50 protein-coding genes and 1 pseudogene (2 of these 51 running past the window's edge) are annotated in these 57,671 nt (G+C 50.5%); 18 read left to right on the top strand and 33 right to left on the bottom strand.

Annotation, left to right across the window (positions count from 1 at the left end):
• From A7K91_RS27200 to A7K91_RS24960, 6 genes and pseudogenes are all read right to left on the bottom strand, one after another.
• Positions 1-84 (bottom strand): annotated as a pseudogene (locus A7K91_RS27200) (ABC-2 transporter permease); it reaches 573 nt to the left of the window's first position.
• A complete protein-coding gene (locus tag A7K91_RS24980) occupies positions 77-940 on the bottom strand; it encodes an ABC transporter ATP-binding protein (RefSeq protein ID WP_068687202.1) in 864 nt (287 codons plus the stop codon). Before A7K91_RS24980 ends, A7K91_RS27200 begins: the two are co-directional and overlap by 8 nt.
• A gap of 5 nt (positions 941-945) precedes the next feature.
• The gene (locus A7K91_RS24975; protein WP_068687201.1) at positions 946-1,317 is read right to left on the bottom strand and encodes a GntR family transcriptional regulator; all 372 of its coding nucleotides are present in this window, start codon (positions 1,315-1,317) and stop codon (positions 946-948) included.
• 206 nt (positions 1,318-1,523) lie between these two features.
• Entirely contained in the window at positions 1,524-2,243 is a 720-nt protein-coding gene (locus A7K91_RS24970) for a response regulator transcription factor (RefSeq protein ID WP_068687200.1), read from the bottom strand.
• A 102-nt stretch (positions 2,244-2,345) separates the two neighbouring features.
• Positions 2,346-6,209, bottom strand: a complete 3,864-nt coding sequence (locus A7K91_RS24965) for a response regulator (RefSeq protein ID WP_169833451.1) — start codon at positions 6,207-6,209, stop codon at positions 2,346-2,348.
• Positions 6,210-6,242: 33 nt separating this feature from the next.
• Positions 6,243-7,682, bottom strand: coding sequence for an HD-GYP domain-containing protein (locus A7K91_RS24960; RefSeq protein ID WP_068687386.1), 1,440 nt, complete (start codon positions 7,680-7,682; stop codon positions 6,243-6,245).
• Positions 7,683-8,000: 318 nt separating this feature from the next.
• Between A7K91_RS24960 and A7K91_RS24955 the strand changes: the two genes are divergently transcribed.
• A complete protein-coding gene (locus tag A7K91_RS24955) occupies positions 8,001-9,200 on the top strand; it encodes a foldase protein PrsA (protein WP_068687198.1) in 1,200 nt (399 codons plus the stop codon).
• Positions 9,201-9,337: 137 nt separating this feature from the next.
• Positions 9,338-10,219: an aldose epimerase family protein gene (locus A7K91_RS24950; RefSeq protein WP_068687197.1), complete on the top strand. Its 882-nt coding sequence runs from the start codon at positions 9,338-9,340 to the stop codon at positions 10,217-10,219.
• A 177-nt stretch (positions 10,220-10,396) separates the two neighbouring features.
• Here A7K91_RS24950 and A7K91_RS24945 read toward each other — a convergent pair whose 3' ends face one another.
• Entirely contained in the window at positions 10,397-11,080 is a 684-nt protein-coding gene (locus tag A7K91_RS24945; RefSeq protein WP_068687196.1) for a universal stress protein, read from the bottom strand.
• A gap of 227 nt (positions 11,081-11,307) precedes the next feature.
• On the opposite strand from A7K91_RS24945, the gene A7K91_RS24940 reads away from it, so the two are divergent.
• The 7 genes from A7K91_RS24940 to mnhG are packed head-to-tail and all read left to right on the top strand — an operon-like array spanning position 11,308 to position 17,068.
• Positions 11,308-13,701, top strand: a complete 2,394-nt coding sequence (locus A7K91_RS24940; protein WP_068687195.1) for a Na+/H+ antiporter subunit A — start codon at positions 11,308-11,310, stop codon at positions 13,699-13,701.
• Positions 13,698-14,120: a Na(+)/H(+) antiporter subunit B gene (locus A7K91_RS24935; RefSeq protein WP_068687194.1), complete on the top strand. Its 423-nt coding sequence runs from the start codon at positions 13,698-13,700 to the stop codon at positions 14,118-14,120. The genes A7K91_RS24940 and A7K91_RS24935 overlap by 4 nt, the downstream gene beginning before the upstream one ends.
• Before the next feature lies 1 nt (position 14,121).
• Positions 14,122-14,460 carry a Na(+)/H(+) antiporter subunit C gene (locus tag A7K91_RS24930; RefSeq protein ID WP_068687193.1) on the top strand — a complete coding sequence of 113 codons (339 nt, stop codon included), beginning with the start codon at positions 14,122-14,124 and terminating at the stop codon, positions 14,458-14,460.
• Positions 14,453-15,928, top strand: a complete 1,476-nt coding sequence (locus A7K91_RS24925; protein ID WP_068687192.1) for a Na+/H+ antiporter subunit D — start codon at positions 14,453-14,455, stop codon at positions 15,926-15,928. Before A7K91_RS24930 ends, A7K91_RS24925 begins: the two co-directional genes overlap by 8 nt.
• 24 nt (positions 15,929-15,952) lie before the next feature.
• Positions 15,953-16,429, top strand: a complete 477-nt coding sequence (locus A7K91_RS24920) for a Na+/H+ antiporter subunit E (RefSeq protein WP_068687191.1) — start codon at positions 15,953-15,955, stop codon at positions 16,427-16,429.
• The gene (locus A7K91_RS24915; protein ID WP_068687190.1) at positions 16,429-16,713 is read left to right on the top strand and encodes a Na(+)/H(+) antiporter subunit F1; all 285 of its coding nucleotides are present in this window, start codon (positions 16,429-16,431) and stop codon (positions 16,711-16,713) included. Before A7K91_RS24920 ends, A7K91_RS24915 begins: the two co-directional genes overlap by 1 nt.
• Positions 16,691-17,068 carry a monovalent cation/H(+) antiporter subunit G gene (mnhG, locus tag A7K91_RS24910; protein ID WP_068687189.1) on the top strand — a complete coding sequence of 126 codons (378 nt, stop codon included), beginning with the start codon at positions 16,691-16,693 and terminating at the stop codon, positions 17,066-17,068. The genes A7K91_RS24915 and mnhG overlap by 23 nt, the downstream gene beginning before the upstream one ends.
• 784 nt (positions 17,069-17,852) lie before the next feature.
• Here mnhG and deoC read toward each other — a convergent pair.
• Entirely contained in the window at positions 17,853-18,500 is a 648-nt protein-coding gene (gene deoC, locus A7K91_RS24905; protein ID WP_068687385.1) for a deoxyribose-phosphate aldolase, read from the bottom strand.
• A 218-nt stretch (positions 18,501-18,718) separates the two neighbouring features.
• On the opposite strand from deoC, the gene A7K91_RS24900 reads away from it, so the two are divergent.
• Positions 18,719-19,546 carry a purine-nucleoside phosphorylase gene (locus tag A7K91_RS24900; protein WP_068687188.1) on the top strand — a complete coding sequence of 276 codons (828 nt, stop codon included), beginning with the start codon at positions 18,719-18,721 and terminating at the stop codon, positions 19,544-19,546.
• 142 nt (positions 19,547-19,688) lie between these two features.
• On the opposite strand, the gene A7K91_RS24895 is transcribed toward A7K91_RS24900, so the two are convergent.
• The 4 genes from A7K91_RS24895 to A7K91_RS24880 form a co-directional block, all read right to left on the bottom strand.
• Entirely contained in the window at positions 19,689-21,407 is a 1,719-nt protein-coding gene (locus A7K91_RS24895; protein ID WP_068687187.1) for an ABC transporter ATP-binding protein, read from the bottom strand.
• Positions 21,408-21,443: 36 nt separating this feature from the next.
• On the bottom strand, positions 21,444-21,941 hold the full coding sequence (gene infC, locus A7K91_RS24890; protein WP_245697810.1) for a translation initiation factor IF-3: 498 nt from the start codon (positions 21,939-21,941) through the stop codon (positions 21,444-21,446).
• 154 nt (positions 21,942-22,095) lie between these two features.
• Positions 22,096-23,073, bottom strand: coding sequence for a diaminopimelate dehydrogenase (locus tag A7K91_RS24885; protein ID WP_068687186.1), 978 nt, complete (start codon positions 23,071-23,073; stop codon positions 22,096-22,098).
• 48 nt (positions 23,074-23,121) lie between these two features.
• Positions 23,122-24,381 (bottom strand): Glu/Leu/Phe/Val family dehydrogenase, encoded by a 1,260-nt coding sequence (locus A7K91_RS24880; RefSeq protein WP_068687185.1) that lies wholly within the window; start codon positions 24,379-24,381, stop codon positions 23,122-23,124.
• A 548-nt stretch (positions 24,382-24,929) separates the two neighbouring features.
• Between A7K91_RS24880 and A7K91_RS24875 the strand changes: the two genes are divergently transcribed.
• A complete protein-coding gene (locus tag A7K91_RS24875; RefSeq protein WP_068687184.1) occupies positions 24,930-25,754 on the top strand; it encodes a class I SAM-dependent methyltransferase in 825 nt (274 codons plus the stop codon).
• A gap of 9 nt (positions 25,755-25,763) precedes the next feature.
• Here A7K91_RS24875 and A7K91_RS24870 read toward each other — a convergent pair whose 3' ends face one another.
• The gene (locus tag A7K91_RS24870) at positions 25,764-26,942 is read right to left on the bottom strand and encodes a mannitol-1-phosphate 5-dehydrogenase (RefSeq protein WP_068687183.1); all 1,179 of its coding nucleotides are present in this window, start codon (positions 26,940-26,942) and stop codon (positions 25,764-25,766) included.
• A 143-nt stretch (positions 26,943-27,085) separates the two neighbouring features.
• A complete protein-coding gene (locus A7K91_RS24865) occupies positions 27,086-27,769 on the bottom strand; it encodes an HAD family hydrolase (protein WP_068687182.1) in 684 nt (227 codons plus the stop codon).
• A 471-nt stretch (positions 27,770-28,240) separates the two neighbouring features.
• Here A7K91_RS24865 and A7K91_RS24860 point away from each other — a divergent pair, with 471 nt between their 5' ends.
• The gene (locus tag A7K91_RS24860; RefSeq protein WP_068687181.1) at positions 28,241-31,921 is read left to right on the top strand and encodes an S-layer homology domain-containing protein; all 3,681 of its coding nucleotides are present in this window, start codon (positions 28,241-28,243) and stop codon (positions 31,919-31,921) included.
• 195 nt (positions 31,922-32,116) lie between these two features.
• Here the strand turns inward: A7K91_RS24860 and A7K91_RS24855 are convergent, their stop codons facing one another.
• Genes A7K91_RS24855 through A7K91_RS24835 form a run of 5 tightly spaced genes read right to left on the bottom strand, consistent with a single transcriptional unit; the run spans position 32,117 to position 36,370 of the window.
• Positions 32,117-32,500, bottom strand: coding sequence for a hypothetical protein (locus A7K91_RS24855; protein ID WP_068687180.1), 384 nt, complete (start codon positions 32,498-32,500; stop codon positions 32,117-32,119).
• A gap of 56 nt (positions 32,501-32,556) precedes the next feature.
• Positions 32,557-33,630, bottom strand: coding sequence for an ABC transporter substrate-binding protein (locus A7K91_RS24850; protein WP_068687179.1), 1,074 nt, complete (start codon positions 33,628-33,630; stop codon positions 32,557-32,559).
• On the bottom strand, positions 33,627-34,436 hold the full coding sequence (locus A7K91_RS24845) for an ABC transporter permease (protein WP_068687178.1): 810 nt from the start codon (positions 34,434-34,436) through the stop codon (positions 33,627-33,629). Before A7K91_RS24845 ends, A7K91_RS24850 begins: the two co-directional genes overlap by 4 nt.
• Entirely contained in the window at positions 34,423-35,241 is an 819-nt protein-coding gene (locus A7K91_RS24840; RefSeq protein WP_068687177.1) for an ABC transporter permease, read from the bottom strand. The genes A7K91_RS24845 and A7K91_RS24840 overlap by 14 nt, the downstream gene beginning before the upstream one ends.
• Positions 35,231-36,370, bottom strand: a complete 1,140-nt coding sequence (locus A7K91_RS24835) for an ABC transporter ATP-binding protein (protein ID WP_068687176.1) — start codon at positions 36,368-36,370, stop codon at positions 35,231-35,233. The genes A7K91_RS24840 and A7K91_RS24835 overlap by 11 nt, the downstream gene beginning before the upstream one ends.
• A 278-nt stretch (positions 36,371-36,648) precedes the next feature.
• On the opposite strand from A7K91_RS24835, the gene A7K91_RS24830 reads away from it, so the two are divergent.
• The gene (locus tag A7K91_RS24830) at positions 36,649-38,484 is read left to right on the top strand and encodes a 5'-nucleotidase C-terminal domain-containing protein (RefSeq protein ID WP_342671758.1); all 1,836 of its coding nucleotides are present in this window, start codon (positions 36,649-36,651) and stop codon (positions 38,482-38,484) included.
• Positions 38,485-38,890: 406 nt separating this feature from the next.
• Here the strand turns inward: A7K91_RS24830 and A7K91_RS24825 are convergent, their stop codons facing one another.
• The 3 genes from A7K91_RS24825 to A7K91_RS24815 all read right to left on the bottom strand — a co-directional run bounded on the left by A7K91_RS24825 (position 38,891) and on the right by A7K91_RS24815 (position 41,967).
• Positions 38,891-39,091: a hypothetical protein gene (locus A7K91_RS24825; RefSeq protein WP_068687175.1), complete on the bottom strand. Its 201-nt coding sequence runs from the start codon at positions 39,089-39,091 to the stop codon at positions 38,891-38,893.
• Between the two features lie 33 nt (positions 39,092-39,124).
• Complete coding sequence (locus A7K91_RS24820; protein ID WP_068687174.1) at positions 39,125-41,158, bottom strand: YhgE/Pip domain-containing protein; 2,034 nt, start codon at positions 41,156-41,158, stop codon at positions 39,125-39,127.
• A gap of 206 nt (positions 41,159-41,364) precedes the next feature.
• Positions 41,365-41,967 (bottom strand): TetR/AcrR family transcriptional regulator, encoded by a 603-nt coding sequence (locus tag A7K91_RS24815; protein WP_068687173.1) that lies wholly within the window; start codon positions 41,965-41,967, stop codon positions 41,365-41,367.
• Positions 41,968-42,138: 171 nt separating this feature from the next.
• Between A7K91_RS24815 and ytxJ the strand changes: the two genes are divergently transcribed.
• The 4 genes from ytxJ to A7K91_RS24795 all read left to right on the top strand — a co-directional run bounded on the left by ytxJ (position 42,139) and on the right by A7K91_RS24795 (position 44,218).
• A complete protein-coding gene (gene ytxJ, locus A7K91_RS24810; RefSeq protein ID WP_068687172.1) occupies positions 42,139-42,477 on the top strand; it encodes a bacillithiol system redox-active protein YtxJ in 339 nt (112 codons plus the stop codon).
• A 310-nt stretch (positions 42,478-42,787) separates the two neighbouring features.
• On the top strand, positions 42,788-43,210 hold the full coding sequence (locus tag A7K91_RS24805; protein WP_068687171.1) for a MarR family winged helix-turn-helix transcriptional regulator: 423 nt from the start codon (positions 42,788-42,790) through the stop codon (positions 43,208-43,210).
• A 49-nt stretch (positions 43,211-43,259) separates the two neighbouring features.
• Complete coding sequence (locus tag A7K91_RS24800) at positions 43,260-43,898, top strand: nitroreductase family protein (protein WP_068687170.1); 639 nt, start codon at positions 43,260-43,262, stop codon at positions 43,896-43,898.
• Between the two features lie 26 nt (positions 43,899-43,924).
• The gene (locus A7K91_RS24795) at positions 43,925-44,218 is read left to right on the top strand and encodes a putative quinol monooxygenase (RefSeq protein ID WP_068687169.1); all 294 of its coding nucleotides are present in this window, start codon (positions 43,925-43,927) and stop codon (positions 44,216-44,218) included.
• A 228-nt stretch (positions 44,219-44,446) separates the two neighbouring features.
• Here the strand turns inward: A7K91_RS24795 and A7K91_RS24790 are convergent, their stop codons facing one another.
• From A7K91_RS24790 to A7K91_RS24780, 3 genes are read right to left on the bottom strand one after another with little or no spacing between them, the layout of a single operon-like run.
• On the bottom strand, positions 44,447-45,016 hold the full coding sequence (locus A7K91_RS24790) for a hypothetical protein (RefSeq protein ID WP_068687168.1): 570 nt from the start codon (positions 45,014-45,016) through the stop codon (positions 44,447-44,449).
• Between the two features lie 2 nt (positions 45,017-45,018).
• A complete protein-coding gene (locus A7K91_RS24785) occupies positions 45,019-46,011 on the bottom strand; it encodes an FAD:protein FMN transferase (RefSeq protein ID WP_068687167.1) in 993 nt (330 codons plus the stop codon).
• Positions 46,011-46,412 carry a hypothetical protein gene (locus tag A7K91_RS24780; RefSeq protein WP_068687166.1) on the bottom strand — a complete coding sequence of 134 codons (402 nt, stop codon included), beginning with the start codon at positions 46,410-46,412 and terminating at the stop codon, positions 46,011-46,013. The genes A7K91_RS24785 and A7K91_RS24780 overlap by 1 nt, the downstream gene beginning before the upstream one ends.
• A gap of 309 nt (positions 46,413-46,721) precedes the next feature.
• Between A7K91_RS24780 and A7K91_RS24775 the strand changes: the two genes are divergently transcribed.
• Positions 46,722-47,966, top strand: a complete 1,245-nt coding sequence (locus tag A7K91_RS24775) for an S-layer homology domain-containing protein (RefSeq protein WP_068687165.1) — start codon at positions 46,722-46,724, stop codon at positions 47,964-47,966.
• Between the two features lie 189 nt (positions 47,967-48,155).
• On the opposite strand, the gene A7K91_RS24770 is transcribed toward A7K91_RS24775, so the two are convergent.
• The 8 genes from A7K91_RS24770 to A7K91_RS24735 all read right to left on the bottom strand — a co-directional run.
• Positions 48,156-49,031: a response regulator transcription factor gene (locus tag A7K91_RS24770; RefSeq protein WP_068687164.1), complete on the bottom strand. Its 876-nt coding sequence runs from the start codon at positions 49,029-49,031 to the stop codon at positions 48,156-48,158.
• A complete protein-coding gene (locus tag A7K91_RS24765; protein ID WP_068687163.1) occupies positions 49,028-50,755 on the bottom strand; it encodes a sensor histidine kinase in 1,728 nt (575 codons plus the stop codon). The genes A7K91_RS24770 and A7K91_RS24765 overlap by 4 nt, the downstream gene beginning before the upstream one ends.
• A gap of 93 nt (positions 50,756-50,848) precedes the next feature.
• Positions 50,849-51,907, bottom strand: a complete 1,059-nt coding sequence (locus A7K91_RS24760) for an NAD(P)-dependent alcohol dehydrogenase (RefSeq protein ID WP_068687162.1) — start codon at positions 51,905-51,907, stop codon at positions 50,849-50,851.
• 4 nt (positions 51,908-51,911) lie between these two features.
• Positions 51,912-53,528, bottom strand: coding sequence for a glycoside hydrolase family 43 protein (locus tag A7K91_RS24755; RefSeq protein ID WP_068687161.1), 1,617 nt, complete (start codon positions 53,526-53,528; stop codon positions 51,912-51,914).
• On the bottom strand, positions 53,525-54,811 hold the full coding sequence (locus A7K91_RS24750; RefSeq protein ID WP_068687160.1) for an ABC transporter substrate-binding protein: 1,287 nt from the start codon (positions 54,809-54,811) through the stop codon (positions 53,525-53,527). The genes A7K91_RS24755 and A7K91_RS24750 overlap by 4 nt, the downstream gene beginning before the upstream one ends.
• A 68-nt stretch (positions 54,812-54,879) precedes the next feature.
• Positions 54,880-55,704: a carbohydrate ABC transporter permease gene (locus tag A7K91_RS24745; RefSeq protein WP_082967734.1), complete on the bottom strand. Its 825-nt coding sequence runs from the start codon at positions 55,702-55,704 to the stop codon at positions 54,880-54,882.
• Positions 55,705-55,717: 13 nt separating this feature from the next.
• On the bottom strand, positions 55,718-56,605 hold the full coding sequence (locus A7K91_RS24740) for a carbohydrate ABC transporter permease (protein WP_082967733.1): 888 nt from the start codon (positions 56,603-56,605) through the stop codon (positions 55,718-55,720).
• A gap of 337 nt (positions 56,606-56,942) precedes the next feature.
• Positions 56,943-57,671 carry the 3' portion of a YheC/YheD family protein gene (locus A7K91_RS24735; protein WP_068687158.1) on the bottom strand. 78 nt of this gene lie beyond the right edge of the window, so the window shows 729 of its 807 coding nt (coding positions 79-807); the start codon falls outside the window, past its right edge; it ends in the stop codon at positions 56,943-56,945.

The following is a 57,671-nucleotide window of genomic DNA, read 5'->3' as shown; positions in this document are numbered from 1 at the left end:
GGCGAGAAAAAAAATAATAAAAACTAAATAAATCATGCTGACCCGTTTTTGCAGGAGCAAATCCTTTTTTAACAAATTAAGCATGCAGCTCCCTCCTTGTATAAAAAAGCATGATTTCTTCCAGGTTCGGCTTTTCGATCAATACAGCATCCCCCAGCTCCCGTTTGACTCTAGCGCGGTCATCGACCAATGCTTCAAAGCCGTAGCTGTTTTTCTTCACGCCGATGCACAGCTCCTGAAGAAGCGGGAGCTGGCGCAAATCTCCCTTAACCACTCCGTATTGGTCCGCCAGCGCATCCTTCGGCTTGGTGAAGAGCAAGCTTCCGTTATGAAGCAACGTGATGTAGTCGGCGATTTTGTCCAAATCGGACGTAATATGGGTAGACAGCAAAATCGCTTTTTGCTCATCCTGCATCACCGTCATCAATATATCCAGCAATTCGCTCCGCACCAGCGGATCAAGCCCCGACGTCGGCTCATCCATAATTAACAGCTCGGCGTGATGGGACAACGCAATGGCCAGCGAAAACTTCATCTTCATCCCTTTGGACAGTTCCTTGATTTTTTTCTTAAGCGGCAATTGAAACTGCTTGACATAATGATCAAATTGACTGGAATCCCACTGGGTGTAAAAACGGCTGATAAACTTCATTGTATCGTGCAGGGACAAATCCTCGTAAAAATGCCCCTCATCAAACACAACGCCGATCTTGTCCTTGATCTTCTGCTCATGCCGGATATGATCCAATCCAAATATCTTTATATCTCCGCCATCTTTCCTTACAAGATTCATAATGGCGCGAATCGTTGTGCTTTTGCCCGCTCCGTTAGGCCCGATAAACCCCATAATGCTGCCCCGCTCCAGCCTTAGATCAAAGGGCTTCAGCTGGAATCCATCGTATGCTTTGCTCAGTCCTTTAATGTCCAGAATTGGCTCCATTCTCGTCACTCCTCATATAAGAGAGTCAACATCTCTTGCAGTTCCTTCAGGGTCAGGTCCATAAATTTGGCTCCACGCACAGCCTCCAGCAGCTTTTCCTCAATAATTTTGATTCGCGCTTCCCGGTACAGCTCGGGATTTGTTGCCGCAACGAAGGAGCCCTTACCCGCTACCGTCACAATAAATCCGCCTTGCTCCAGCTCATCATAAGCCCGTTTGGTTGTAATCACGCTAATCTGCAGTTCCTTGGCCAGGTTGCGAATAGAAGGAAGCGGCTCCTCGGGCTGAAGCTCACCTTTCATAATCGCCGTTTTGATCTGCTGTTCGATTTGCTCGTAGATGGGCGAATCAGACGTATTGGATAAAATGATTCTCAAGCCAATTGTCACCTTCTTCCGTGTATTCCGTTCATTCTGTATATTACCAATATATACAGTTATAACAGTGTTGTCAATAAAAGTCTGCTTTTCAGTACCAAGAAGATGGCTTGAAGCTAGAAATGGAGGAGACAAAAAGGACCCTGTCTCTCGTGGGAGAGACGGGTCCAATTGGCGTTTCCGCCGGCTGACAGCGCCGAATCACATTAAGTGACAGACTGGGCCGTATATTTATAGCCGAAGCCCCATACGGTTCGAATCAAACGAGGCTCCTTGGGATTTTGCTCGATTTTTTTCCGCAGGTTAACGATATGCACATCAATAGCACGATCCGTCACAAAAGAATCGAACCCCCGTATCGCATTTAACAGTTCTTCCCTGCTAAATACTTTTCCGGGATGAGTCAAAAACAGCTTCATCAACTCATATTCTGAAAAGGTTGTTTCTACCCATTGCCCGCGTACAAGCAGCAATCGGCGTTCGATATCAAGCTGGATATGCTCGTCCACGCTTTCCGGAACGGCGCTGGCCTCTGCTTTGGCGGCAGCCGTTTCGTTGTGCGTCACATTGGAACGGCGAATGAGGGCTTCAAGCCGCGCCGTAAGCTCATGCATGCTGAATGGCTTGCACAAATAATCATCCGCGCCCGTCTTTAATGCCTGTACACGCTCCGAAACTTCACTTTTCATGGAAAGAATCATAATAGGCACATTAGAGACGCTTCTGATTTCCTTGCAAACCTCAATTCCGTTCATATCGGGCAAAATCAGATCAAGCAGCACCAGATCGGGATGAAACTGATCGGCAAGCCGAAGTCCCTCCTCGCCGGCAAACGCCTGCTCGACAGAGTAGCCCTCCTCAGACAAATACATGGACAGCATATTGCTCATCATGACATCATCTTCAATAACTAACACTTTATACATTGGCGTCACCCTCTAAGAATTGAAGATTTCTGTCGGTATTGTGGAGTATAAGTTAACTATACCGCACACAAACGTCAGGAACAACCGAATGTTAGAAAATTGTTAGATTTTTTTGTCGAATTCTGTCTTTGCTGCCTTAAGACCGCCAAGCAACCGGTTCAGCTCGAATTCCAGTCTCTCCAGAGGCAGCAAATGCCCCGCAAAGCTTTCTCCCCCGCTTTCCTTAAGAAACGCTTCCGCCTCCGCCGTAGCGGCTACAAGCTCGCGCGCGGACAAATATCCCGCGGCTCCCTTAAGCGTATGCAGCATGCGCAGCACGGCAGATTCATCCTTCTGATCAATCATCATCCTTAGCCGGTTCATAAAGCTTTCGTAATCAATGCGGAACTGCTCCATCATATGCAGCAAAATAGGAAGCTTGCCATTGACGCGCTCCAGCGCGCTTTCACTATCCATACCGGCAACCAGGCCAAGTTTCCGCTCTGGCGCAACGCGGTCGCTTCCGCTCGGGAAGCGGCGGTCGGCGCTCTCCTTGTCCCCCGCACCCTCCTCGCTGACCGTTCCGGGCTCTAGCCAAAAATCCAGCATATCCTGAATCAATTTCACGGACAGCGGCTTTGTAATAACTCCATTCATGCCCAGCCTCAAATATTGCTCATGATCCTTTTTAACAACATTTGCCGTCACCGCGATAACGGGCAAATCCTTGAATTCGGGCCTGGAGCGAATGATTCGGACCGCTTCCGTCCCGTCCATAACCGGCATATGGATATCCATCAGGATCAAGTCCCAAGGCTCCCGCTCCAGCATATCCAGCGCCGCTTGCCCGTTCTCCGCTACGCTGACCTCGCAGCCGCATTCCTTCAGCAGCTCGATGGCCACCAGCTGATTGATTTTATTATCCTCCGCCAGCAGCACCTTGAACGGCTTGACATGCGAAGGAGCGGCTTGTTTCTCCGGCGCTGCGGGCAGCTGCGGCTGCTCCTTGCTTACTGGCGGCTGCTGCACCGCATCCTTTAATGTCCGCAGGAGGGAATAGCGGGTAGCCGGCTTGATTAGAATCGACAAGGGCCGATGTTCCTGCGGCAGCTGAATCAGCTCGTCCCGGCCAAAGGTTGTCGTATAAGCGATTACCGGAACGCCTGCTTCCTCCGCAATGCGATGCATCGAAAGCCAAGTATCCGTGCCATACATATCCGGCATCTCCATGTCGGCCATCAAAAATTGAGGTCTGGCTCCCTTGCCGCTCCGTCTTAACCGATCCATTGCGGTATGCCAGCTTCCGAAGGAAATAACGGCATAGCCGCTTTCCTCCAGCACGCCGGTCCAATGCTCCCGCATGGCATGATCGTCCTCCAGCAGCCAGATAGTCTGATCCTTACCGAGGCTTTCAGCCTCTTCATGGTCGGCGTAACGGTAAGGGTCCGCCGCAAACGTCAGCTCAAAGCTGAACAAGCTGCCTACTCCTTCATGGCTGGAGACTTCAAGGCTGCCGCCCATAAGCTCTACAAGATTTTTAGAGATGACCAGGCCCAATCCGGTCCCGCCAAATTTTCGGGTCGTGGAGCTGTCCGCTTGAGTAAAAGGCTTGAACAGGCGCTCGACCTGATCCTGGCTCATGCCGATGCCCGTATCCTCTATAAGGAAGGAAACCGTAATGTAATCCTCGGCTTCATCCGTCACATCCAGCTCCAGCTTCACATGCCCGTGATCGGTAAATTTGATCGCGTTCATGCAAAGATTCAGCAAAACCTGCTCCAGACGCATGGAATCGCCAATCAGCATAACAGGCAGACGTTTGGGCGTTTTGATCATCAGCTCAAACTGCTCCTTTCCCCCCAGAAAAACGCTGAGCTGATTGGCAAGCCGGCCAAGCAATTCATCCGGCTGGAAGGGAAAACGCTCCACCTCGATTTTTTCCGCCTCGATTTTGGAAAAATCGAGCACATCATTAATTATGCGCAGCAATGAATCGGAGGAAGCATGCATTTTGTCCAGGTAGTCTCTCTGGATATGAGACAAATTTGTTTTGCGCATCAGTCCCGTCAGTCCAATGATGCCGTTGAGCGGCGTACGGATTTCATGGCTCATCAGCGCCAGGAAGCGGCTTTTTGCCTTATTGGCTTCCTCGGCCTCAAGCGTCGCTCTAACCAGCTCCTCCTGAACCAGCTTTTGCTCCGAAACATCCCGCGCAATACAGGAATAGAAAAACTCCCCTGTTGCTTCCTCCTTATGAACAACAACAATGATGGATACAAACAGGGATTCGCCGTTTGTTTTACGGAGCTGAGTACCGCTTTCCCAATAACCCAGCTCCCTCGCCTGAGCCGCCCCCTTCAGCAGATGCTCGTACATCTGGCGTTCGAAATGCCGATGAACCTTTAACGGCTCTTTGCTCAGTTCAGTTACGCCCAGCATTTCCTTTCCGGCACGATTAATGTAAATGACCCTTCCGTGGTGATCAATAGAAGCGATGAGATCCTTTGCGGATTCGACGATATTTTGCAGACGGTCCCGCATCTTCTCCACATGCCGCCGGTCGGAAATATCGCGCACCATGATGACGACGCCGCTGAAGGAGCCGTTGCCGTCGCGCAGCCCGTTGGAGCTGATAAGCATTGGCGAGCGTTTGCCGTCTTTATGAATGAAGGTCCATTCCCGCTCATAGGAAAAGGACTGCTTGCGAAGCTCCTCGAACACGCCAATGCCGGGACGGATTTCCCGCCCAAGAAGCTCTGTCAGCTTGCGGGCCTCCAGCTCGATATCATCCATGTCCATAAAAATTAACGGGGTTGCGTGGCCGTACAGCTCCTGCGTCTTGTACCCCAGCATTTTTTCAGCCACCTGGTTCAGATACATAACCCGATATTGCTCGTTCAGCACAATAAAGCCGTATTGGTTCTGATTAACGATGGCGTTCAGCCTGTCGAACATCTCCTGCAGATGCTCCATCATCCCGTTGACGGAATGTCCCAGCATGCCGATTTCATCGCCTTGCGACGTATCCAGATGCTGCACCTTGAATTGTCCCGCCGCAGCCTTTTCCGTTACATGGAGAATGCTTTCCAGCCTTTTGATAATCCGTTCGAAATACAGAAAAAACAATACGCCAATAATCACTTCAGATAAAACGATCGTGGTCAGCGTGCGCCAAAAAATAGGCGATAACGCTTTCTCCAGATTGGAGATCGGCTCCAGCTGGGCCATGCGCCATGGCGTTCCCGCCACCTTGGCATAAAAAGCGGTATAACCGCCCGCCAACTCCGCCCGGCCCTGGTATGCCTTCAGCATCTCCGCCGAATCGGCCTCCAGCCTTGGGTTCCCCGCAATAGAGGAGCCTATGGCAAAGGTAGTATTGTTGCTGTACAAAACCTGCCCGTCGTCATTGTAAAAGATAAAAATAGAATTGGTGTCCGTCTGCGTAAAATAGCGGCTAAGCGATGTGGCGGGCAAGGATGCGTACATAACGCCGATGATTTCCGTTCCGACGCCGTATACAGGCGCGGCGATAAAAGCCTGCTCTACCAATGAGGCCGTAGGGCGATACGGGTCCGTAATGACGACTTTGCCGGACAACGCGTCCTTATAGAAGGGGGCCGACCTCATATTAATAGGCGGTCCGTCGCTTCGAACAGCCAGGCCGTTTTTGCCGATATAGCCGATGGCCTGGTACGCATAACCGCTGCGGTCCATCTCCCTGGAAAAATATTGGATTCTCTCCTCGGAGGTACCGAAACGGACCGCGCTTGTACGGCTCATAACAAGCACCTCCGCGCGGCGGATATCCAGCCAGGAGGAGATATTGCCCGCCTGACTGGACAGCTTGCTGCTGATCTTGTCGTTTTCTGTGGCCATAATCGTTTTTTTAACCGCCGTATAATTGCCGGCCCCCGCCAGCAGCAAAGGGATAAAAGAGATTAATACGATGAGAACCAGGCCCTTTGTTCTGAGCGATACTTTTTTCACCTTATGCTCCTCCTCCGTAGCCGGGGCTTTCATTTATGTATCTATTTTCATGTCGATGCCGCCGTGGCGCGCGCTGTGAAAGAAATCTCCCTGCTGGCGCACAAGCCGCTTCCAAGCCTTGATGCAATGAGGATCAAAATGCCGCCCGCTTCCCTTGACCAGAATGCTCATGGCTTCCTCATGCGTCATGGCGGATCGGTAGGATCGCGATGACGTCAAAGCGTCGTATACGTCCGCTACTGCCGCGATGCGGGCAACGAGCGGAATTTGTTCTCCCGCCAAGCCGTCGGGATATCCTTTGCCGTCCCATTTCTCGTGATGGGACCGGATAACGGCAAGCTCCTCCGGCATAAATCCAAGCTCCCTGCACAAATTATATCCGGAGACGGGATGCTGCTCGATCACGCTCCGTTCCTCTTCAGTCAGCTTTCCCGGCTTGTTGAGGATGACATCCGGCACGTCCAGCTTTCCGATATCGTGCACGATTCCGCCAATCGCCAGCGCTCTCAGCTTGGAAGCGGGAAGCCCCAATTCCTCGCCCAGCTTGATGGCATACATCGTCACTCGAAAATTGTGGCCGGCCGTATAGGCATCCTTCGCTTCCGTCATATGAATCAATTCTTTGACGCGCGGCGATATGTAGGTTTGAATCCAGTCTCTGGGATCTGCGCGAAACAAAAGCCGCAGACTGTCCGCAATCGAGCCTGTGCTCAAATATTGCTTGAAAATGCCCCCCACCATAACAATAACGGAGGCCAGCAGCAGGAAATGATAGAGCCACCAGCTAATCAGCCAGGTTTGGCCCGTCACCATAACCAATTGTGCAACCAGCATCCATCCCGTGCTATATACAATTGCGAGCTGAAGCGGGAAGCGGGATACCAGGTAGGTCTCAAGGTTTCGGATAATGGTTGCTGTGTTCATGATTACAATTACAGCGGTCGCTATCCATGCTTGTACGGTTTCATTTAAATAAGCCCCGTTCAACATTTCAGGTGTCATCCATAATTGCCAGGCCAGCACCAGCAAAATGACGCACCAGGCGGGGAGCAGCCATTTCTGCCATTCCGCCAGCTTGCGAATTAGCTTGTGATCTGCCGAAACGGAGCTGAGCCATAACCAGAAGGAGGCTAAAATAACGCTTAATTGGGCCGTGTTGCCCACTAGCTCGTAATGATGGATAAGTAAACCGGGCGTCGACAACCCGTGCAGAATAAACAAAGCGCCGAGAGACACATAGGCAAGCGATAGAAAGCTTACCTTAATATTGCGGATGCGAACAGCTACGACGCCAACCGCCATTGCAACGGCAACGGCCAGTGCGGCCACCAGGCTTACGATGTAAAAATGCTCATGCGGAGCTTTTACCTCAAGATCAAAGATAGAATACCGAAGTCCAAAGTACCCGAGAAGCGGCAGCAAAATCCACGCTGCCAACAAGCCATACATTCTGGCCTTTCCACTGCTGTTCATCTTTGTTTCCCCGGACGGACCGGTCATGTCTTAAGCCGCTCTAGGGCCTGTTTCGCCGCATTCTCGCTGCCTGTGGAGCTCTAAGACACGCCTTAAAGCGGGGCTGCCTCCCTTCTGCTTATCCTGCCGTTCTCCATGTCGCTCCAGAGTAAAGGAAGACGGATTACGTGTCGTATCTTGTCATTTTCCAACAATAGTATACCAATTCCTTACTAGAGTTGACATCTACCTCTCGTTTTTTTATTTCCGTTTAAGGTTTTTTTCTCGTTCTTTTGATATAGTAGTTGAAGATGGAAAATTGAAGGGAGTTTATTGGGAATGAACAATAATGAATCGCAGTCGAATTCCAAAAAACCGGAGCTAGACGACGCGAACAAGGATCAATACACATACGAAGGGGACGAGCAGGGGATAAACGAAGCCGTTACAGACGAACCTGCCGGAAATGAACAACACGCGGATACGACAGAAGCCGCAGAGAAAGAAACAAAGTCAGACGCCGCAGCGGCACCAGGCCACTATTCCGCAGCAGCAGTTGCAGCTCCCGCAGCAAGTAAGCGTAAAGGAAGCGCCGGCTGGATCGCGTTGTCCGCAGTGCTGGTTATTGCATTGATCGTTGTTTTAATCAAACCTCCATTTAACGGAATCAGCGGCGGAGCCGGAGGCGATTCAGTAGCTACTGTCAATGGCACGAAGATTACAAAGGATCAGCTGTACGATAAGCTTGTTGAAGCCAATGGAGAAGCAGTGCTTGACAGCATCATTCTTGAAGAGCTGGTAAACCAGGAGGCTAAGGCTGCCAATATTACCGTCTCCGATCAGGATGTAACCGACGAAATCAATGCGCTGAAGCTGAACTACGGAACCGACGAGGCATTTGACAGCCTGCTTTCGCAATACGGCATTACGATGGAAGATTTGCGCAAGGACATGGTTCTTAATGCAACCGTTCGCAAGGTGCTGGAGCCTAAAGTCAGTGTTACCGACGAGGAAGTCCAAACCTATTTTGATGAAAATAAAGCTACCTTGGGCGGAAACCAAGAGCAAGTCCGCGCCTCCCATATTCTTGTAGATACTAAAGATGAGGCCGAAGCTATTTTGGCCGATCTGAAGGCCGGAGCAGACTTTGCAGAAACGGCCAAGGCGAAATCGAAGGATACCAACTCCGGGGCAAATGGCGGAGACCTGGACTTCTTTAACCGCGCCGATATGGTAACCGAGTTTTCGGATGCTGCGTTCGCTCTTAAAGACGGCGAGTTGTCCGATATCGTTCAAAGCCAATACGGATTTCATATCATTAAAAGAACGGACCACAAAGAAGCCGTAGAGCCAAACTTTGAGGACAAAAAGTCCGCAATCCGCACCTACCTGGTAGGTCAAAAGGTTAGCGGTATCTCGCAAAGCTGGATTGATGAGCTTCGCACAAAAGCAAAAATCACCAATACACTGAAGCCGGAAGCTTCGGCTGACCCTGCTGACTCCAGCGAGCCATCACCTTCGGCTGAAGCCAAGGAATAAGCAGAAGACTATACAAGCAGACTAAACGGGGCCGATTGGCGTCGCCTGTCAAAGGCGCGCCGATCGGCCCGCTCTTTACCTGTTGGGACAGATAAGGCACAATAAAAGCAAACACGATAATGGAGGTTGCTTTCATCATGAGTCAATATGAAGTCAGAAGCTATGAGGATACATATCACATTTATGAATTGACTGACAGCGGCAGCAATTCCAGGGTTCTGGTATGCCCGGAACGCGGCGGCATCGTGATTGGCTGCACCCTGCAAGGGCGCGAGCTGTTTTATCTGGACAAGGCTACCTTCCTTGATCCCGCAGCCAACATTCGCGGAGGAAATCCCGTCTTGTTCCCTATATGCGGCCAGCTGGAGAATAAGGCGTATCAATGGAAGGGCAAAACCTACTCCATGGCCAATCACGGAGTAGCCCGCACCTCGTCATGGACGGTGGAGAAAACCTCCACGGAGGGCGGCGCTTCCATTACCCTTTCATTAACCAGCAACGAGGAGACGATGGCCTCTTATCCATTCCCGTTTCAGCTTGTGTTCACCTATACGCTGGCAGAGGGACAGCTCCATATTAAACAGTCGTACCGCAACACAGGCAGCGATGAGGAAATGCCGTTTTACGCCGGCTTCCATCCGTATTTCTCCATTGAAGGCGGCAAAGACATTCCCTATGCCACGGATGCTTCAGCCTATCTCGATTACAATGACAATATCCAGAAGCCCTATAGCGGCCATCTTGACCTGGAAGGGCTGGTGGAGTCCGTTGCCTTGTTGGACGCTGCGGCAAACGAGATTTCGTTTCCGGTTGCGCAAGGCGTGACCGTAAAGCTGATCTATGACTCCATATTCAAATATGTGGTTTTGTGGTCCGTGGAAGGAAAACCGTTTGTTTGCGTCGAGCCCTGGATGGCATTAACGGGAGAATTAAACAGGCAGGAGCATTTGGTAAAGCTGCAGCCGGGAGAAAAGCTGGAGGCCGTCTTGACCATCGGCTGCGAAATTTCATCGAAGTAATTCCGTAAATCATACCATGTGCGCCATACACACCATGACGGGGTATAGGGAGCCATGACAAAAGGCCAATATCGGGTTTTACACCCGGCATTGGCCTTTTTTGCGAATTTGTTAAGCTTTTATCCTTTGTTAAGCTGTTATCCTTGAATAAGCCTTAAGGCTTATTCAAGGATAGGGCTAATCCTTTTTAACAAATTCTTTGTTTGCATTCACATTATCGACCGACTTCATCTGGTCTTCCAGATCCTTAACGTAATCGTCGACAACCTGAACCTCGATCATGCAATTATTTTTCATAAATTTAAAGACGCCGTTATTAAAGTCGGTTCCCATTTCTTTATAAAAAATGCCCTCATGGACATCATTGGCGGTATGATTGAAGCAAAGGCGATATTCCGATTGATCCTCCTGAAGATAAGCGCGCACTCCTTTTTCATAGAAGCCCTCCCTGTTCTTCAGCTCGCGGGAAACGGATATAATGTGCAGATCAACAAATGGAATTTCGTTCAGCAGAATGTTAATGAAGGAGCCCTTAGTAATTTCCTTCCACCGGCTTTGGGCGGTCTGCCCCAATACCAGCTGGGTTATGTTGTTTTTCTTTGCAACATCGCCGATAACCTTGGCAATAGGACGGGTTTCATTATATTTGATAATAAAATCCTTCGCGCCATGCTCCTTGGCTAATTCCTTCCACTGCTCGATGTAATGCACCTTCTCGATGTCGAGCTCGTCTTCTGGAAGCGGGTCCACCGTCAGCACATAAAAAGGACAGTCCAGCATATTGGCAATCTTTCCGCCGCGGCGAATCAAACGTTCGCCGTTAGGGCCGTAGTAGACGCAAACAAGTATGCTTTCATCCATTCTACCGTTCTTCAATTTAAATATTCACCTCATCTAAACTTCTTGTGCAGAGCGGCTTTTTAGCTATGATGCCGCTTCCGACATTGAATACAGAGTACAATTTTTGTTTGGTTCTGTCAATGCGATTAGTGTATACTATTAATGGCATTGTCGTTCACTCGGGTTTGAATTGCGTACAGCCAATATGAACTCTGCACCAAACAAAGTACATATTAGGAGGTCACAAGTTGTCTTTACTGCATGTAGCTGTTTTATTGCCTTTCCTTTACACCATTCTTGTGCCGTTTTTCTTTAAGAAAATCGCCCGCGTTCATACGGGCTGGTTCGTCATCGTTGTCCCCCTTCTGCTGTTCGTTTATTTCCTGTCCCAATTCCCTATTCAGAACAGCCAAGCTCCCATTGTGCGGAGCGTTCCATGGATTCCTTCCGCAGGCATAGACTTTACGCTTCACCTTGACGGTCTGTCCCTGCTCTTTACACTCATCATTACCGGAATCGGCTGTCTGGTTGTGCTTTATTCCATCTATTATATGTCGATGAAGAGAGAAGCTCTTCACAACTTTTATGTTTATTTGCTTCTTTTTATGGGCGCCATGCTCGGCGTCGTTTTGTCAGACAATTTAATGGTGCTTTATGTATTCTGGGAAACAACAAGCGTGTCATCCTTCCTGCTTATCGCCTATTGGTACCAGCGCAAAAATTCCCGATACGGCGCGCAAAAGGCGATGCTGATTACCGTTTTTGGCGGTTTTGCAATGCTGCTGGGTTTCCTGATGCTGGGCTCCATGGCCGGCACCTTCAGCATTCGTGAAATTATCGGCATGCGGGACGTCGTCACGAGCCATTCCCTGTTTATTCCCGCCATGCTGCTTGTTTTGCTGGGAGCGTTCACCAAGTCGGCGCAGTTTCCGTTCCATATCTGGCTGCCGGACGCGATGGAGGCGCCAACGCCAATCAGCTCTTATCTCCATTCTGCTACCATGGTTAAGGCCGGCGTTTATCTCGTCGCCCGCGTTACCCCTATTTTCGGCGGAGATATGAACTGGTTCTGGATTATTACGATCGGCGGCACCGTCACCTTGTTCTGGGGAGCCTTTATGGCGATTCGTCAAACGGACTTGAAGGCGCTGCTTGCTTATTCCACGATCAGCCAGCTGGGATTGATCATGTCCCTGCTCGGCATCGGATCGCTTGCGTTAAATCCTTCTTATTCAGCGCAAATCGATTTGTTCACCGGCGCCATGCTGGCTGCCATCTTTCATTTGTTTAACCATTCTATTTTTAAAGGCTGTCTCTTTATGGTGGTGGGGATTCTTGACCATGAGACGGGTACGCGCGATATCCGAAAGCTGGGCGGCTTAATGAGCCTGATGCCGGTATCCTTTACGCTGACCGTTATCGGCGGGCTTTCCATGGCCGGGCTGCCTCCGTTCAGCGGATTCCTCAGTAAAGAAATGTTTTTTACCGGAGTATTGTCGGTATCCCGCACGTTGGATCAATGGACCGTCCTGCTGCCAATCGCTGCATGGATCGCCAGCATCTTTACCTTTGTCTACAGCATGATTCTGGTGTTCAAAACCTTTACGGGCAACTATCACCCCGACCGTTTGGACAAAAAGCCGCATGAGGCGCCGCTTGGCATGCTCATTTCGCCGGTTATCCTCGCCAGTCTTGTTGTGCTTGTGTTTTTTTTCCCAAATCTGGTGTCCTATTCGCTACTGGAACCAACGTTGCATTCCGTGTTTCCGAATCTGCTGGGACCCGGTGAAAGCTTTAGTGTCAAAATCAAAGCTTGGCACGGCCTCAATCTGGAGCTGTTCATGACGATAGGCATTGTTATTATCGGCACGCTCCTGTTCAGAACCTTCAAAAAGTGGATGGATATCTACTATAATTTGCCGCGCAAGCTGACCTTGAACAGCTTCTACGACAGAGGCTTGGCCGGGGCGGAAAATCTGTCCTCCCGCATCACCAGCTTCTACATGAATGGTTCGCTTCATAGCTACCTGAGCTATATGTTCGGATTTTTAATTTTTGTGGTTGGCGGCGCTTTTGTGCTTCAAGGAGCATTCGGAGCCAATCCGGCCGGGGCTTCGCCTATTACCTTGTATGAATATATACTGGCGGCTTCCATCGCTGTGCTTGCCGGCTTTGTTATTTTCGTCCAGACGCGTCTGACGGCCATTATAGCAGTAGGAGCGGTTGGCTACCTCGTTTCATTGATGCTCGTTATTTTCAGGGCGCCGGATCTGGCATTGACCCAGCTTGTTGTCGAAACGATTACAACTGCGTTATTCCTGCTTTGCTTCTATTTCCTGCCCAAGCTGAAATCGGAGACGGTCCGCATCCGTTTGCGGCTGGTCAATCTGCTGATTTCGATTGGCGTGGGGACTGTATTAACCTTGATCGGCATTTCTGCCCATAGCAGCAGCCAGTTCAAGCCTATCGCCACTTATTTTGAGGATGCCTACAAGCTCACTGGAGCAAAAAATATGGTTAATGCCATTCTTGTTGATTTCCGTGCCTTCGACACCATGCTGGAAAGCGTCGTGCTTTTCACGGCCGGCATCGGAGTGTACACCTTAATCAAGCTGCGCAAGTCAAGGAGGGGGAGCCGGTGAAATTTTCCAACGTCATTTTGCAGTCCGCAGCTAAAGTGCTTGTTTTTATCATCATGATTTATTCCATCTATATTCTGTTTGCCGGACATAATAATCCCGGCGGCGGTTTTATCGGCGGATTGATTACGGCCTCGGCCTTTACGTTGCTCTATCTGGCCTTTGATGTGGAGACAGTACGCGACATCATTCCGCTGGATTTCAAAATTGTTGGCGCAATCGGCGTCATGCTTGCCTTACTGACCGGTCTTGCCTCCGTTTTGTTGGGCGATAACTTTCTGTTTCAATATTACGAATACGTCAATTTGCCGCTTTTGGGCAAAACAGGGCTTGGCACCGCGTTTGTTTTTGATCTTGGCGTATATATGGCCGTAGTTGGTACAACGATGACGATAATACGTAGCATTAGCGAGGACGAATAGTATGGAAATAGTAATGACGATTATTGCTGGAACCTTGTTTACTTCCGGAGTTTATCTAATCCTGAGCAAAACGCTGCTTCGCATTATTTTGGGTTTGTCCCTGTTTACCCATGGCGTTCACATTATGCTGATGTCGATAAACGGTCTGAAGAAGGGGGCGGCGCCTCTTCTCGACGAGCAGGCCGCCAGCTATACCGATCCTGTTCCTCAGGCGCTTATTCTGACCTCGATTGTAATCAGCTTTTCGCTTACCGCGTTTTCTCTTGTGCTGGCTTACCGAACCTACAGGGAGCACGGGACAGACAACATAGAGAAATTAAGGGGACAAGACCATGAATAATTTAGTTGTATTGCCTTTGTTTATTCCTCTGTTCCTTGGCGTCAGCCTGTTTTTCTTCCGCACGAAATACCGTCTCCAGCAATGGATTGCCGGATTGGGCACGATTGCCACGATTATTATTTCATTCATTCTTATCGGCCAGGTGTCGAAAAGCGGCATTCAGGTGCTTCATATGGGCGGATGGGAAGCGCCTTACGGTATCCCGCTTGTTGCGGATATGATGGCCGCTATTCTGGTTACCGTCGCTTCTATCGTAACGCTTGCTTGCCTCATTTTTGCCTTTCATTTTATCGGCGAAGAGCGAAAAGGGCATTATGCATACCCGCTAATGATGATTTTGCTGTGCGGAGTCAACGGCTCCTTCCTGACCGGAGATATTTTTAATCTGTTTGTATTCTTCGAAGTGATGCTGCTGTCTTCCTATGTGCTGCTCAGCCTGGGAGGAGGACGCGTCCAGCTGAGGGAAACCGTCAAATATATCATTATTAACATCGTATCCTCCAGCTTGTTCGTCCTTGCAATCGGTTATTTGTATTCCATAACCGGTACGCTGAATATGGCCCATATCGCTCAGCGCATTGCAGAGCAAGGCCAGGATGGCTTGACGACAACCGTCAGCCTTCTGCTTATGATGGTATTTGGCCTCAAGGCGGGACTGTTTCTCTTTTTCTGGCTGCCCGGGTCCTACAGCGCCCCTCCGGCTCCAATCGCTGCATTGTTTGCAGCCCTGCTGACCAAGGTAGGCATTTATGCGATCATTCGCACCTTCACGCTGATCTTCCCCCATCAGCCGGAAATTACGCATACCATCCTGCTCTGGATGTCGGCATTAACGATGATATTAGGTGCGATCGGAGCCATTGCCTACTGGCGCATCAAGCAAATCCTGGCCTATAACGTCATTATATCTGTTGGTTTTATTCTGTTTGGCGTCGCCGTTGCAACCGAAGCGTCCTTAAACGGCGCCATTTATTACCTGGTACACGACATGATAGCCAAAGGATTAATCTTTATTCTTGGCGGCACCATTGTCCTTATTGCAGGCACCGACAAGCTTAGGGAAATTAGCGGTCTGGTGCGCTATCGCCCTATTTTGACCTGGCTATTCTTCATTTCGGCGCTTGCGCTTGCAGGCGTGCCTCCGCTGAGCGGCTTTATCGGCAAATTTATGATTCTGGAAGGCGGCGTAAATGAAGGCTATTACTTGATGGCGGGCATTAGCTTGCTAACCAGCCTGCTTGTGCTGTATTCCGTTATGAAAATATTCATCAACAGCTTCTGGGGCGAAACGCTGCTAAGCGAGGGCGAGCAGAAGTCCAGCGGCAGAGGGGTTTTGATTCCGGGTTTTATGTTAACCGCGCTGGTTGTTGGTCTTGGACTCGGCGCCGAAGCTGTGATGCCGTATATTAATCAAGCTGTCGAACCGCTGGTTAATCCGCAAATCTATATCGATGCCGTCTTTTCATAAGGCCCCGGAAGGATGTGATGTATAATGACGATGCAAATTTTGCTGAACCTGCTGGTCGCCATGATCTGGATGCTGCTGCATGACAAATGGAGCATGTTAACCTTTGTCATCGGTTTTATATTAGGCGCGTTTATTATCTTCTCCATGCGCCGGTTTTTTCCTACGCCGTTTTATGGACGCAAGCTATGGAGTCTTGCCAAGCTGGTCGGCCTGTTCTCCCTTGAGCTGTTTGTGTCAAGCGCCGTTGTTTCTTGGCAGATCATTAGACCTCGACTAAATATCGAACCCGGCATTTTCAAAATGAAAACGCGTATGCGCACGGAATGGGAGCTATCTATGCTGGCTAACCTGATGACGCTGACGCCTGGCTCTGTTGTGATGGAAATTGCACCGGATGAAGGCATCATGTACGTGCATGCGATGGATGTGCCAAGCATGAAAAAAAGCATTCTCCGCACAAGAGACCGTTTTGAAGATGCTATAATCGAGGTGATGCGCTAATGTTCCAGACACTGCTAATGACGTCACTCATTATGCTAACGATTTCGATAGCCATTGCCCTGTACCGGGTGGTAAAAGGCCCGTCGCTGCCCGACCGCATTTTGGCCCTTGATTCCATCGGATACAATATTATTGGTATCGTAGCTGTATTGTGCATAATGCTGGATTCCAGCTCTTATTTGGAGACAATACTCCTGATCGGCATTTTGGCCTTCCTGAGTACAGTCGCATTGTGCAAGTTTTTGGAAAGAGGTGTTGTGATTGAGCGGAAAAGAAATGATTGAAATCGTCGTTGTAGTCATGGTGCTTGCGGGGACAGTGCTTAGCCTTATCAGCTCGCTCGGCTTCCTTAGGCTGCCGGATGTTTATACACGCTCTCATGCCGCCACAAAAAGCATTACGTTAGGGATACTTTTTATTCTGCTGAGCACCTTTCTGTATTTCATGTTTGTTCACAATCAGGTTAGCGTCAGACTGCTTCTGGGTATCATCTTTGTATTCCTGACGGCGCCGGTCACCGGCCACTTGATCGCCAGATCGGCATACCGCTTTGGCGTAAAGCCAGCAGGGATAACAGACGAGCTTGCAGCCGACCTGGAACGCGAAAAGCGCAAAACCGCCGAAAGCAGCCAGGCTTAAGCTCGGCTGCGTTAGACAGGACAGCCTATGACCTGGCTACTGAGCTGTTGAGCTGCCGAGCTACTTAGTTGCTGGGCTACCGAGCTGTTGAGCTGCTGCTGAGCTACCGAGCTACTAATAAGCTACTAATGAGCTACAGAGTTACTTAGCTACTAAGCTACTGAGCTACTAATGAGCTACTAATGAGCTACAGAGTTACTTAGCTACTGAGCTACTAAGCTGCTACTGAGCTACAGAGTCACTTAGCTAACGATCTACTGAGCTGCTACTGAGCTACCGAGTTACTTAGCTACCGGTCTACAAAACTGGTTATTTTGTATGATTCTTCGTATAAAATAAGGGCGAACAAATGCCTTTCTTGTCACTTTGTACGATTATTCATACAAAATATCCGCTTGGAAGCTGCGCTTTTTTCATTTTGTATGATTCTTCATACAAAACGAAATAAATACCCCATTTCAATTAGTGTTTTGTGTGGAAAATCGTACAAATTGTAATTTTCCAACTGTCACCCTGACAATCAACTTAAAAAGCAAACTTCCGGAACACTGGTAAAACAGCATTCTTGAAGTTTGCTTTTTTATTTTTGATAGCAGTAGTAAAGGGCTTTGATCAAGTCAGCCCTATTTAGGGCGTGTCTGAATACTCCGAGGGGTAGTGCCAATTTTTTGTCCCAGGCAAAGAAGTTTTGTGCAGGCTTACCGGGGGTAAGTCAAACAAAACTGACGCAGCAGGGAGCGAAAAGGCGGTGCAAGATGACCTCAAGCGGGTTTTCAGACACGCCCTAGTACCCCTCGCCTTTGCCGCCGGTTACTATAGCTACACTGGCGCTTGCGCCGATGCGGGTTGCACCTGCTGCAATCATCTGCAGAGCCGTTTCCAGATCGCGAACGCCGCCGGAGGCTTTTACTCCCAGATCAGGGCCGACAATCCGGCGCATCAGGGCGATATCCTCCGCCGTAGCTCCTCCCTTGCCAAATCCGGTCGAGGTTTTGACAAAATCAGCTCCGGCTTTTACACAAAGCTGGCAGGCCAGCTCCTTCTCTTCATCGCTAAGAAGCCCTGTTTCCAGAATGACCTTCAGAGCAGCTTTGTCACGGCAAGCCGCAACGACTCCCTCTACATCTCTTTGCACGCCTTCGGCGTCTCCGGATTTGAGAAGTCCCACATTCAGCACCATGTCGATTTCAGTTGCTCCGGCTTGAATCGCTTCCGCTGCTTCAAAGGCTTTGGAGGCTGTTGTTGTTGCGCCCAGCGGGAATCCAACAACTGTCGTGATGCCTACTCCTGTTCCTTTAAGCGCCTCTGCGACAAGCGGCACCCAGCCTGCATTTACGCAAACGGTGGCAAATTTGTGCTCGGCAGCTTCCTTGCAGATATGGAGAACCTCTTCCCGGGTTGCATCAGCTTTCAAAATGGTATGGTCAATCATTGCCGCTACTTCGGCTTTTGTCAGGCTTGTATGGTTGCTCACTTCTATATTCCTCCCGTTACCTTATGATGGATATTCTTTCATTATAGACGCTATATGGACAATCAACAACAACAGCGCCGTTATGGTTTACTTTACCCTGCTTGTTGGGCTATTATGGATATGCTTCGTGAAAAAAGAACATCGGGCGTCCGCCTGATGACAAGGAGATGCAGCGCATGGAACAGATGTTGAACAAAATAAATGAAGCAGCCGCTTACATCGAAAGCAAATTAAATAACAAACCGGCTATCGGCTTGATTCTGGGCTCCGGCTTGGGCGTTATGGCGGATGAGGTGCAGAACGCAACCGTTATCCCCTATAGCGAAATTCCTCATTTCCCGGTATCCACGGTAGAGGGTCATTCCGGTGAGCTCGTAATCGGCGAATTGGAAGGCAAAACCGTCCTGGTCATGAAGGGACGTTTCCACTATTATGAAGGCTATTCCATGAAGGAAGTTGTGTTCCCGGTTTACGTGATGAAAAAGCTGGGCATCGGCACGCTTCTGGTCACCAATGCGGCAGGCGGCATGAATCGCGCATTCTCCGCAGGCGATTTGATGCTGATCAAGGACCATATCAACAATACAGGCAGCAATCCGCTTATCGGCGCTAACATTCCAGAGCTGGGGCCTCGCTTCCCCGACATGTCGCGCGCTTATAGCCCGGAGCTTCGCTCCATTGTGGCGGAGCAAGCCGATAAGCTGGGCGTGAAGGTGCAGCAGGGCGTTTACGTCAGCATCTCCGGCCCAACCTACTGTACGCCAGCAGAGCTTACGATGATGGCGGCATGGGGCGCTGACGCCGTAGGCATGTCCACTGTACCGGAGGTTGTAGCGGCTAATTATTGCGGCATCTCCGTAGCGGGCATTACCTGCATCACCGATATGGCAATTGGCGACGAGCTGGAGCCGCTCACCCATGAGCAGGTTGTACGCGTAGCCGAAGAAGCTCGTCCAAAATTTATATCGCTCGTTAAAGCGTCCGTTCGCTCGTTTCCCGTTTAGTGAAAAGGCCCGAGAGTCTGTGGAAAACCACACTCTTGGGCCTTATCTCTGTCGGAACTGCCCATAAACATTACTTGCAGACATCACATTTTAGCCGTGCTTGCGCTTATGTTTATGTTTATGTTTATGTTTATGCTTATCCTTATACGCGGCTGAACTGCGCTTCATGGAGGCGGCTGTAGATGCCGCCGGCTTCAACGAGTTCATCGTGCCGCCCTTGCTCGCTGATGCCGTTTTCCGTAACCACGATGATCCGGTCGGCATTTTTGATTGTGGCAAGACGATGAGCGATAACAAGCGTGGTACGTCCCACGGACAGCTCAGCCAGCGATTGCTGGATCGCCTGCTCCGTTTCCGTATCCAGCGCCGACGTCGCTTCGTCCAGTATAAGAATCGGCGGGTTCTTCAGGAACATCCGGGCAATGGCCAGCCGCTGCTTCTGTCCTCCGGACAGCTTCACGCCCCGTTCGCCAACCACCGTGTCCAGACCATTTGGCTGCGATTTAATAAAATCCTCCAGACGAGCGCGTCTGGCGGCCTCCATTACCTCGTCGTCGTTTGCGCCAAGCTTGCCGTACATTATATTTTCGCGAATCGTACCAGCAAAAAGGAACACGTCCTGCTGCACAATGCCAATATTGCGGCGCAGCGACTCAAGCGTCAAATCCCGTATGTCGTGGCCGTCAATGGAGATGCTTCCGCCCTCTATTTCGTAAAAACGCGGCAGCAGGCTGCATATCGTTGTTTTGCCGGCGCCCGAGGGGCCTACGAATGCAATCGTTTCGCCAGCAGCCACCGAAAGGCTGATGTCCTCCAGCACCTTCGCTTCACCCTCATAGCCAAACGAAATGTTGTTATATCGAATATCGCCTCTTAACGTGTCCACCGCGATGGCATTAGGCGAATCCGCAATGTCGGGAGCGGTATCCATTAGCTGGGTGTAACGCTTGAAGCCGGCAATCCCTTTTGGATAGCTTTCAATGACTGCGTTAATCTTTTCAATCGGTTTAAAAAAGATGTTGGTCAACAGCACAAACGTCACAAAATCCCCATAGTTCATCCCTTTTGCAATAACAAAATACGCACCAGCCATCAGCACAAATAACTGTACCAGACGCATCAAAATGTAGGAAACGGAGGCATTCGTGCTAATGATTTTGTAGGAAAGCAGCTTTGCCTCGCGGAACCGCAGATTGTTTCCTTTAAACAGCTTGCTTTCATGCTTTTCATTAGCAAAAGCCTGAACAACGCGAATGCCGCCGATGGCATCTTCAACACGGGCATTAAAATCGGCCATATCGCTGAATAGCCTGTTGGACGCTTTGGTCATCCGGCCGTTAAAATACAGCACCAGCACAATTATGACGGGAACGATCACAAAGGTCATAATGGCCAATGCGGGATTGATGTACAGCATGATGCCGAAGGCGCCTGCCAGCGTCATCGCCGCGATAAACATATCCTCCGGTCCGTGGTGGGCTACCTCGCCGATTTCAAACAGGTCGTTGGTCATACGCGACAGCAAATGACCGGTCTTGTTGTTGTCGAAGAAACGGAACGACAGCTTCTGAACATGATCAAAAAGCGCTCTGCGCATATCCGTCTCAATATTGATGCCTAGCATATGACCCCAATAAGTGACGATATAGGATAAAATGGTATTTACAGCATAAATAAGCAGCAGCACAACGCAGGCGGAAATAATCAGTCCCCAGTTTTCATCCGGCAGCAGCGTATTTACGACATAACCAACCGCAAGCGGGAAACAAAGCTCCAGAATGGCGAGCAGCACCGCGCAGCCAAAATCCAGAAAAAACAGTTTTTTGTATGGTTTATAATAGGAAAAAAATCGACGCAGCATATTGGACTCCTGTTCTTTTTATCTTAAATTTATCTGTTAAAGCGGCGCAACCTCAACCGCGGCTCCTTTGCCGCTGACCTGAATGCCTGTTGTTTTGCGTCCTGTGCCTGCGAGATCAGCCAACATACGCTCCAGCAGCTCCTTGGCCTTTGCGCCCTCCTTGCCTTTGGCCTGCACCGAAAGCAACACGCGGTTGCCATCCTTCAAAAGCTTCTCGGCACTCCGCAGCTTAGTATCATAATCGTGGTCTTCAATAGCCGGGGTCAGACGTATCTCCTTCAGCTTGCCGCCTCCTTGCGCCTTCCGCTCCTCCTGCTGCTGCTTTTCCCGTTCCCGTCTCGCATTGCCTTTGGCAACCAGGCGGCATGGCGGCGGGCTGCTCATCAAATTATCGCAGACCAGATCCGCCCCCAGCTCACGGGCCAGCCTCAGCGCCTCCTCGCGCTCCACAACCCCTAAGTTCTCGCCGTCCAGCCCTTTCAGTACAACCTCGGACGCTTTTATTTGTTCGTTCATTACCATTTTGGACGCCATAATCGTTACCCTCCATGCAAAATAATCAAACTCTTACTCATTATAGACGAAGCCACGGCCATACAGTATGGCTTATTTGATTAAAACCGAAAAAAACCGCTCTGGCGCCAAAGCGCCAAAGCGGTTTATGCAAGCCTTGCGGCTGCTGGTCGGACTATAGCAGTTCCTTGCGAAGCTCTGCCGGGCTTTTTGGTGACAGCAGGCCAAACGGAATATCGAATACCGTTTTGGCTCCATTGCCGCCTTCCGCGGCCAGCTTATAGGCTGCCCGGGCGTAGGCCACCAGCACGCTTGCCGTAAACTCGGGATTGCTGTCCAGCTTAAGCCCGAATTCAATAAGCTGTGTGCTGTTTGCGCCTGTTTTGCCGCTGCGAAGCACCATGCCTCCATGAGGCATAGAGGAATGATTGCTCCGCAGCTCCTCTTCGCTAATAAAATGGACAACCGTATCATAATCGGCGAAGTAGTTAGGCATGGAAACAATCTCCTGCTTGATGCTTTCCTGATCGGCGCCTTCTTCAGCCACCACGAAACATTCGCGAAGATGCTTCTCGCGGGTAGACAATTCCGGATTTTCGCCGCTGCGCACTCGTTCAACCGCAGCTTGGCTCGGAATGGTGTATTGCACGCCCGCTTTGACGCCGGCAACCCGGCGAATAGCATCGGAATGGCCTTGGCTTACGCCTTTGCCCCAGAAGGTATATTCCTTGCCCTCCGGCAAAATCGCTTGCGCAAGAAGACGATTCAGTGAAAACAAGCCCGGGTCCCAGCCCGTGGAGATGACGCTGACCTTGCCTGCCGCAGAAGCTTCTTTATTCACCGCTTCATAATACTCGGGAATGAGCGCGTGTGTATCAAAGCTATCTACCGTGTGGAACAATCGCGCAAAATAAGGCCCTTGTTCAGGCAGATCCGTTGCAGAACCGCCGCACAAAATCATGACGTCGATTTGGTCGCGGAACAGCTCCGCATCCTGGATAGCGTAAGCTTTAACACTCGCCGAGATGGACTCAGGGTCTCTTCTCGTGAATATAGCCTCCAGCTTCATATCCGGATTTTGCGATATGGCCATTTCTACGCCACGGCCCAAATTCCCGTAGCCGACAATGCCAATGCGTATTTGCTTACCCATGCTGCTAATCACCTTTTTCTTTAAGATAAAACTTGATAAAGCGGCCTCTTATACCCAGCCTCTTGCTTGCATAGCTGCGGAAATACGCTTGATAGCGATCATGTAAGCAGCTGTGCGCAAATCGACAGAGAACTCTTTTGCCAGGTCGCGAACGGCGCGGTACGAATGGATCATGTTGGTTTCCAGCTTCTCCAGCACCTCAGCCTCGCTCCAGTAGTAGTGCATCAGATTTTGCACCCACTCGAAGTACGAAACGGTTACGCCGCCTGCATTGGCCAATACGTCAGGAATAACGACTGTGCCTTTTTTAGCCAAAATGCGGTCGCCTTCCGGCGTTGTAGGTCCATTGGCTGCTTCCGCCACGATTTTGGCCTGTACGGTATGCGCATTGGAAGCCGTAATGACATTTTCCAATGCCGCAGGAACCAGAATATCAACATTCAGTCCGATAATTTGCTCGTTATTGATTGCCTCGGCGCCTTTGTATGAAGCCAATGCGCCTTCGTCCTTCAGACGTTCCGCCTCTTCAATATCAAGGCCGCCCTCCAGATAAATGCCGCCTTTGGAGTCGCTCACCGCAACAATTTTACAGCCAGCCTGGCTAAGCAGACGAGCTGCGATGCGTCCGGCATTGCCGAAGCCTTGAACAGCTACACTTGCTTTTTCCGGCGCCAGGCCCATATCCTCAAGCGCAGCCAGAATCGTGTACACGCAGCCTTGAGCTGTCGCTTCGTTACGGCCTTTGGAGCCGCCCAGGATAATCGGTTTGCCCGTAATGACGCCAGGGGAATATCTGCCCTTCAAACGGCTGTACGTATCCATCATCCAGCCCATAGTTTGCGCGTTGGTATAAACGTCCGGCGCAGGGATGTCCTTGTCGGGACCTACAAAGTCGGCAATAGCCTCCATGTATGCCCGGCTGATGCGCTCCAGCTCGCTTTTGCTGTGCAGACGCGGATCGCAGATGACCCCGCCTTTGCCGCCGCCGTAAGGCAGACCGACAACGCCGCATTTAAAGCTCATCCACATGGACAAGGCTTTAACCTCGTCAAGCGTTACATCCGGATGGAAGCGAATGCCTCCCTTAGTTGGACCGATTGCATCGTTATGTTGGGAACGATATCCTTCAAACACCCGAATTGAACCATCGTCCATACGGGCTGTAAAGTTCACGGTTAGCACACGCATCGGGCGCTTAAGAATTCCAATAATCTCCTCCGGCAATTGAAGGAGCGACGCCGCAGCGTCAACCTGTTGTTGAGCGATCTGGTAAGGATTCAAGTTTTCTTCCACTAACGTAACTGACATCGTAAACTTCAGCCTCTCCTTGGTAAATTTCACCCCTTTGCGACAAGCCGGAATAGCCAGCGCTAGCCAAATCCTTTAGTCGGCAAAAGAGAGTTTTTCTCATTTTACCCTCTGCGACTCCGTTTTGGGAAGATTTTTTTGTATGATAAGTACAAATATTTTGCCGTTTCGTTCATTGAAAATTAACATTTCACCTATTGTTATTATGAGTAACCGACGATGTCATGTTTTAACGCGTTAAATCGCATCAATCAACGACAATAGCGAATATTATTTGCACTATTTTGCATAAATATGCAAAGGCGACACAAAGGCAACATCAAAATCCCATTTGTACGATATGCCCAAAATTTGGACCAAGCGCCTGATACAGCACCTGTTTGACGAACAGAAACGGCACATGGTAAGTTGAGTGAGAAAGCAATTGGAAACCCTTAACAGCGTTCAACAGCAATCGTATTTTATCCGTAAATGAAAAACGTCATTCCCATCGCAATGATAAGCCGCAAGGCTTGAAAATACAAGTATCAGACCAAGGAGGAAATCCAATGCTGAATGACATCCGGCAAAGCAATGTCCAAAGATTCCAAGGGTTCGGTCAATTATACGATCAGAATCGCCCTGCAGCCCCGACAGAGGTTGTGTCGATTCTAACCTCCTATCTGGGCGAACGCCCCCGCAGCGTCCTTGATGTTGGCTGCGGAACGGGCCTCTCCAGCTGGATATGGGCGGACAAAGCAGACCATGTGATCGGCGTAGAGCCAAGCGATGACATGAGGGCAGTCGCTCTATCCAAATGGGCGGCTGCCGGCAGCCCTGAGCATCTCCGTTTTGTCCCCGGCTTCTCCCATGCTCTGGATATGAAGGACGACAGCATGGATATCATTACCTGCTCTCAATCATTTCATTGGATGGAGCCAAAGTCAACCCTGAAGGAGTTTGCACGCGTGCTTCGGCCCGGCGGGGTATTCGCCGCTTATGATTGCGACTGGCCTCCCGTGCTGGATTGGAGGCTGGAGCAAGCCTATCTCGCGTTGATAGCAGAAGCGGACGAAACGGCCGAGCGTTTGGCCAGGCTGGAGGGGCAGGAGCCCGCCCGCAAATGGGGCAAGGAGCATCATCTCGAAAACATTCGGATGTCGGGGCATTTTCGCTATGTCAACGAAGTGGTCTTCCATAACCGGGAGTTCTTCGATGCCGTCCGCTATGTCAATCTTGCACTCAGCCAAGGCGGTTTGCAGACAGCGTTGAAGCTTGGGGCCGACGCGTTGCCCCAAGCAGCAGAATCGTTCCGCCTTCTGGCGAGGGAAATTTTCGGCGGTAAAAGCCGTTCCGTTCTGTTTAGCTACCGAATGCGGCTAGGCATCCTTTAAAGCTTCACTTTAGAAGCGACTCGCTATCGCTGGTCTGTATTGATGCTTCATTTTATAATACTGGCTGGTAATGGTCTGATGGAGAGCATGCTTTTGCGGAATGCCCATATATTGCGTAACAACCTCGTCCGCTCCGCGAGCCAGGAGTGCTTTTTGCAGCTGAACGGCCTCCGGGTCCTCTCTATGATCAAACATCATCGCCGCGGCTATCGCTTCAACTAAATGTTCAGTTCCAAGTCCAAGCCGGTGCGCCTGCATGGCCGGACGGACAAGTCTGTCGTTGAGCGATAGCTTCCGCAGCGGAGAACGGCCTACGCGCAGCACATCATCCCTTAATCCGGGATTGGAAAATCGTCTCGCCATTCGTTCTATATACCGTCTGTGCTTATCTTTATCCCAATGATATTTGGCTCTCAGCAGCTCCCCGGTTTCCTTCATGGCATTAATGACCCGCCTCCGGAGCTTTGCGTCCCCCATTACCTCCTGAATCGTTTCATAACCTTCCAGATATCCATAATATGCCGCAACGCAATGTCCCGTATTGACCGTAAACAGCTTTCGCTCGATATATGGCTCCAGATCATCCACGTATTTGACGCCTTCGATTTCAGGAAATCCCTCCAGCATAGAGGAGCAATCAATGACCCATTCAAAATAAGGCTCTACCGTTACACGCAGCGGATTATCATCGGCTTGGGCCGGCACAATCCGGTCTACCGCCGTACAAGGAAACGCTACGCTTTCCTCCATCACCTTCCGCAGCTCTTCTGGAATATGCTTAAGAACGCGCCGCTTGAGCTGTGTGCTGCCGTCAATGGCGTTTTCACAAGCAATAATATGCAGCGGCTTGCGATTGTCCCGCCGCAGCTTTAGCTCAATGCCCGCCGCTATGGATTCCGCAATATGCTCCAGCGCTCCCAAGCCTACCGCTGTCGTAACAAGATCGGCATCGGCAATTTCGTTTGCGATTTTTTCAACATTCCTGCTATTAACCGCATTAATATTCCGGACAAGCTCTGTATCCCTGGCTTCATTAGCCATCATCACGGAATACCGCCTTTGCTGCTGCAGCAGCTGCACCTTTTTTTCATTTCTGGCCACAAAGGTAACTTCAAAACCGGACTGAGACAACAACAAACCGATAAACCCTCTCCCTATGTTTCCCGCTCCGAAATGGATGGCCTTCATGGCTTTCCCCCCACCCTTCATCATTTCCTCAACCTATAATAGTTTGAATATTCTGTCTATTTATCGTTGGGGAGGACGCAACAGCCTGGACTGCTGGCAACCTCCATTTATATTTATACCGTAATTATACCGAAACTCCCGGTCTATGCCCCGATTGCGCTGCTGCCGCAGCCTTTGCTGACAAGCTCGTCAAAGTCCACATCAGCCAGTGATTCGGCATGTTTGTTCAGATTGCCTTCATCAAAGGGCAGCAGCCTTGTCAGCTCATTAGGAACAATGATGCAATGCATGCCGGCAGCAGCGGCCGCTCTTGCTCCGTTAGGCGAATCCTCTACAGCGACTGCTTCGCCCGGCTCAACGCCAAGTCCTTGGAGAGCCAAGCGATACAGCTCCGGATCAGGCTTCACTTTGCTTACATCATCGGCCGTCGCCATACATTCAAAGTAGTGCCCGATGCGAAGCGCATCCAGATGCCTCTCAATCCAGGACCGCTTGGAGCTTGATGCAAGACCAATCTTCAAGCCGGCTGCTTTGGCTGCCTCCAGATATTCCAAAACGCCGGGACGGATTTTCTCCTTGCCCATCAATTCCGTATGGTCGCGATGTACGACAGCCCGGAACTCCTCTTCATCGATTGGCAAGCCATGCTCGGTCATCAAATACGTGTAGGGATTGAATTGGTGCAGACTGGTACCCACGCATTGCGAATATTGCTCGAGCGTCAGCTCGACGCCATAGCTCTTGTACCGATCGCGCAATGCGTAATACCATGGCGTTTCTGTGTCTATAATCGTTCCGTCAAAATCAAAAATCAATGCTTTTATCACAATAAATCGCTCCTTTCTATGCTTGCCTACAAGCAACGCGTTAATTATGTTAACAAGACCGTAACATGAGGTTTAGGGACGCGTCAAGGCTGAACGCCCATAGGGAACGGCCTGTCAGCATCAAAAATCAAAAAATGAGAAAATCGTGGAAACCGTTGAAACAGCTGAAAAGACAGCGCTTTTTGGCATCGCTTTCAATTGTCAGAAAAATTTTTTTTATTTTTTTCAAAAAAAACTTCCCTTCGACACTGGTTGCTGGCAGGAGTTTGCTTAATAAAATGGCAGCTAAGGCTTCATGGACTTGAATGACTTAAGCCCCTGTAAATACGATTGCTTGGCAAATTGCTTGTCGTATTTATCAAGATATATCCCTTTTGGTATATGTTTTTTGTTTGTTCAATTCAGTAGAATATCAGCAGGAAGACGACAACTTTCGTCTTTAAATGTCAATTTAAGGGAAGGAGAACAACATTGAACAGACAATTACGTTCGGTTGTTGCAGTGATGCTCGTTATTACACTCTTATGGACAGGACTGCCGAATTTCGCTGAAAGCAGCGTTCGAGCGAACGGAGCTCTCACGCTGGGCGACTTGCCCGTTGGCAGCCTGGTTAAGGAGATGGAAGGATATGACGGAAATTGGGTTATCCTTTCACAAGGACATTATGGGGCTGGCAATACGTTGCTGCTGCTGGATGGCACTGCAGCCCTTATGGAGGAGGCCTACGGAACGTGGCAGAACTCCCCAGTCAGAAGCTTCTTGAGGAGTACCTTCTATGATCAGTTATCTCAACGTTTTCGTGATCATATCGCTGAGGTGACCACCTACCAAAATGATGAGGCTACGGATAATGAAACACTGTTTTTACTCTCGCTTTTTGAATTATATCCGACCGACGTGGATTATCCATCAAAAGATATTTTACCGGCGGGCGGCAACCACGGTACTCTGATTGAAGGGGCATTGGACTATTTTTCAAATTGCGTTGATAACAATAAATGCTGGTTACGGTCCAACTCAGCCAACAATCAGGGACGCAAATTCCTTGTTTCTGTTTATCTTTCCCCTGTGAACATAGATTATCGGGTCAAGCCAGCTGTCAATTTGATCGATACTACCCCCGTATTCGGCCCTTATACATCGGAAGGGAAAACCTATTATACCCTCTTCGAGCCGCAAATCGATGCTCAACTGGAGGCTGTGAAGGCGGCAATTAACAGCTTGCCGGATTCTAGCCAGGTTACGCTATCAAACAAAGCAGCCATTGTTGATGCGCGGATTGCCTACAACGCGCTAAGCACAGAGCAGCAAGCTCTCGTCGACAACCTGGCGCGTTTGACGGACGCCGAGGAAGCCATCACGGCGCTGGAGGATGCCGCCGCTTCTGTTAAAGCCGCAATCGGCAATTTGCCTGAAGGCAGCCAGGTTACATTGGCGCGCAAAGCAGCCATCAACTCTGCTCGCAGCGCCTACAACGCGCTAAGCACAGAGCAGCAAGCGCTCGTCGACAACCTGACGCGTTTGACGGACGCCGAGCAAGCCATCACGGCGCTGGAGGATGCCGCCGCTTCTGTTAAAGCCGCGATTGGCAATTTGCCTGACGGCAACCAGGTTACGCTCGCGAACAAAGCAGCCATCAACTCTGCTCGCAACGCCTACAACACGCTAAGCATAGAGCAGCAAGCGCTCGTCGACAACCTGACGCGACTGACGGACGCCGAGCAAGCCATCACGGCGCTGGAGGATGCCGCCGCTTCTGTTAAAGCCGCAATTGGCGAGCTGCCAGCCGCCAGCCAGGTTACATTGGCGCACAAAGCAGACATCACCGCTGCTCGCAACGCCTACAACGCGCTAAGCACAGAGCAGCAAGCGCTTGTCGACAACCTGGCGCGTTTGACGGACGCCGAGGAAGCCATCACAGCGCTGGAGGATGCCGCCGCTTCTGTTAAAGCGACGATCGGCAATTTGCCTGAAGGCAGCCAGGTTACATTGGCGCACAAAGCAGACATCACCGCTGCTCGAAGCGCCTACAATGCGCTAAGCACAGAGCAGCAAGCGCTCGTCGACAACCTGGCGCGTTTGACGGACGCCGAGCAAGCCATCACGGCGCTGGAGGATTCCGCCGCTTCTGTTAAAGCCGCAATTGGCGAGCTGCCAGCCGCCAGCCAGGTTACGCTGGCGCACAAAAGCACCATCGCCGCTGCTCGCAACGCCTACAACGCGCTCAGCGCAGAGCAGCAAGCGCTTGTCGACAACCTGACGCGACTGACGGACGCCGAGCAGGTCATCACGGCGCTGGAGGATGCCGCCGCTTCTGTTAAAGCCGCAATTGGCGAGCTGCCAGCCGCCAGCCAGGTTACGCTGGCGCACAAAAGCACCATCGCCGCTGCTCGCAACGCCTACAACGCGCTCAGCGCAGAGCAGCAAGCGCTTGTCGACAACCTGACGCGACTGACGGACGCCGAGCAGGTCATCACGGCGCTGGAGGATGCCGCCGCTTCTGTTAAAGCCGCAATTGGCGAGCTGCCAGCCGCCAGCCAGGTTACGCTGGCGCACAAAAGCACCATCGCCGCTGCTCGCAACGCCTACAACGCGCTCAGCGCAGAGCAGCAAGCGCTTGTCGACAACCTGACGCGACTGACGGACGCCGAGCAGGTCATCACGGCGCTGGAGGATGCCGCCGCTTCTGTTAAAGCCGCAATTGGCGAGCTGCCAGCCGCCAGCCAGGTTACGCTGGCGCACAAAAGCACCATCGCCGCTGCTCGCAGCGCCTACAACGCGCTAAGCACAGAGCAGCAAGCGCTCGTCGACAACCTGACGCGACTAACGGACGCCGAGCAGGCTGTTCGCTTGCTGGAGTTTACACCATCGGCTCTTCCTATTATGTCGCCGAAGATTTCCGATTTTGACTTGTGGCTCAACGGTGAAAAGCTGAAGCTTGCCTATTGGAGCAACCCAAACGGGCAGAATCAGCCCTCGGCCAAATCCATGGTCCTTTTTAAGGAGCAGGAGCTTTATGCATATCTCGGCAATGCAGAAAATGGAACCTTGCTCCAATTGCCTATTCTCACAGGCCGCGACCAAGCTATTGTTGGAGTATCTCTGCCATTGACAAGCTACTTGTCAAAAAAAGAAATCTCTCTTGCCATAAATACCGAAAGCTATTCTTATACTATTCCGATGCAGCATCTGACATTGGACAAGCTGCTAAAAGCGTTTGGTCCATCTGTTAAGGAGGAGGACATCCTTCTAGAATTTATCATCGACGCTGCAGATGAAAAAAGGATAGCTAAACTTCAGACAGAGGCTGCTGCTGGCAGGCTGACAGCTGTTTCCAAACCAGTAAAATTTTCTATCGTGGCCGTAAGCGGAGAGGTTAAGGTAGAAATGCAGGACTTCCTGGGTTATGTGGAAAGAAGCATTTTATTGCCGGAAGGCGATTCCGCCTCGAAAATAGTCACGGGCGTCGTTATTGAAGCGGATGGAAGCCTGCGTCATGTGCCCACTAAGATCACCCAAAGCAACGGCATATACAGGGCTGTTATCAGCAGTATGACAAACAGTGTGTACGCCATCGTCAGCTTCCATTCCGAACTTTCTGATATTGAACAACACTGGGCACGTCCTTATGTATTGGAATTGGCAGCGCGTGCCGTTGTACAGGGTGATGAAAATGGGAGATTTCTGCCGGACAACGTTGTAACCCGGGCCGAATTCGCAGCCATGCTGACCAGAGCCTTAGGGCTTCCCGCTGAAAATGGCGAGAATCCTTTTTCAGATGTTGACACAGCCAGCTGGTATAGTCCTTCTGTCCATTCTGCGTATAAATATGGACTTATAAGCGGCTTTGGCGATGGAAACTTTCATCCTGGCTCTACCCTTACGCGCCAGCAGGCTGCCGTTATGATGGCCAGCGCCTTGAAGCTGGCCGGCGCTGCTCCTGCGTCCAATCCGCAAGCAGTGGAAAGCAGCCGGCCATTCAAGGATAGCGACCAGATATCGCCATGGGCAAAGGATGATATTGATAGCGCAGCTCAGGCAGGGATCATTTCCGGTCGAGCCAATGGTCAGTTTGACCCTCATCTGGAAATAACGCGCGCAGAGACCGCAACCATGCTATATCGACTGTTGACCTATTTAGAACTGATATAAACAGTAGGGCGTGTCTGAAAACACGCTCAAGGTCATCTTGCACCGCCTTTTCGTTCTCTGTTGCATCCGTTATGCTTAATGCTTTTCCTCGCCAGTTGCAGCAAAAGAGGCGTTCCTCTGCAGGCCACCACCATCGCTGGTGCCTGCCACAGGAACGCCTCTTGTTTGCTTTTAGCCTGATATAACGATACCTCTTTAACGCAAGGGAAGTTTCCCCTCCATATACCCTCTGAGCAGATCCAGAATAAAGGGGTCCTCTTCCCCGCCCCTTTTCAGCGCTGAACAGATTAATCCGATATCATCGCTTACGTAACCAGCCAGATCGGGATTGCCCGTATGCCTGAACGTTTGCTTAAAAGCCGCTTCCCGTCCAGCATCGCTCTCATTATCATCATTCTCCGTTTCAGCATCCTGCCCCCAGCGGCGAAAAGCCTCCATCCATTGCTCATCAAAAGGGCTCTGCTCCCGTTCATCCAAATAACGATCCGCATCAAGTCCGGCAAACGTTTCCTCTGTAAGCAATTGTCCACTTTGAAGACGATCCAGCAATTGGTCCAGATATTCTTTGTGTTTATCCACCCTCGCCTTCACCCCTCCCTCTATTAATACAAACAATAACGCTTTTGTAATTGCTTTTATTTCCGATGCATTTTAAACTCCAGGAACAGCTCATTATAATGGGAAAGCATACGCGGGCCCAGGTTGTCGTAAACCTCCAGGCGGCTCGTCAGCTCCTCGTCGGGATAAAAGCGTTCGTCTCCCGATATCTCCTCCGGCAGAATAGCCAGCGCGTCCTTGTTTGGCGTGGAGTAACCAACGTATTCCGTATTTTGCGCCGCTACCTCGGGGTCCAGCATAAAGTTGATGAACTGATGCGCGCCCTCCAGGTTACGGGCAGTCTTCGGAATGACCATATTGTCAAACCACAGATTGGAGCCTTCCTGCGGAACGACATAGTCCAGCTCCTCGTTCTCCGACATAATCTCCGAAGCGTCGCCCGACCAGACCAGGCCCGCGGCGGCTTCGCCGTTTGCCATCAGCATTTTGATTTCGTCGCCTACAATCGCTTTGACGTTTGGAGTCAGCCGCGACAGCTTGGCAAGCGCCTCCTGCAGATGGGCTTCCTCGGTATCGTTGAGAGAATAGCCGAGGCTGTTCAGCCCCATGCCCATCACCTCGCGCGCCCCGTCCAGCAGCATGATTTGGTTGCGCAAGCTGTCGTCCCACAGATCATCCCAGCTGTCGAAGGTTAAATCGCCTACCATCCCGGGATTAAACACAATGCCAACCGTTCCCCAGAAGTAGGGCACTGAATAAGCATTTTCGGGATCAAAGGACAAATGCATAAACCGGGAATCGATATGCTCCAGATTAGGCAGCAGGGAATGGTCGATTGGCAGCAGCAGGTTATCCTCCTTCAGCTTGCTGATGGCATATTCCGATGGAATCGCCACATCAAACACCGTGCCGCCTTGCTTGATTTTGGTCATCATCGCTTCGTTGGAATCAAAGGTTTGATAAATAACCTTGATGCCGGTTTCCTCCTCGAAGCGGGCAATCAGATCGGGGTCGATATAATCGCCCCAGTTGTAAACCGTCAGCGTGTTCCCGCCGGAGTACCCCGCGCTGGAATTCATGTACGAGGTCACGTAAATCAGGCCAAAGGAAACCGCAAACACCAGCACAAACATCCGCACCAACTGCTTCACAGGCTTCCCTCCTTCGCCCCGGGACGTACGTTATTGCGTTTGTTAATGAAGTAATAGCCAATCACGAGCACAACCGTAAACAGGAAAATCAGCGTCGACAAGGCATTGATGGACAACGATACCCCTTGCCTTGCACGTGAATAGATTTCTACCGACAACGTTGAAAAACCGTTCCCCGTCACAAAAAAAGTAACCGCAAAGTCGTCAAGCGAATAGGTTAACGCCATAAAAAATCCCGCAAAAATACCCGGCTTGATGTAAGGCAGCACAACCTTGGACAATACCTGCCAGCCGCTTGCGCCTAAATCACGCGCCGCATCAATAAGCGTACCGCTCATTTCCTGCAGCTTGGGCAGCACCATGATGACAACAATCGGAATGCTGAATGCGATATGGGACAGCAGCACCGATGTAAAGCCAAGCTGAATGCCCGCCAGCGTAAACAGAATCAGAAACGACGCTCCAATAATAACGTCCGGGCTAACAATCAGCACGTTGTTTAATGTCAATAACGCCCCTTTTGGCCGGTTGCTCCTAATATAATGAATGGCGATTGCGCCAAACACTCCGATAATGGTAGAAATCGCCGCCGACAACAGAGCGATGATGAACGTATTCAGCACGATGATCAGCAGCCTTGTATCCTGAAATACCTCGTTGTAATACTCCAGCGTAAACCCTTCAAATTCCCGCATCGAGCCGCCGCTGTTGAAGGAATAAAACATCAGGTACAGGATTGGCGCATACAGGACGGCAAAAACAGCAATGAGATATAGATTGGAGAGCTTCCATTTACCTTTTGACAATGTCGATCAGCCCTCGCTTTCTGTTGCCTGTCAGCAGCATCAGCAGCGCCATGGCAATAATCAGGAACACCGCAATCGTAGCGCCCATGCCCCAGTCCTGCGTGACCAGAAAATGCTGCTCGATAGCCGTACCCAGCGTAATAACGCGGTTTCCCGCGATCAGGCGCGTAATCATAAACAGCGACAGGGCCGGAATAAATACCGCCATGCAGCCCGCCTTTACCCCATCCAGCGTCAGCGGAAACACCACTCTGCGGAACGTCATCCACGGCGAAGCGCCAAGATCGCGCGCGGCGTATACCAGCGTTGGATTCATTTTTTCCAGCGCATTGAAGATGGGCAAAACCATAAACGGAATAAAAATATAGACCGATACAAACACAAAGCTGAAATCGGTGAACAAAATTTGCTTGTTGCCGATGCCCGTAAGCTCAAGCACCGTATTGACAAAGCCGTAGGTGCCGAACAATCCGATAAACGCGTAAGCCTTGAGCAGCAGGTTAATCCAGCTTGGCAAAATGATCAGCAGCAGCCATAACGTTTTATGCTTGGTGCGAGTCAGCAAATACGCCGTCGGATACGCCACAAGCAGCGAAAACAGCGTAATGAGGAAGGCGTACCAGAACGAGCTAAGCGTCATCCGCAAATAGACCGGCGTAAAAAACTTGGCGTAGTTGTCCAGCGTAAATTGTCCCTCTACATTAAAGAAGGAATAATAGAGTACCAGCAAAATCGGCGCCACAACAAACAGCACAACCCACAGCATGTACGGAATGAGGTACAGATTGCGCGCCCTAGCTTCCATGGCTGCCTCCGCCGCCTTGCGCCGGCTGACCCGCGCCGTCCTCGTAGGACTCCAGTCTCCGGTCAAACTCCTCTTCCGTTTCGCCCAGTCTCATAACATGAATCGCTTCCGGTTCAAAATAAAGCCCGATCCGCTCGCCAACTGCCGCTTTCCGCGTGGAATGAACCAGCCACTCGTTGTTGGCATCGTCGTAGCAGCTAATTTCATAATGTACGCCCCGGAAAAGCTGCGTATCGACCCTGACCTGCATCTTGCCCTTTTCAGGCGAGGTAATTTCCAAATCCTCCGGCCGGATGACGATATCAACGATTTCCCCATCATTCAGGCCTTGGTCGACGCATTCATAAGGATGACCTGCAATCTCCACCTCGAAATCACGCAGCATGCGTCCTTTAACGATGTTGGATTCCCCGATAAAATCAGCGACAAAACGGTTAATCGGCTCGTCATAAATGTCGTTTGGCGTGCCGGATTGCTGAATTGTCCCTTCGCTCAGCACAAAAATTTCGTCCGACATCGCCAGCGCTTCCTCCTGGTCATGCGTAACGAAAATAAACGTAATGCCAAGACGCCGCTGCAGCTCGCGAAGCTCGTACTGCATCTCTGTCCGCAGCTTGAGATCAAGCGCCGACAGCGGCTCGTCCAGCAGCAGGATTTCCGGCTCGTTAACAATTGCGCGGGCAATCGCTACCCGCTGCCGCTGGCCGCCCGACATTTCCGTAATTTCGCGGTTTTCGTAGCCGCTAAGATTGACAAAACGAAGCGCCTCCGTCACCTTTGCGGATAAAGCAGCGCCCTTTACCCCTTTGATCCGCAGGCCAAACGCGACATTTTCAAATACATTTAGATGAGGAAACAGGGCGTAATCCTGAAATACCGTATTCACCTGACGGTTGTTGGCCGGCACTTTATTAATTACTTTTCCATTAAAATAAATCTTGCCCTCCGACGGCTCCGTAAATCCGGCAATAAGCCTGAGAATTGTCGTTTTACCGCAGCCGGACGGCCCTAGCAATGTATAAAATTTCCCTCGCTGAATTTCAAAGCTAACGCTTTTGAGTACGGCGGGGTCTCCGGGATCGTATTGTTTCGTAACATGTTCAAAACGGATAATGCTTTCTTCCGTCATTTATGCGCCCTCCCTGCAACCAATTATTGATAAATCAATGTGATTATACATCATCTCCACAAAAGGGCAATAGTATTTGTCATATCTTTAAAGGCTGTTAAATTGAGCTAAAATCGCACGTCAGCCTTGAAGCTCCGCCTAGTGACTTCTCTATCTCATTTTAACCTGAATTTTACATAGATTACGGTCTGACATGACAATTATATGTTAAACTATTGTAAGTAGTCTTGGTTGCTAGACTCCATTTTTATCTATTATGTATTGGGAGGGAATCTACATTGAAATTGAGAAACAAATGGTTCACGCTGCTTCTGGCTGTTGTTATGGTAATGGGATGGTCCTCATCTGCGTATGCCCAGACATCTGTTTCAAGCGAGACGGCTAGCGAGGCAGCAAAAAAAGAGGAAGTTACAAAAATAACACTGCTGCACACCAACGATACGCATGGAAGAGCATTGGAAGCCAGCAATGACGGCATGGGTTTTGCAAAGGTTTCAACTCTGGTTCAGCAATACAAAGCCAAAAACCCGAATACGCTTCTGCTTGATGCGGGAGACACGTTCCACGGCACTACTTTTGCTACGCTGGTTCGCGGCGAAAGCATTGTCGATGTTATGAATAAGGTTGGCTATGATGCCATGGCCGCAGGCAACCATGATTTCAACTACGGCTACGAGCGGTTACTGGAGCTCGCGGAACTGACCGTATTCCCAGTATTGTCCGCAAACGTAAAATACCCGGACGGCTCATACGTTCTGGAGCCTTACATCATCCGCGAAGTGGACGGCATCAAGCTGGGCATTTTCGGATTGACAACACCGGAAACTACATACAAAACACATCCCGATAACGTTAAAGGTCTTGTTTTCGAAGATCCGTCCGCTGTAGCCAAAGAAATGGTTGCAGAGCTTTCCGGCAAAGCGGATGTTGTTATCGCTTTGACCCATCTTGGCATTGACGAGTCCAGCACCGATACAAGCATCAAAGTCGCAAAAGACGCGCCTGGCATTGATCTGATCGTTGACGGCCACAGCCATTCAACTCTTGTTGAAGGTCTGAAAGGCGCAAACGACACCTTGATCGTAAGCTCCGGCGAATATACGAAAAACCTTGGCGTCGTTGAACTGGAGTTTGACGCCAACAAAAAGCTGATCTCCAAAAAAGCTAATCTTGTAAATAAAGAGGAAACAGCAGAAGTAGAGCCAGACCCTGCAATCGTTAAAGTTATTGAAGACATTCAAAAATCGCAAGAGGCTGTATTGAGCGAGGTTGTAGGCTCTACGGACGTAACGCTGGATGGCGAACGCGAGCAAGTACGCGCTGGCGAAACAAACCTGGGCAACCTCATCACTGACGCAATGCGCGACATTAGCGGCGCTGATGTTGCCATCACAAACGGCGGCGGCATTCGCGCTTCGATTGCCAAAGGCGAAATTACAAAAGGCAGCATTATTACTGTGCTTCCATTTGGCAACTATATCGTAACCAAGGAATTGACTGGAGCGGATATTCTGGCTGCTATCGAAGCAGGCACAAATGCTTATCCGGAACCAAAAGGCGCTTTTCCTCATGTGAGCGGCCTGACCTATGCTATTGACTTGAACAAACCTGCAGGCGAACGCGTAGTTAACGTTAAAATCGGCGGAAAAGCGCTTGATTTGAAACGCAGCTACGTAGTAGCAACAAATGATTTTATGGCGGCAGGCGGCGACGAATACACCATGTTTATGAATGCTCCCATCAAAAACGAGTTCCCGGCATTGGACGAATCGCTCATCGCTTATATCCAAAAGCAAGACACACTGGCTGTAAAAACAGAAGGACGCGTTCAAATTATCGAAAAAGCGGCTGAGCCTGTAAAACCAACCGAACCTGTCAAGCCAACTGAGCCCATCAAGCCAATCGAGTCGCCTAAGCCAACTGAACCTGTAAAACCAACAACTCCAGCTCCGCAGCCTGAGCCTGAAAAGGTCGTTTATGTCGTACAAAAAGGCGATAACCTTACGAAAATCGCTAAAAAATACAATGTAACCTGGCAGTTCCTTGCCAAGCTGAATGCACTGAAAAACCCTAACCTGATTTTCCCGGGTCAAGTCATTAAAATCTCGGCCTAATCAATCTGTATCGTAAACAAACTACAAGCAACAAGTACACAAACAGCCTGCTACCATCAATGAAACAAACGTTTTGCAGTTACCAATTAAAACTAACATTTTGCAGGCATAAATTAACTCAAGCGTCTTGCAACCAAAAAGAGCTCCGCATTAAGCGGGGCTCTTTTGAGTTATAAGGTGGCATATAAGGTGAATGTAATACGAGTCCTTATCGATTCCACTTCCGCTTCCACTGCGTACCGGTCACAAATGTCCCTCAGAGCATCAAAAAGCTGCATTGACTCCATGTAGCGGTCACCGCTGTCCGTTAGACGCTCGAAAGTTGTGTTTTATGGACAAATTCAGGCTCTTACAGACACGCATGACCTTTAGAATTGGATACTCCGTCAAAACAAGGCTCTAAGGGTCACGGATGTCCGCAGCAGCTAAAATCAGCTTCGGCTTTAGCTTCAGTTTCGACGTAAGCTTCGGCTTTGACGTCAGTTTTGGCGTCAGCTTCGGCTCTGGCTTTGGCGTCAGCTTTGACGTCAGTTTCGGCTCTGGCTTTGGCCTCAGCTTCGGCTCCCGCTTCAATTGCTTCGGCCTCGCGGCCATTAGGGTTCCGCAAGCTGCAAGGCCGTTCGATGACTTAAGCTGTGCCTTAAGCTGTTGTCAGCTTTGCATTTGCTTCCGGCTCTGCGCCGGAGCGGGTGCGGCGATGGACAAAGGTGAAATACGCCAGCGTCAGGAACGCGAACACGCCCGTGAATACTTCAAGCCATGCCATATCTCCCCACATGCGGCTAATCTCGCCGCTGGAAATAACATCCTTGAATCCTGCAACCGTATAAGTCATAGGCAGCCAAGGGGTTATATGCTGCATCCAGCCTGGAATCAGCTCCAGCGGAAAGGTGCCTGCCGAGGTGGTAAGCTGAAGAATCAGCAGAATAATCGCGGCGAAGCGTCCCGGATTGCCCATTGTCGTAACAAAAAACTGAATAATCATCATATAGGTAATGCTGGTTGCAATAGAGAACAAAGCAAACAACGGCACATTATGAACCTCAAGCTTCAGAATATACAGCAGCGCCGCATCGGCAACAAGGGCTTGCAAAGAGCCAATCAAAACCAGTGTCAGCGCCTTGCTCCAGAACCAGCTCCAGCCGTTTGCCGGACGAACCGCCGGTTCCTTCATACTGAAAACAATCGTAATAAGCAATGCCCCGACATACAAGCCCAAGGACAGGAAATACGGAGCAAAGCCAGTGCCGTAATTCGAAACGGTCGTTACAGGCTCCACCTGCAGCTGAATCGGCTCGGCAAACATTTCGGCTTTGTCATCATTAAATGCCAGATCGCTTGTTGCCGACGAGGCATCATTCAGTTTGCTGGACAGCTCCTGCGCTCCGTCATCCAAAGTCAGCAAACCTCCTGACAATTCCCCGGCTCCATCCTTCAGCTTGGACGAACCGTCATAAAGTGCTGCCGTGGAAGACTTAAGCTTGGTCAACCCGTTCGACAACTCTGAGGCTCCGCTGGACAACGTGCCAAGACCGGCTTCCAGCGTTTGCGCGCCGCTTTTTGCGCCGTTTAAGCCTTCCTTAAGCTGCACACTGCCGGCAGCCAGTTTGCCTACGCCTTGCTCCAGCGATTCAGCGCCAGCCGCAAGCTGCTGCTGTCCCGCCGCCGATTTCTCCAGACCGCCCGCCAGACGCTGGCTAGCCGCCAGAAGAGCTTGGAATTCCGGCGATTCCGCAAGAGTCGGGTTGGCAGCCGCCAATTGTCCCAATCCGGCAGCCAAACCATCCGCTCCGGCTTTTAACTCATCAGCGCCTTGCGAAGACGCTGATAGTCCCGCTGCAAGCTGCTTGACGCCAGCATCCGCGCTTGCACTGCCTTCCGCCAAAGCTGCTCCCGCGTTCTCCAGTTGCGTCAAACCACCGGCGAGCTTGCTTGCCCCTGTTTTAAGCTCGCTGCTGCCATCAGCCAACGCCGTTCCAGCCGCATCCAGCTTGCTGGCGCCATCCTGCAGCGCGGTCGTGCCTTCTGTCAGCTTGGCGAGATTTTGCTCCAGAAGCTGCGCTCCATCCTTGGCCTTGGCTGTGCCATCGGCGATTTGCCCTGCGCCATCGCCAGCTTTTACAATGCCGTCGGCGGCATCCTCCAGCTTCTCAAACACCGTTTTGGCATAGGTTTCTGTTACTTCCTTGTTCAGCATCGCTCTCATTTGCTCAACGGCTGTGTTGCCGATTTGTGCAGCAAGAAAGTTGAAGCTTTCATTAGGGAGAAAAACAAGCTTTGCGGGCTGCGGCTGATCCGATGTCAGCGTTGTTGCATCCTGCGAAAAATGCTCTGGTATTTCAATCGTCATATAATATTTATTGTCCTTCATGCCTTGAAGGGCTTCATCCTTGCTTACGAAAGCCCAGTCGAATTTAGGGTTTTCCTTTAGTTTATCCACAAAATCGGCTCCGATATGCAGAGACTTGCCTTGAAATTCCGTTCCGGTATCGTTATTAACGACGGCAACCGGCAGCTGATCCATTTTGGCGTAAGGGTCCCAGAAGGCTCCCAGAAACATCGCTGAATACATAACGGGCACCATAATAACAGCTATAACGGGAATAAGAACCTTTTTATTGCGCAGTATAGCCGAAAGCTCCCTGCCGAATTGTTTGAATCCATGCCATTTCATTGATGATCCACTCCTGTTTGTCTATAAAATGATTCCCATATAAGTTCCAGTCCAACTTATATACACTCGGCTGGTTACAACTATACTAAATGACCATTTTGGTTAATTGGTCACTTTTGAGCAAAAAACAGCTCTCCATCATGCAAGACGGAGGCGTTTTATTTCTGCTTTTCTTTTCCTTTATTGAAGAGATACCGTTCAGAGACTCAGCTCTTAGCCAAGGCGGCTCCGGCATCGTCGGAAGCCAATCCGATCTCCAAATAAAATCTCAGCTTTTCGGAAAGCTGCTGCTTAGAAATAGGACCGTACATATTTTTCCAGTCCACAGCAAGCGCCATGTACAGCTTCAGCATAACAAAAGCCGTCATTTGGGGATCGCAGGGCTTGATTTCCTTACGCTCCACAGCCTTGCCAACCTGGGCCGAGATATAACTGATAACGGCGCGCTCCAATTGCTCCAGCGCCTCCACCGCCATTGGCGTTCCGATTTCCCGCACCTCTTGCAGCAGCTTTAAGGCAAGCTCATGCTGCTCGCGGAAATCAAGCAGCCTCTCCAGGGCCGCGTTCAGATTGTCGAAGAAATGATGGTTGGGCTGAATCACCGATTCCGCTACGTTTTTCATTTCAAGTATCATTTCTTTCATAATAACCTGAAACAATTCTTCTTTGTTGGCAAAAAACGTATAAATGGTTCCTTTTCCGACTGAGGCTATCCGGGCTACGCCATCCATTGTAGTTGCCTTGTAGCCAAACATCGAAAAAGATTTGGCGGCAGCCTCAACAATCAATTGTCTGCGATCAACTGACATCTATACACCTTCCTTCATCCTTTGATGGATTCGTTGAAGCAATTCCCCCTCCAAACTGACCAAAATACTAAAACGGTCATTTCGTATTTCCTACTATAACACCATTTAGTCTGTGATGCAACTCACCTTTTTTTGTTATAATAAAACCATTACAGACGAGGAGTGAAAGAGATGACCTATAGGGAAATCACTACAATTGATGAATGGTCCGAGGCACTGAAGGCTTCTTCAGAGCGTCCGCTTGTTGTTTTCAAGCACAGCACTACTTGCCCGGTCAGCGCAAATGCGCATCAGGAATTCAGCAATTATATGAACGGCAGCCCACGCGAGGATGTCGACTATTTACTCGTAAAGGTAATTGAATCGCGTCCTGTTTCCAATAAAATCGCCGAGGATACCGGGGTGAAGCACGAATCGCCCCAAATTATCTACGTAGACAAAGGAGCCAAAGTGTGGACGGCTTCCCATTGGGCCGTAACGAAAGCTCATATCAGCGCCGTTCTGGACTAGGGCATGTCTGAAACCCTCTCTATCTGCGCGGTCGCACACATTCTATAAAAAATGGCGCCTTTAGAAGCGTGGCTTATAATCAAGCCGCATGCTTCCTGAAGGCGCCGTTTTGGCAATAGAAGGTTGTAATGGATGAAAAAAATGAAAATAGGTATGGGCATTTGCAAAAGCGAAAATCGTATGCTATATTAATTGAGCCGTCAATGATTGATGCATCAACTATTGATAGGTCAAGCATACTAAAAAGTCCGTTCACTGATCGCGGCAAAATTGTCCTGTTCCATTAAATAAGACAGGAGGCCAAGCAGGTATGACAAACGGAACGAACAGCAACGAAGAGCAAATTCTGAGTTTGCTCAACGGATTGCGCAACAAGCTTAGTCCCAAGTTCGAGCAATGCACCGGCATCAGCTCGTCCCGGCTGGAGATTCTCCATGAGCTATGTCAGGTCGGCGAGATCAACCAGTCCATGCTTCAGAAGCGAATTAATATTGATAATGCCGCAATAACCCGCCATTTGAAACAGCTTGAAGCAAACGGCATGGTGATCCGGCGCAGAAATCCCGATGATAACCGCGAAACCTTCGTCACACTGAGCGATGAAGGCAAAAAGCGAATTGAAGGATACAGAAGCGAACGGGACAGCTTTCTGAACCAGATTCTCGAAGGCTTCAGCCAGAATGAAATAGAGCGGCTGGCGGATTATCTCAAGCGTATGATCCATAATATTTAAAGAAAATGTTCAACCTTATTTAGACAATCAAAAAGGAGATGCTTACATCATGAGTAACAGCCAATCATCCAACGACTTCCGCGAAATTGCATTAAACCGCCGTTCCATCAAAGCCTACGACCCCGAGGTGAAAATCAGCAAGGAGGAAATGAGCGAGATGCTTGCCGAGGCTACACGCGCCCCTTCCTCCGTCAACCTGCAGCCATGGCGCTTTGTCGTTATTGAAAGCGAGGAGGGCAAACAAAAGCTTGCTCCGCTCGCCCGCTTTAATCAAACCCAGGTGCTGACCTCCTCTGCTGTTATCGCTGTTTTTGCAGACATGGAAAACATCCAATATGCAGATGAAATTTTTGGAAAAGCAGTTGAGCTAGGTTATATGCCTCAGGAGGTCAAGGAAGCGCAAATGCCGATTATTAAAAGCTTCTACGCAAACTATTCGGCTTCTGATTTGCGCGACGTAAACTTTATAGATGCCGGCCTGGTTTCCATGCAATTAATGCTGGTTGCCCGCGCACACGGTTACGATACTAACCCAATTGGCGGATTTGAAAAAGACCAAATTGCGGATGCGTTCGGATTGGACAAGGAGCGTTATCAGCCCATTATGCTTATCAGTATCGGCAAGGCTGCTCAGCAAGGTTATCCTTCCTACCGCCTGCCTGTTGAAACTGTTGCATCCTGGCACTAATTCTGCACCAAGAGAGGAGGGTTCATATGTTAATCATCCATGCGCATTTACACGTACACCCTAATCAAGAAGACGTTTTTCATGAAGCGGCTCGTACGCTGATCTCTCTGAGCCGTGCCGAAGAAGGCAATTTAGGCTACCAGCTGTTGAAAAGCACAGAGGCGCCTAATCGCTATACGATGGTGGAGCTGTGGAGAGATCAGGAAGCAGTGGCCCAGCATAACGAAAGCAGTCATCTTCAAGCCTTTATCAAGCTGGCCCCTTCCTTTATGGCAGCGCCGATGGAATTGCAGGCTTTCTCAGGAGAGCCGCTTAACTAAACGCAGCCGGCAGAAGTCTCTTAATGACTTCTCCGCTTGAACCAGCCCCCGGCATTAGCTGCCGGGGGCTGGTTTACTAGTATTGAGAACATGCGGACGCCATTTTAGGGTGTGTCTGAAAACCCGCTTGAGGTCATCTTGCACCGCTTTTTCGCCCCCTCGGAGTATTCAGACACGCCCTAGTCTCTTTCTTATGAAGCTTTTATCAGCTCCGGCTTATTGCCGACTTCACCCCGCACGGCGGGCCGCCTGTACGCTTTTTGCACTGCCGCGCAGCCACATTCTGCCGCCAAACAATGCTAAGGTAACCGCAAGAGTAATGATATACATGGCTTGCACCAAAGGATGGCTGGAATCCGTCCCCGCCTTGACGCCATGAAGCATAGCCGTTAAAAAAACAGGATAGGACAACATGTGTATAGCCAACCAAAATGTTTTTTTCAGCTTGGGCCGTAAATCCGTTGTCAGCAAAAGCAAAAACATGCCGTACAACGACAAGGTTCCAAGACCATACCAAAGCGGGTGCTCATGGGCCGTAAACGGTATGAGCAGTTCTTTCCATGTAAACGGCGAATACGTATCGATAACCAAAATTGCAGCATGGAACATGGCAAGCAGCGTTCCCCACTGGGTAAGCCGCATATGCCATTTATATAATTCCGCTTTGAGAGGACCTTTCGCAAAAGGATAGCCGTATAACATCCCAAGGGCCATTCCTCCAAAAAGCAGCAAATATGCTGTAATACCGAAAATACGCGTCATCTGCCACGTCGGCCAGCTCATCAGCCAATCGATCATGCTTATCTCTCCTCTCCAACATTGTTGGTTGCAGTACAAAGCTGCCATTCCATCCGCTCTTCATGCTTGCTTCCCAGCAATTGTGCTGTGCCGTCCTCCCAAACAAACAATGCCTCATATCCCGGGGCTTGCTCCTCCATCAGCGCCAGCCCTTCCTTGCCTGCAATACAAATGATTTTGGCCCATATTTCACAGGCAACAGGATCGCTCCCCGCCACTGTCGCCTGCACGATCCCGCTGCTCGACGATTCGCCTGTGCGGGGATCAATCAGATGATGACGGACAGCATTTGATTTGCTCCACCTGCGCCCCAATACACTGGAGGTCGCAACGGCTCCGCCGTGCAATTTCAGCATACCGATATCGTCTTTACCATCCCATGGCGATGAAATGGCAAAGGCAACTTTCCCATCATGCCCTTCGCGTCTCCAATAAAAAGCATCCCCGCCCGCATTAACAAGCGCCGCTTTTAGGTAGGACTTGCCTTTGAGCCATTCTCCTGCTTGAAGCACTGTCCAGCTTTTGGCTATGCCGCCGAGATCAATGCCTGTTTCTCCGATCAGCCTTCCCGCTTCCATAGAGGGATGCAGCTCAAGCCCGGAGCGGGCTGACGCTTTTCCAGGCGCAACAGCTTTGTCTCCGCTGCCTGCTTTTCCTACTATAAGCTCAAAGGAGCGATCATACCCAGCTGCGAGCAGCTCAGGCAAAATGCAGATCTGGAACAAGCCGTTTGTCGCTGCGCGATAATGCTCCGATAGACTCAATAGCTCGAATAGCCTGTCAGAAAGCAGCACCAGCTTCCCTTGAGAAGAATTGAACATGCTAAGCTCGCTGTTCGCCCGGAAACGGCTAAATGTCTCCTCGCAATCCCGGAACCAGCCCTGCAGTATGCCCGCATCCCTCTCTGCCAATGCAGAGGAGCATTCATCATATTCAAGCTGTGCCTCAACATCTGTGTTCATTGCAGAAAAAGCAATATGGGTAAGCCTGTCCATCAGGAACGCCCCGTCCGCGACTGCATTCCGCCGGAGCTGTCCCGCTGCGAAAGGCTTCCGCCGCTATTTCCGTTTTCGGAGCTGTCAGCCGATCCGCTTGAACCTGACGAGCTGGAGGAGCGGCTTGATCCATCCTCCGCGCTTCCCCTTGAAGCTCCGCCGCCCCTGCCGTACCCATAGGTCTGGCTGCGCGAAAATTGGCTTTCAAAGCGTTCCGCATAACCGCCATTCCCCCCTGAACCGTCAGCCGTGTAGGCTTCTTCAGGCGTTGCTCCGCTTTTAGCCTGCACCGCTTCTTGAAAAGCATCGCTGTTCTGCACCATGCCGAAAAACAACATAATAGCAGCTGCGCTTCCGGAGCCTATTTTCCATTTAAGCCATTTATCTCTTTTTTTCTTCATAAATATCTCAATCCTCTCTATATCGAATCCATCTTGTTTACCCGTTCTGTTACCCAAGCATAAAGGAGTTTCCTGAATTTTTTCTTAATCAGAACTTAATTATGAAAAGACAAGCCTTTTGGACTATCCGCCCTCTTTCTGAATGAGCCAAAATAACCGCTTGTCGCCTGGTGTTTGAGGGGATTTTCCCGAAAGACGTAGTCTCATTAAAGGTCTGAAGGTTATGCCAATCAGCCCATTCTAAATAGCGAATAGTTGTGGTTATCTAGAGAATGTCGGAATATATCGTTTTAGGAGGACAGGATACATATGAAACGTTTTACACTGCTTTTTGTTGGAATGTCGGTGCTTTTAGCGTCATTCCTGCCCCTGTATGGCGGGGACCGGGCCGAGGCAGCCTTGTCGAATCCTCTGTTTAGTGACACAAGAGGGCATTGGGCGGACGAGACCATATCCGCAATGGTTGGCAGGGGTATTTTGGAGGGGTTCCCGGACGGGACTTTTCGCCCTGATGAGCCGGTCAAAGTAGATCAGTTTGTCAAAATGCTGGTGCTCTCTTACTCCGACCTGCATCAGAATGGCTCACGCAGCTGGAACAATGACTTCATGAGCTCGCTGAGTCCTGAGAACCAGGCAATTTTGAAGCAGGATTACCGTTATTTCAGCTTCCTGCCAGCTACAACCGGATATTGGGCAAAGGATTATATCGACATTGCCAGCGATCTTCATTTTCTCAATAAAAGCCGCTATAGCGATTTTCAGGCCAATATGACCAGAGAAAATGTGGCTGAGGTTATTTATTACACGCTTCAGGAAACCGAGTTTCTGGAGGACGGAGCTTTTGGCCAAAAGATGGCCCTGGCGTTTGGCGATATTAAGGGGGCCTCGGAGCGGGAGCAGCGTTTTATTGCAGAGGCGCTTGTGAAGGGCATTATGGAGGGCTACCCGGACGGCTTTTTCGGCGTTGGCCGTGAGGTTACACGCGCCCAGGCGCTTGTTATTCTAAACCGTCTGACTGCTCCTGATAAACGGATCAAAATCGCGGTATCACCCGATAAGCTGGAGCGAATTGTGCCAACCGCGAGCGGCGGAAGCAAAATCGTTATTTTCCCGGACAAAAGGATGTGGGATGCTTACGAATCCTTAATTGCGGTTGGACAGCTGCGCGGCTCCAATCATGATCTCTATGATACAACGCTGCGCCTGTACAAGGATCAGACCGAAAAGGAAAGCGTGCAAAACGCCGCCGGCTCGGTTTCCCTGAATGAAGAAGCAGCCATCTGGCTGGACCCCGCCTACAAAACCTATGGCATCACCATTCGCCTGAGAGAAGGAGCGCTTGCCCGCAACCGGGAAGCAGTGGAGCAATTCGCCAACGGATTGTTCGGCTACAATGCCAGCACCTTTAAGGAGCTGTTCAATAGCGTAGCTGCAAAAGTGGAAAGCGGCGAGCCCGTCTCCGCTACAAGTCTCGCAATCGGCAGCGATACCGTTAATGTACTGGTGGACGCGCGCAATAAAACCGTCATTTTTTCCATCGCCGTTAAAAAATAAAGCTTCCTGCGCCGGCCAGTTCAGCACGGCATTTTGCCTAATCCAAAGCCAGACAGCTGGCGCAGTAATAAGTCTGCTTAAATAAGGGGCTGTCCGAAAAGTCTGTTACGGTGAATAAATATTCATTCCGCTTGACTTTCGGGCAGCCCCTTATTGTTTACGGGCAGTTTGGGTGTTAGGGCAGTTTGGTTAATTTGCTCCGCCCAGCCTGCGGCTTTTGCTGCGCTCGCGCAGACGGTCGCGATAATGCTTTGGCGTCATGCCGGTATGCTTTTTGAACATTTTGATGAAATAACTCGTGGTCTGATACCCGATTTTTTCGGAAATGTCATCCAACGGCATGGCAGAGCTGCCCAGCATTTCTTTGGCGAGCTTTAACCGGTATTCCGTTATATAGTCGATAAAGTTGATGCCTTGCTCCTCCTTGAACAACACGCTGAAATAGCTGGGGTTCAGGTGGACGTGCCCTGCCACCTCTTTAATGGGAAGCCCCTCATGGATATGATCCTTGATATAGATCAGCGCTTTCGCAATGGCGGGATTCAGAACGGCATCTTGCCCCGCGCTCCTATCTACGAGGTCCGACGAAAGGGGATACCCTGAGCTTGATCCTGCGCCTGGACCTTGCAAGCCCCTATCACTGCTGCCTGTCAAGCTGTTGTCCGAGTTAAGCGAGGTTTCCTCTTGCTGTCGTGCGGCAAGCGCTTTTCCAACCGCCTCCAGCAGCTGCTCCTGCCGAACCGGCTTTAGCAGGTAATCGACTGCGCCTAACCGCAGGGCGCTTTGGGCATAGGCAAACTCCGCAAATCCTGTCAGCAGAATACAGGGCAGCAGCATCTCTAGGCTCCTGACCTCCTCCAACAGCCTGATACCGTCCATAACCGGCATGCGAATGTCCGTGACCAGCAGATCAAAGCGGCGCTGCCGCAGCTGCTCCAGCGCATCTGCTCCGTTAACCGCCGTCTCCACGGTTGCTTCCGTTCCACCCCATTCGCGCAGCGTTGCCGCAACTCCGTTGCGTGCATTCGGCTCGTCGTCAACTACCAATATGACAGGGGACTTCATAACACGCCTTCCTCCCTCCACGCCAGCCTCAAGGAAACCGTCGTCCCTTCTCCCGGCTTGCTGACTATCGTTATGCCGCTTTCCTCGCCGTACTGAAGCTGCACCAGCTTGTGAACGTTGAACAGGCCTATACCGCGCCCGTTCAACGGCAGCTCGCGCCTTGTTTCCTTTTGCAGCCTCGCCTGAATCTCTCCCAGCTTATCCGCGCCGATGCCAATCCCGTTGTCCCTGATTTCCACAACCAGAAACAGCCCTTCCCTGCGCGCCGAAATTTGAATCGCGCCCCCGCCGTCCAGCGGCTCGATGCCATGCACAATAGCATTTTCGACTAATGGCTGAATGGTCAATTTGGGAATTCTGCAGGACAGCGTTGCGGGGTCAACCTGGAATTCCACCGTCAGACGCTCCTGCCAGCGCAGCTTCATCAGGTCGATATAACGCCTGACCTGATCCACCTCCTGCTCCAGCCTTACGAGGCCGCTCCCGTCATCGTTCATAATGCTATAGCGGAACAAATCCGCCAGCAGAACAATGTAGCGGGACAGCTCCTTTTCCCCTTTTGCTACATGCGCCCAATAAATCGAATCCAGCGTGTTGAACAAAAAATGGGGGTTGATCTGGGAATGCAGGGCTGTGATCTCACTTTTGCTTTTGACAATTTCGATTTCGTAGACGGATTTGATCAGATGGTTAATCTCCTGCACCATTCGATTGTATTTGCGGTTGAGCAGATTGACCTCGCGGTTAAAATACAGCTCCGCGTTTTCCTTCAGGCCGCCCTCTGTTCCTTGCTGAATAACGCCGGCCAGCTTTTTGATCGGCGAAGTAATGAAGCGGGAGAGGTAGTATGAAAGAAAAGCAAACAATACGACGCTGCCCAAGCTTGCGCCCAAGAGCACGTATTGAATAAACAAGGTATCGCCCATAACCGTTTTTTTGGGCAAATGGATTTCCAGGCTCCAGTCGCTGCCTTCTATCGCGCGATTGACCGTGATATATCTGTCCTGCTTGGCTCTTTCCTGCGGGAGCGGCTCGTTTCCGTTCTCCGAGGCGATTACCTCATTGTTTTCATCCAGCAAATACATGCGGCTGCCCTTCATCTTGGCGTCGTCGGTGCCAATAAAATCAATAAGCGACCGCTTTACCTTAACAGCCAAATACCCCGCCTTTGCGTAGTCCAGACGTTCCAGCTTGATTTGTCTGATGGCCAGCAAATAATCGGGGTCTTCGGGATCGCGGGCGAGCCATTGCAGCATGCCGGCGTTAAAGCTTTCATCCGCCTTGTTCACAAGCTGCGCGCCCACCCGCTCCTGTATGCTTTTGTCAACGATGGGATAAACGCTGCCTTCCAGCGAATAAAGCTCCATCTCCTGAATCGTTTCGGAATAAACCGTTTTTTCCTGCATCAGCCCCCGGATTTTCATCCTTTCCGCATAGGTAGCGGTTTGGCCTTGCAGCTCATCGGCCAGTCTGTCCTGAATGCGCTCGTCCATGGCAAGCTGCAATGTCAACACATTGATTTCGTTCAGCAATGATTTCAGGCGCCCGCTAGTCTGGACGGCGATTTCATCGGTATATTGAAGCGCATTTCGTTTCTGGACTCCCGCCAAAAGCATATAGATGCTCCCGACCGTCACAACCAGCACCAGCGTCATTGTCGCAATAAACCCGATAAAAATTTGCCCTCTGGTTTGATCCAGTCCCCATGCTCTAAGCAAACGCATCTGTCATCATTCCATTTCTGTAATTGCATTAGGGTGCTCAAAAAGCCCGCTTTCCATTATACAGCATGGCTTGCGGACCTTTTGAGCCTTCATTTATTGAACATCGCCAGGATAAATCATAATTTTGATGCTGGTTTCCTTTTCGGTTCTTGCCATTTCTACCGCTTGCTTGATATAGTCAAGACCAAACTTGTGGGTAATGATCCGTTCAACATCAAGTCCGCCCTTCGCCAATGCCGCAATTGCGGTGGGGTACGTATTGGCGTAGCGGAACAATCCAAATACGTCGAACTCGGAATCGATCAGGTGGTTGGTGTTGACCGGAATTTCGTCAGCGGCAGGCATGCCTACCAATACGACGCGTCCTCCGCGGCGCACAGCTGCAAATCCGGCGCCGATCGCACGGCCGTTGCCCGAGGTTTCGATCAGCACATCCGCCCCGTGTCCGCCGGTCAGTTGCCCGATTGCTTCTCCAACATCCTGCGCAGAGGGATCAAACACAGCTGTCACGCCCAGCTCCAAAGCCAGCTCGCGCCGGTAGGCCACAACGTCGGAGGCGTAAATTTCCGTTACGCCGTACATTTTGGCCGCCTGAATCGCAAGCAAGCCGATTGGTCCCAGACCCGTCACCAAAACACGGTCCCCCGGCTTGACGCTGCCGCGATTCATGGCATGGATGCCGACGGAAAACGGCTCGATCAACGCTCCTTGCTCAAAGCTCATGCTATCTGGCATTTTAAACACAAAGTCGCTTCGGATCGCCACATATTCGGCCCAAGCTCCATCAACAGGCGGCGTAGCCATAAACACAACGTCCGGGCATAAATTATACCGTCCGGATTTGCAATAATCGCAGCGGCCGCAAGTAACGCCCGGCTCTACCGCAACGCGATCGCCCACTTCAACATTCGCCACGGCCGCGCCTTTGGCAACGATGACGCCCGCAAGCTCATGACCCAAAATAATAGGGGCTTCCACCACGTAACGCCCGATTCGTCCATGCTCGTAATAGTGTACATCGGAGCCGCAAACCCCAATACAATGAACCTTGAGCAATACCTCGTCGTCCTTTGGCGTCGGGATAGCAACTTCCTTGACCTCTATATCTAGCGGCTTGTTCAGCACCGCCGCCTTCATTTTGTTTGCTTCCATACCGTTATCTCTCCTCCATTTCGCGATAAGCAAAATAATCAAAGTCGGCGTATTTGCCCGTTCCGCCCAAGTCCTGCGCACAAAGTCCAATAAATGCTCCCGTGAAGCCTTGATCAAGCAAATAATGACCAACAACTGTTTCCGCATTTTCATCGGAAATTTTACCCGCGTCCAGCACCGGGCCAACGGGCAGCCATTCCAGACCGTCGCTGGAATAATGGAATTGAAGTCTGCTGTAGTCAAGGGTTAGCTTGAGATAAATGCGATCCCAGCCCTCTACGGATATTGGCGCATCCAGCGGCTCGTCATAAATGCCGCGGTCGCTGCTCATGAGGCCGATGCAACGGCCAGCCGTCTCGTCCCAGCTAACAAACAAATAGTAGTAGTTTTTTTGATTATAATAATAGACCAGTCCCGCCATCTGCTGGTAGTGCTGCGGGTCATACTCCAGGCAGGTTTCCGCCTCCGCCGTAAATGCCTGCTGTCTGCGGGCAATCAGGCTTTGTTCAAAAGCCGAATAAAGCGACTGCCGCCCGCGAAGCCTCAAGAAGCCCGGGCGTTCCTTCAGGCTTGCCCATTGCTCCTGTAAAGGCTCCCGCAGGGTCTGGAAATGAATGCTCAGACCGTCTCCGTCAAAATGATCCACCTCCGGCTCTGCCGGCCAAGGATGCTCCGGCAGCAGAGGCCGGGCGACCTCGTTCAGCGGATGATGCCCGCCGCTCTCCAGGCGCAGCCAGCCGTCCTCGGTCCAGCGCACCCGCTGGAGCGCCGTCTCCCGTCCCAGATTGCATTGCATGGAGGGACGAAGCGGCCTTCCGCACAGGTGGGCGATATAAAACTCGCCGCCTTGCGTTTCAACGAGACTGGCATGGCCCGCTCTTTGCAAATAGAGAGAAGGATCGTCGGCGGAGGTAATGAGCGGTCCCGCAGGATCTGCTTCATACGGTCCGAACAGCGATGCGGAACGCGCAACCGTGGCGGCATGTCCAAAACGCGTGCCTCCTTCGGCGGTCATCAAATAATAATAGTCGCCATGACGATACAAATGCGGCCCTTCCGTCAAGCCTAGCTCCGTCCCGTTGAACAGCGGGAATACCGGGCCAATGAGCTTTTTCTGCTCCGTGCAATATTGCTGCATCACAATTCCGCCAAACGGATTCTTTCCCTTGCGATGATCCCAAACGAGGTTGAGCAGCCACTTTCGGCCATCCTCGTCATGAAACAGCGAGGGATCAAAGCCGCTGCTGTTCAAATAAACCGGCTCCGACCACGGCCCCGTAATATGCTCCGACGTGACCAAATAATTAATGGTATCCTTGAACGGGCCCAGATGGCTTTTGACATCGGTATAAATTAAATAGAAGATGCCGTCGCTGTAGCTAAGGCAAGGCGCCCAGATGCCGCCGGAATCGGGATTGCCCGCCATATCCAGCTGACTCTTGCGAGTCAGCGGATGGGTGAGCAGCCGCCAGTTGACCAGATCTCTGGAATGGTGGATCTGCACGCCGGGAAACCATTCAAACGTTGAGGTTGCAATATAGTAGTCGTCCCCGACCCTTACAATGGAAGGGTCGGGATTAAAACCTCTCAAAATCGGATTTTGAATTGGCTTTTGAATCATGGCTTGATCTCGCTAAGAATGCTTTTTGCGTCAGAGCCGGCTTTGCCGGTAATTGCGCCAACCGCATTCAGGAACTGCTCTGCGCGCTTCGCATCCAGCGTCTGGTCATAATAGCCGAAGAAGCCGCCCAGGTTTTTGCTGATATAATCATCGTAACGGAAAGCAAGCGGATGCATGTTGGCCTCCTCCAGACCCGGATTTTTCATCGGGCTGATGTTGGCGCCTTCATTGATTTCCTTGCGCTGCTCGGGGCTGGTCAGGAACGATACAACCTCGTAAGCGGCCTCCTGATTCGTTTTGGATGAAATCGCCATACCCGCGCCGAAGCCTCCATGATAAACATTAACATTGCCTACGCCGCCTTCAACGGCCGGGAATGGCACAAAATCCAGCTTTTCCGCGATATCATCACCCAGGAAAGCCTCCATCGCCCACTCGCCCTGCAAATACATCGCCGCTCGTTCGTTGGTGAACAGCGCCTCGGCGGCAGCGTAGTCAAGACCCAGGAAGCCGTTGACAAAGCCTTTGTGTTCAACCGCCAGCTTCTGGAGCAGCTCTCCTGCCTGAACGAATGTATCTGTGGCAAAATCGGTTTCGCCCGCTTTCGCTTTCTCAAACGGCTCCATGCCGCCAACGCGCTGCGCCAGATAAGAGAACCAATGGAGAAGCGGCCAACGATCCTTGCCGGCTACAGTAATAGGCGTAATGTTTTTTTCGTTCAGCTTGTCCACCACTTGCAGCAGCTCGTCGAAGGTTGCCGGAGGCGTCAGGCTGTTTTGCTCGAAAATCTCTTTGTTGTACCACAGCGAAACGCCGCTGAACAAAACAGGGATGCCGTAGTTTTTATTGTCGTACGTAAACGTTTCCAATCCGCCCGGCAGCACATCCTCTTTAAACGCCGAATCCTTATTCAGATAAGGGGTCAGATCACCAAGCAGCCCGTTGTCCACAAGGGTATCAAACGTTTCGCCGCTCCAATAGGTAATAATATCGGGCAGCTGATTGCCTGCGATAGCAACCTTCATTTTAGTTTTCAAGGCTTCATCCTCGAAAAATTCCGCTTTAACTTGAATATTGTCATGAGTGCTGTTGAACTGCTCCAGCGATTTTTCAATAATGGCCCGATTGCGCGTTTCCATGCTCCACATCGTCAATTGCGTAACTTCGCCGCCTCCAGGCTTGCTTGAGGCAGAGCCGCCTTTGTTTTCATTGCCGCCGGACTTGCCGCAAGCGGTCGCAAAAATCATCATTAGGGCCAATACAATTACTGTCCATTTTTTCATGCTGTTGTCTCCCCTTATATTTAGAATAATATATAGCAAACTAATTTGCTAACGGTTTTGAGCGGGGTTCAGCCTTTGACTGAACCCGCGGCTACGCCCTTATGGACGTATTTCTGAAGAAAAGCGTACATAATGATAATCGGCGTTGTCGTAATGACCAGCGCGGCGCTGATCAGAGAGTAGTCGGCGCTGAAGTTGCCTTTGAACATCATCAGCCCCAGCGGCAGCGTTTTTAAGGAATCGCTGGACACCATAATAAGCGGGAATACAAAGTCGTTCATAATATTGAAGAAGGACAATATCGTGACTGTAGCCAGCACGGGCTTCGCCAGCGGAAAATAGATTTTGAAAAAGGTCTGGTAAATGTTGCACCCGTCCACCAGCGCCGCTTCCTCCAGCTCCTTCGGAATTTCGCGGAAAAAGCCGTAGGCCAGAAATATAGCAAGCGGCAGATTAAAGGCAATGTACGGGAAAAATAACGCCCAAAACGTATCATACGCTTTCAAGCTGTTCGCCATCGTAAACAGCGGAATCAGCGTGCTGTGAATTGGAATCATCATGCCTAGCAGGAACATGCCTAGCAGAAGCTTGGAGCCCTTAAAGGCCCTTGTGGACAAATAAAACCCGATCAAGGTGGAGGCAATTAGCAAGCCGATAACGGAAAACAGCGTGATGTATAAGCTGTTGAACAAATATCCGCTGATGCCTTCGTTCCAGGCATTCACATAGTTTTGAAATTTCCATTCCGCTGGTATGCCCCACGGATTGGCGAAATATTCCTTATTGCTTTTGAAGGACGATATCAGCATCCAGACAAAGGGATATCCTGTAATGACCAGATGGAACAGAAAAACGATATAGATGGCAACGCGGCTTGTTTTTTTGACTGGCAAGATGTTATCCCTCCTATTGGAACCTGGCTGTCCCTTTGCTCAGCAGCTTGTTGATCACAAGCGCAAGCACAAGGCCAAACAGCAGCAGAAATGTTGATATAGCGCTTCCATATCCAAAATCCATCTGTTTAAAAGCATTGCTCATCATGTAGCTCGCCAGCACTTCGCTGGAATGATTGGGGCCGCCGTTCGTCATAATGTAGATCAGGTCAAAATATTTGAGCGAGTTAATGACGCAGTTCAGCACAGTAAAGGTAATAGTAGGCCAGATCAGCGGAATTTGAATCCGGAAAAAGATGGTCCATTCCTTCGCGCCTTCCATTCGCGCCGATTCCAGCACCTCGTCCGAGATGTTCTGCAGCGCCGCAAAATAAACGACAATGTAAAAGCCGATAAACTGCCAGGCTACAACTGCGATAACCGATAGCAGCGCCGTTGATTCGTCGCCAAGCCAGGTTTGCGTCCAGCTCTCCAGCCCCAGCTTAATCAGCAAATTGTTCAGCAGGCCAAAGTTGGGATCATAGATTTGGCCCCACAGGATGCCAAGCACCGCCGTCGAAAGCATAACAGGAGTAAAATAAATCGTTTTCAAAAAATTCGACCCTCGCAGCCCTATGCTCAGCAGCGCCGCCATAACAAGACCAACCGGAAGCTGTACGATCAAAGCGCCCAAGGTCAGATACAGCGAATTTTGAAGCGCTTTCCAAACGACGGGATCGTCAAACAGCTTGATGTAATTGTCGATTCCGCTCCAAACCTTGGGCGAAATGCCGTTCCAATCATGGAAGCTGTAGAACACGCTCATTGCAATCGGGATTGCAACAACGCCTAAAAATATGACTAGCGCCGGACCCATAAAAAATAGTCCGCCTACCGCTTTTTGCATGCCTTTTTCTCTCATATGCTCTCTCCTTGCTGTCCCAAGATTGCGCTTTCATTTTCTATGTGTCTAATCTTAGCAACATTTTGAGCGTTTGATATGTCACGATAATTGGGTAAAATGGTTCATTCATTGGAGAATGACAGACACGATTGATACGCCTATTGGGGAAATAAAACATTATATTGGATAAAAAAGGGTATGTAATGGGCGGAAATACGGAAATCAGGCACGGACAAAAAAAGCCCCCTTCGCCGGGCACGCAAGGGCGGCCACAGGCAAAAGCGGCTATTGCACAACAAAATGATGAGGATGTTTTTGAGGATTACTCCAGGGTGTAATGAAGTTCTAGCTGCACTCAGCGGTCCAGACACGCCAGCTTGTACGTTCGCCCATATTGTTTGCCGTAATGCACGATCCGGCGAATCATGGTTTGATCCTGCAGCACCGCAAACGGGCAATGATCCGGCCGGGTGTTGACTTCCAGAATCCAGGGCCGCAGTTCACGGTCCAAAGCGACGTCGACGCCAATTTCCTTCATGCCGGGATACGTCCGCCTCAACGTCTTAATCGTATTTACCCCCATACTGGACAACCGGGACAATAGCCCTTTTATTTGCTGGGGGCTCGCATAAGGACGCAAAACCTGCTCGGCAGGCAGAATCGTTCCCCCTTGGCTGCCATTGGTTACTATTTTTCCGGGGTAAGCGATTCGGGCAACGATACCCGTTGCTTCAAATCCGCCGGAGGGAGCTTGCTGCACCACCACCCTGAGATCGAACCGCCTGCCTTCGTAAGTCAGCAAATGAATGCCTTTTTGGATCAGATGCCTCTTGCCGCCGGCTGTTTTTTTCAAGGAATGATAAAGGCTTTTGTAGCTGGAAAACTGATTTTTATGGCCTCCAAGCTGATAACCATAGGAAACTCTATCAGAGGCATCCTCTTTTTCGACTCGCATCACCCCTTTGCCCATAGAGCCTACTACTGGTTTTACATAGACCATTCCATAAGAATCAAGCATGCTTTGCAATGCGTTAACGTTAAGGCGTCTGGTCGGCGGGACATATTTGCGCAGTTCGCGGTCACG

Origin of the sequence: Paenibacillus oryzae (assembly GCF_001675045.1) — a bacterium.
Classification (GTDB): domain Bacteria; phylum Bacillota; class Bacilli; order Paenibacillales; family Paenibacillaceae; genus Pristimantibacillus; species Pristimantibacillus oryzae.
This window is presented reverse-complemented; position numbering and strand designations above follow the sequence as displayed.

Coding starts and splice junctions, on each gene's coding strand:
- A7K91_RS24980 (WP_068687202.1), bottom strand. CDS start 940: ATGGAGCCAATTCTGGACATTAAAGGACTGAGCAAAGCATACGATGGA.
- A7K91_RS24970 (WP_068687200.1), bottom strand. CDS start 2,243: ATGTATAAAGTGTTAGTTATTGAAGATGATGTCATGATGAGCAATATG.
- A7K91_RS24960 (WP_068687386.1), bottom strand. CDS start 7,682: ATGAACAGCAGTGGAAAGGCCAGAATGTATGGCTTGTTGGCAGCGTGG.
- A7K91_RS24955 (WP_068687198.1), top strand. CDS start 8,001: ATGAACAATAATGAATCGCAGTCGAATTCCAAAAAACCGGAGCTAGAC.
- A7K91_RS24950 (WP_068687197.1), top strand. CDS start 9,338: ATGAGTCAATATGAAGTCAGAAGCTATGAGGATACATATCACATTTAT.
- A7K91_RS24945 (WP_068687196.1), bottom strand. CDS start 11,080: ATGGATGAAAGCATACTTGTTTGCGTCTACTACGGCCCTAACGGCGAA.
- A7K91_RS24930 (WP_068687193.1), top strand. CDS start 14,122: ATGGAAATAGTAATGACGATTATTGCTGGAACCTTGTTTACTTCCGGA.
- A7K91_RS24925 (WP_068687192.1), top strand. CDS start 14,453: ATGAATAATTTAGTTGTATTGCCTTTGTTTATTCCTCTGTTCCTTGGC.
- A7K91_RS24920 (WP_068687191.1), top strand. CDS start 15,953: ATGACGATGCAAATTTTGCTGAACCTGCTGGTCGCCATGATCTGGATG.
- A7K91_RS24915 (WP_068687190.1), top strand. CDS start 16,429: ATGTTCCAGACACTGCTAATGACGTCACTCATTATGCTAACGATTTCG.
- deoC (WP_068687385.1), bottom strand. CDS start 18,500: ATGATTGACCATACCATTTTGAAAGCTGATGCAACCCGGGAAGAGGTT.
- A7K91_RS24900 (WP_068687188.1), top strand. CDS start 18,719: ATGGAACAGATGTTGAACAAAATAAATGAAGCAGCCGCTTACATCGAA.
- A7K91_RS24895 (WP_068687187.1), bottom strand. CDS start 21,407: ATGCTGCGTCGATTTTTTTCCTATTATAAACCATACAAAAAACTGTTT.
- infC (WP_245697810.1), bottom strand. CDS start 21,941: ATGGCGTCCAAAATGGTAATGAACGAACAAATAAAAGCGTCCGAGGTT.
- A7K91_RS24885 (WP_068687186.1), bottom strand. CDS start 23,073: ATGGGTAAGCAAATACGCATTGGCATTGTCGGCTACGGGAATTTGGGC.
- A7K91_RS24880 (WP_068687185.1), bottom strand. CDS start 24,381: ATGTCAGTTACGTTAGTGGAAGAAAACTTGAATCCTTACCAGATCGCT.
- A7K91_RS24875 (WP_068687184.1), top strand. CDS start 24,930: ATGCTGAATGACATCCGGCAAAGCAATGTCCAAAGATTCCAAGGGTTC.
- A7K91_RS24870 (WP_068687183.1), bottom strand. CDS start 26,942: ATGAAGGCCATCCATTTCGGAGCGGGAAACATAGGGAGAGGGTTTATC.
- A7K91_RS24840 (WP_068687177.1), bottom strand. CDS start 35,241: ATGGAAGCTAGGGCGCGCAATCTGTACCTCATTCCGTACATGCTGTGG.
- A7K91_RS24835 (WP_068687176.1), bottom strand. CDS start 36,370: ATGACGGAAGAAAGCATTATCCGTTTTGAACATGTTACGAAACAATAC.
- A7K91_RS24820 (WP_068687174.1), bottom strand. CDS start 41,158: ATGAAATGGCATGGATTCAAACAATTCGGCAGGGAGCTTTCGGCTATA.
- A7K91_RS24815 (WP_068687173.1), bottom strand. CDS start 41,967: ATGTCAGTTGATCGCAGACAATTGATTGTTGAGGCTGCCGCCAAATCT.
- ytxJ (WP_068687172.1), top strand. CDS start 42,139: ATGACCTATAGGGAAATCACTACAATTGATGAATGGTCCGAGGCACTG.
- A7K91_RS24805 (WP_068687171.1), top strand. CDS start 42,788: ATGACAAACGGAACGAACAGCAACGAAGAGCAAATTCTGAGTTTGCTC.
- A7K91_RS24800 (WP_068687170.1), top strand. CDS start 43,260: ATGAGTAACAGCCAATCATCCAACGACTTCCGCGAAATTGCATTAAAC.
- A7K91_RS24795 (WP_068687169.1), top strand. CDS start 43,925: ATGTTAATCATCCATGCGCATTTACACGTACACCCTAATCAAGAAGAC.
- A7K91_RS24790 (WP_068687168.1), bottom strand. CDS start 45,016: ATGATCGATTGGCTGATGAGCTGGCCGACGTGGCAGATGACGCGTATT.
- A7K91_RS24785 (WP_068687167.1), bottom strand. CDS start 46,011: ATGGACAGGCTTACCCATATTGCTTTTTCTGCAATGAACACAGATGTT.
- A7K91_RS24780 (WP_068687166.1), bottom strand. CDS start 46,412: ATGAAGAAAAAAAGAGATAAATGGCTTAAATGGAAAATAGGCTCCGGA.
- A7K91_RS24775 (WP_068687165.1), top strand. CDS start 46,722: ATGAAACGTTTTACACTGCTTTTTGTTGGAATGTCGGTGCTTTTAGCG.
- A7K91_RS24770 (WP_068687164.1), bottom strand. CDS start 49,031: ATGAAGTCCCCTGTCATATTGGTAGTTGACGACGAGCCGAATGCACGC.
- A7K91_RS24765 (WP_068687163.1), bottom strand. CDS start 50,755: ATGCGTTTGCTTAGAGCATGGGGACTGGATCAAACCAGAGGGCAAATT.
- A7K91_RS24760 (WP_068687162.1), bottom strand. CDS start 51,907: ATGGAAGCAAACAAAATGAAGGCGGCGGTGCTGAACAAGCCGCTAGAT.
- A7K91_RS24755 (WP_068687161.1), bottom strand. CDS start 53,528: ATGATTCAAAAGCCAATTCAAAATCCGATTTTGAGAGGTTTTAATCCC.
- A7K91_RS24750 (WP_068687160.1), bottom strand. CDS start 54,811: ATGAAAAAATGGACAGTAATTGTATTGGCCCTAATGATGATTTTTGCG.
- A7K91_RS24740 (WP_082967733.1), bottom strand. CDS start 56,605: ATGAGAGAAAAAGGCATGCAAAAAGCGGTAGGCGGACTATTTTTTATG.